Raw genomic sequence first — 56,664 nt, forward strand, 5'->3', positions numbered from 1 at the left:
GAACGCCTCCGTGATGTGCAGCGGCGGCGGCCTGGCCAATCACGACACCGGGTACCTCTGCTCCGCCGACCGCGGGCGGACCTGGCGCAACGAGGCGGGTGTGGTGGTGGGCCGCACCGGTGGCCCGGACCCGGTCGCCGTCACCGGCCCCGGGCTGGTGGTGGACCCGCTCGGCCCCGACCACTCCCTGATGAACCAGGAGAGCCAGGCCGTCGACTCGGCCGGCCGGCCGCACGCGATCATCAGCTACGTACCCGGCCGCTTCGGGCCGTGCACCACGGACTACGTCGCCGACCGCATCGCCCACGGACGTGCCTTCCACCTCCGCAAGAATGCCTCCGGCAGCTGGCGGAAGACCGAGATCCCCGTCCCGCCGCACTCCAGCCAGCGCACCAAGCTGGTTCTGGACCGGTACGACAACGCCTACGCCGTCCTTCCGTTCGGCCGTGTCGCCGCCGCGTCCAAGGCCTCCGGACACACTGACTGGACCTTGCTGTACGACGGCGCCGGGTTGAACGCCTTCGGCGAGGTGGTGATCGACGAGACGCGGGTCCGCGCGGACGGCGTCCTGTCGTTCATGTACCAGGAGAAATCCACAGGTGCGACGCCCTCACCCCTGTACGTGGCCGACTTCGCCCTGCCGGCGTGACGGTAATGTGAAGGTCGTCCCCGCCGTCCCTCGTCCCCTGGAGGTCTCCGCCCGATGGCCCAGTCGGTGGGTATCAAGGACGTCGCCCGCGCCGCCGGAGTGTCGGTGGGCACGGTGTCGAACGTCATCAACCGCCCGGACACCGTCGCCAGTGAGACCCGGGCGCGGGTACTGTCCGCGATCGACCGGCTCGGCTATGTCCGCAGCGAGTCCGCGCGGCAGTTGCGCGCGGGCCGCAGCCGGATCATGGGCCTGCTCGTGCTCGACATGGGCAACCCGTTCTTCGTGGACGTGGCGCGGGGCGCGGAGCGGGCGGCCCGCGAGGCGGGGCTCGGCGTGATGGTGTGCAACAGCGGGCAGAACGCCGCCGAGGAGGCCGAGTATCTGGCGCTCTTCGCCGAGCAGCGGGTGCGGGGTGTGCTGTTCACCCCGGCCGACGCCACCGGCCGCAACATCGAGGCCTTCCGCCGGCACAACATCCCGTTCGTGCTGGTCGACCGGGTCGCCGAGGGCACCACGGAGTGCTCGGTGTCCGTGGACGACGTGGCCGGCGGCGCGCTCGCGGTCCGTCATCTGGTGGACGCCGGCCATCGCTCCATCGCCTACGTCAGCGGACCGCCCGGGCTCAACCAGGTCCGCGACCGCCGTATCGGAGCACTGAACGCCCTGGCCGAGGCGGGACTCGGCCCCGACGCGTTGCGCGAGCTGCCCACCGAACGCCTCGACGTGGCCGCGGGCCGGGACGCCGGCGCCCGCCTGCTGGGCCTGGCCGACCGCCCCACCGCCGTGTTCTGCGCCAACGACCTGCTCGCCCTCGGCGTGCTGCAGGCCCTGTACGCGGCCGGCGTCACCGTGCCGGACGACCTGGCGATCGTCGGCTACGACGACATCGAGTTCGCGGCGGCGGCCGCCGTACCGCTGACCTCCGTACGACAGCCCGCGGTCACCATGGGTGCCCTCGCCGCCGAACTGCTGCTGGAGGAGACCGAGCAGGCCGAGGGGGAGCGGACCCACGAGCACCGCAGGGTGGTGCTCCAGCCGGAGCTGGTGGTACGCCGTTCCAGCCTCGCCGCACGCTGAGCCGCGCCCTGACCGGACGTCACGCCGATCCGGGCGCTGACCCGAAGTTCAGTAACAAACCATGATCCCGGCACTCGGCGCGCGCCCGGTGATGTGCTGAACTGGGATCCACCCGTCCCATACGTCCCAGGAGACCCGTTGAGCCTCAGCTACCGCCAGCCCGGCGTCATCCTCACCGACCGCCGCTTCACCGTGCCTCTCGACCACGCCGCCCCGGACGGCGAGACGATCGAGCTGTACGCCCGTGAGGCGGTCGCGAGCGACCAGGCCGGGCAGGAGCTGCCGTGGCTGCTGTATCTCCAGGGCGGTCCGGGCTTCGGGGCGAATCGTTTCGTCGGACGTCAGGCCTGGCTCGACCGGGCGCTGAAGGACTATCGCGTCCTGCTGCTCGACCAGCGCGGCACCGGCAGCTCCACGCCCGCCACCCGGCAGACGCTCCCCTTGCACGGCGGTCCCGCCGAGCAGGCCGACTACCTCACCCACTTCCGTGCCGACTCCATCGTCCGGGACTGCGAGGCCATCCGCGCCGAGGTCACCGGCGGCGCGCCATGGACCGTGCTCGGCCAGAGCTTCGGCGGCTTCTGCGTGGTGTCGTACCTCTCCCTCGCCCCCGAGGGCCTCGACACCGCCGTCGTCACCGGCGGCCTGCCCTCCCTGCACGCCCACGCCGACGACGTCTACCGCGCGGCCTACCCGCGCATCGAACGCAAGGCCACCGCGCACTACGCCCGCTATCCGCAGGACGTCGAGCGGGCCCGCCGTATCGCCGACCACCTCCTCACCCATGACGTGGTGCTGCCGAACGGCTACCAGTTCACCGTCGAGGCGTTCCAGTCCCTGGGCCTGATGCTCGGCGCGAGCGACGGCAGCCACCGACTGCACCACCTCCTGGAGGACGCCTTCGTGCGCACACCGGGCGGCCTTGACCTGTCCGACGCCTTCCAGGAGCAGGCCCAGTCCCTGCTGTCGTACGCCGGTCACCCCCTCTACGCGCTCGTCCACGAGTCGATCTACGGCCAGGACGCCCGCCCCACCGCCTGGGCCGCCGAACGGGTCCGCGCCGAGTTCCCGCAGTTCGACGCGGCGAAGTCCCTCACGGGCGACGGCCCGGTGCTCTTCACCGGCGAGACGATCCACCCCTGGATGTTCGACACCGACCCCGCCCTGCGCCCCCTGCGCCGCACGGCCGAACTGCTCGCCGCCCGCACCGACTGGGACCCCCTGTACGACCCCGCCCGCCTCGCCGCCAACGACGTCCCGGTCGCCGCCGCGATCTACCACGACGACATGTACGTCGACACCGCGCACTCCCTGGAGACCGCCCACGCCATCCGCGGCCTGCGCACCTGGGTCACGGACGAGTTCGAACACGACGGCCTGCGCGCGGGCGCGCCCCGGGTCCTGGACCGGTTGCTGTCGCTGGCCCGCGACGAGGCGTGAGGCCGGGGTGCGCGGCGCTCGGGCGACCCCGCCGCCAACGGCCCGCTGCGGCGGTTTGTCGGCGTCGCCACCGTGGAGTTCCCCGGGCACCGGGACGGGGTGATCGAGTACGGCACCGCGCCGCGCCGGGACAGCGCCGAACGCTTCGGCGGCACACCGGCGGTGGCCTTCGAGGCCTTCTGCCGACAGCCAGGGCGCCACGGACCGCGGTACCGGCTACGAGCCGACCCGGGCGAAGCCATCCACGCGGAGCGTCGTCGCGGGGCCCGCATCGAGAACCAGGCGATGTGAGGGGCGTGTTCCAGGAGCCGCCAGTGCTGTGCGCGGATTCGCACAGGCTCGGCGGAGACACCCCCCTGCGGGGTCCCGGCGATCGTACGGGAGGCTACGTGCGGCGAGGCCGAGGACCTCCTGCAGCCGCCGACATGCGGCGTCGTGCGTCGCTCTGTCCAGGTCCGCCGCCGGCGGCGGCCGTTCAGCGCGGGAGGTCAAGGTCTCCCTGAACGGGCGGAATGCTGATTCCGCAGGTCGGTAGGCTGTCCCCCATGCCAGATCAGATAGCGGGCCTTCCGCAGCTGCGCGGGGACTGCGCGAGCTGCTTCGGGCTGTGCTGTGTCGCCCTGCCCTTCGCCGCGTCCGCCGACTTCGCGCTGAACAAGCCCGCCGGCAAGCCGTGCCCGAACCTCCAGGGCGACCACCGCTGCGGCATCCACGCCGACCTGCGGAAGAAGGGTTTCACCGGCTGCACGGTCTACGACTGCTTCGGCGCCGGACAGAAGGTCTCGCAGCTCACCTTCGGCGGGCAGGACTGGCGTACGGGATCCAAGGAGCACGCGCGCCGGATGTTCGACGTGTTCCCGGTCGTACGGCAGCTGCACGAGTTGCTGTGGTACCTGACCGAGGCGCTCGGCTTGGCCGCCGCCGGCCCCGTCCGTCCCGACCTGCGGCGGGCACGGGAGGAGACCGAGCGGCTGACCCGGCAGAGCCCCGAGGAACTGGCCGCGCTGGATGTGGCCGCGTACCGGCAGCAGGTCAATGTGCTGCTGCTGCGCACCAGCGAGCTGGCCCGGGCCGGTGCCGGCGGCGGAAAAGGCGGCAAGAAGGGCAAGGGCAAGGACCGCCGGGGCGCGGATCTCATCGGGGCCCGGCTCCGGGGCGCCGATCTGCGCGGGGCGAGTCTGCGCGGCGCGTATCTCATCGCCGCCGACCTCACCGGCGCGGATCTGCGCGACGCGGACATGATCGGCGCGGATCTGCGGGACGCCGACCTGACCGACGCGGACCTCACCGGTGCCTTTTTCCTCACCCAGCCGCAGCTGAACGCTGCGCGGGGCAGCGCCGGGACCCGGTTGCCGGGGTCAGTCAGCCGGCCGGTGCACTGGACAGCGGGCCGCTGACGATTCGACGTCCCGCGATGTGGCGTCGTTCGTCTGCGGGTCCGTCGTGGTGGTAGCCGCACGATCCACACAGCCCCGCGCCCCGTTGGGGCGTTGTTCCAGCCCCAGTCGCAACCCCTCCGGCATCACCGTCAGCCGCTCCGTGACGGTCAGCCGGTACCCCGGGTCGGACGTCAGGTCGTAGCGGCGCAGCAGCAGGCCGAGGACCAGTGTCGCCTCGTGCAGGGCGAACTGGCGGCCGATGCAGGCCCGTGCGCCGGTGCCGAACGGCTTGAAGGTGTGCGGGGGCCGGGAGCGTACGGCCTGCGCGTCGAAGCGGTCCGGGTCGAACCGCTCGGCGTCCTCGCCCCACACCTCGGGGTCGCGGTGCAGCATCGGTGTCAGCACCAGCGCCCAGCCGCCCCGGAGCATCGGATGGTCGTCGGCCAGGACCGTGTCGTGCCGGGCCTCGCGGGCGAAGGCCGGTGCGGTCGGCCACAGGCGCAGCGACTCGTCCAGCACCCGGCGGACGTAGCGCAGCTTGGCGACCTGGTCGTAGCCGGGCTGTGCGGTGTCGCCCCAGACGCGGTCCACCTCGGCGCGGGCCCGGGCGGCGATCTCGGGGTGCCGGGCGAGGTAGTACAGGGCGAAGGAGAGCGCGCCCGAGGTGGTCTCGTGGCCCGCGACCAGGAACGTGATCACCTGCTTGCGGACGTTCTGTGCCGACAGCTTCTCGCCCGTCTGCGGATGTGCCGTCTCCAGCATCCGGTCCAGCAGGTCGCCGTCCCCGCGGCCCGAGCGGCGCCGGTCCGCGACCAGGTCGTCGACCGTGCGGTTGAGATAGGCCATGTCGGCCGCGTTGCGCCGGGCGGCGGCACGCAGTACCAGCGGGGCCAGCGGCCCGGGCACGCTGTTCAGCCGCTGGGCATAGGTGAGCGTGCCGACCATCGCGGTGACGAAGGGGTGCGGCCGCTCCCGTTCGAAGGAGCCGAAGTCGTGCCCGAACCCGGTCCGCGCGATCGTCTCCAGCGTCAGCTTGGTCATGTCCCCGGGCACGTCCACCGTGCGCCCGGCCGCCGCCTCGCGGTCCCAGTGATCGGTCAACCGCCCGGCGACCGCCAGCATCATCCCGTGGTAGCCCGCCATGGCCTCCCGGCTGAAGCCGGGCGCCAGGACGTCGTGCGCCAGCTGCCAGTTGGGCTCGTGGTTGTAGGCGGTGAACAGGCCGTCCCCGGCGACCGGCCGCAGATTGGCCACGCCCAGCCCGACGTGCTTGGCGAACCGGGACTCGTCGGCCAGGTCCGCGGCCAGCCGTGCGCCCCACACGAACACGAACTCCTTGCCGAAGGCCCGGCGCCGGAAGATCGGTCCCAGGTCGCGCGCGAGGCGCATCGAGTCCTGCACAGGGGTGCGCCGGTCGGCGCCGAGCACATCGCCGAGCAGCGGCAGCCGGCGCGGCGGATGCGGGATGCGGTGCAGCTCGGGCCAGCCCTGCTCGGCGCTCCGGAAACCCTTCGGCAGGCCTGTGTCCGTGGGCTGTGTGGTCCCCGCCATCGTCTGCGTGGTCTCCGCCATGTCGCCGATCTCCCTTGATCCAGCGGACCGTTGAATCTGTGATGCGCGGCTGTGACAAGCGCGTGTTGTACGTGGATTCAATAACCGGTTTCAGTCTGGTCCGCTTGTTGAACCCACGTCAAGTAAAGTGAGGCCATGTCCGCGAACCAGGGGGAGCGCGCCCGGCGCCGACTCAGCACCGAGGAACGCCGTGAGCAGCTGCTGTCGGTCGGGGCGAAGCTGTTCTCGGAGAGCCCGTACGACGACGTGTGGATCGAGCAGGTCGCCGAGATCGCCGGAGTGTCCCGGGGGCTGCTGTACCACTACTTCCCGACCAAGCGGGACTTCTTCGCCGCGGTCGTCGAGCGCCAGAGCGAGCGGATGCTGCGCATGACGGCGGCGGTGCCCGGAGTTCCGGTGCGCGAGCAGCTCACCGCCGGCCTCGACGCCTACCTCGGCTACGTCCAGGCCCACGCCCACGGCTTCCGCGCCTTCCATCGCGCCGACGCGGCCGGCGACCAGGCCGTACGCCGGGTCTATCAGCGGGCCCTTGCCGCCCAGGAGCGGCAGATCCTGGCCGCGCTCGCCGCCGACCCCGAGTTCGGTCCCGTCTTCGAGAGCGCCCCGCAGGTCCGGCTGGCCGTGCGCGGCTGGCTCGCCTTCACCACGGCCGTGTGCCTGGAGTGGCTGCGCGACGGCGAGTTGACCCGTGAGCAGGTGCGTGACCTGTGTGCGCGGGCGCTGTTGGGTGTCATCGCCTGATCCCTGCCGCCGGTGGGGAGTGGTTGGCGTGCGCTCTGATCTCCGATAGGTTAGGCAAGGCTTACCTAAGGAGGTCTCGGATGGGTGACACGCAGGACTGGACGGCCGCACCCGGCGCGGCGGAACGGGCACGGTCGGTGCTGGCCGCCGCCTGGTCGTGTGCGGTGACCGCGGACGGTGCCCGCGAGGAGTACGTCGGCGCGCACACAGTGACCGACGAGGGAGCCGTACGGCTGGCGGTGCCCGACGACAGCGCCCTGTTCACGGCGGCCGTCTGCGCCCCGCGTCAAGATCCCTCCGCCGTAGTGGAGTTCGCCGACGTGGCCCCCGTACCCGTACGCGGCCGGATCCGGGCCCGGCTCTATCTCGCCGGCTGGTTCGCCCCGGACCGCGGCACCCTGCTGTTCCGGCCCACGCGGGTGGTGCTGCGGCAGTCCTCCGGAGCCGTGGTCATCGACCTCGACGACTTCGCCGCCGCCCGGCCCGACCCGCTCGCGTGCGCCGAGGCCCGGCTCCTCACCCACCTCGCCGACGCCCACCCGGACGCCGTCGAGCGGCTGACCCGCCTCGTGCGACCGGAGAGCCTGCACGCCGCGACCCGCGTGCTGCCCCTCGCCGTCGACCGGCACGGACTGACGCTGCGCATCGAGCGCACCCGCGCCCACGGCGACGTACGGCTGCCCTTCCACACGCCCGCCGACGACGTCGCCCAGCTCACCGAGCGTATGCACGCCCTGCTGGCACAGGCCAGCGCCGCCGCCTGCCCTCGCGCCCTACAGCGGCAGCGCGCAGACGGCGACCGGTGAGGCGAACGGCGCGCCGGCCGAGCGGAGTTCACCACTCGCCCGGTCCACCTGGAAGACCGTGACCGTACCCGAGTGCTGGTTCGCCGCGAACAGCAGCCCGCCGTCCGGCGAGAGCGCGATCTGCCGCGGGAAGTCCCCGCCCACCGGCACGGTGCCGAGCAGTCGCAGCCGGGCGACGTCGTCCTCGATCGCGTACCGCGCGAGGGTGTTGTCGCCCCGGTTGGCCAGGAACGCGTACCCGCCGTCCGCCGTCACCGCGAACTGCGCCGGGTAGTTGGTGCCGCCGCCCGAGCCCGTGGACTGCGGCTCGCCGATAGTCAGCCGGCCGGAGGCCGGATCGTAGGCGCAGACGGTGGCCGTGTCGTCCACCTCGTCGGCCAGATAGGCGTGGCGGCCGCCCGGATGGAACGTCAGATGGCGCGGGCCGGCCCCGGGCCGGGTGTGCGCCTGCGCCACCTCCGTCAGCGTGCCCTTCGCCTGGTCGAGGCGGTAGCTGTAGACGGTGTCGGTACCGAGGTCGACCGCGAGGACATGGCCGCCGTCCGGGGCGGTGATGAACTGGTGCGCGTGCGGCCCGTCCTGACCCGGACCCGGTGCCGGGGTGGTGTGCGTGACCAGGTCGGTGCGCTCGCCGAGGGCGCCGGAGGCGTCGATCGGATGCACGGCGACACTGCCGGAGCCGTAGTTCGCGCTCAGCAGCCAGCGTCCGCAGGGGTGCACCGACAGATGGCAGGGGCCCGCGCCGCCCGTGCCGCGGGTGCCGAGGAGGTGCCGGTCGGCGAGGCGTACGGCCGTCACCCCGCCGTCCTGGCGCTCGTCCACCGCGTACAGCGTGCGGCCGTCCGGGTGGACGGCGAGATACGACGGGTCGGGGACTCCGGTGAGTGTGCCGGAGCCGGTGATCCGGCCGGTCCCCGGGTCGTAGGAAGCCAGCCCGATGCCGGTGCCGCCGCCGTCGGCCGAGGTGTAGGTGCCGATGTAGAGCGGCCGGGGGCCGGACTCGCCGCGGGGCGGTGCGGCGGCCCGCGGCGCGTCGGCCTCACGTGCGGGGCCGGCCGGCGGGGCCGCCGGAGACGGGACCGCCAGCACGGCCGCCGCGCTCGTCACGGCCCCGACGAACCGGCGTCTGCTCCAGTGCCGGTCCGTCCCCGCTTCCTCCGTGTCCATGCCGCACCTCAGGCCGTCGCTCGCCCCGGTCGTGACAGCCACCTTGGCCCTTGCACCCGGCAACGGCAAGCAGGGCAACGGAGGTTGCATACCGCGCAACGCGATCTACCAGTCGCCGTCCTCGACCGGCTTGCCCGGCGCGTCCTTCAGCGGGGTCACCTGGTCCTCGGACGGCGGCTGCCACGGATCCAGGTCGTCCCCGAGCCATTCGCCGGCAGGCTTGACGGCCTCCAGGGTGTCCGTGGGAGCCAGATCCTCGGCATCGGCGTCGTAGTAGTCGTACCAGGGCAGGCCCGCGCTCGTGTACGCCGCCCGGTCCACCGGTGACGGCGGGGGCGCCTCGCCCGTGATGCGCCGCCACTGCGGCGGTGTGACCAGGTGCACGAACACACGCCCGGCGGGCTGCTCGGACCAGTCCGTCAACGGCCGGTCGTCCCGGTAGACCTCCTGGCGCATGGTGCCGCCCACGCCGAGACCCATCGCGGCGCCGCCGAACCGCGGCGCGCCCGGGGCGGACGGTGCGCCCGGGGCGGACGCCATCATCGCCATCGGCGCGCCGTACCCGCCAGCCGCCCCGGCCGCCAGGGCCCTGCGCCGCTCCTCCGCACGCTCCCGCTCGCGACGCCGCCACTCGGTGAGCAGCGGCTCCTTCAGCGGGAACGACTGCAGCTGCACTCCGCCCCACACCTCCTCGCCGGTGACCTGCCCCTCCACCGTCGCGCCGAGACCCAGCGGCACCGCGACGAACTGGCGGACCGTGCCCTTTCCGGAGTTGATGCCGTCCAGCCAGGGCTGGCGGGGCAGCACCACGTAGTTCTGCGGATCCCGGGTGAGACGGTCGCTCCAGGGCCGCCCGGACACCGCGCACACCTTGCCGACCCCGACCTGGAGCGCGGCCGGCTCCGTCGTACCGGAGAAGCTCAGCCACATCGCCTCGCGCAGGTACACCGGCAGCATCACGCCACCACGCGCCCGCCACTCCTCGGGAACCGTGTCGGCGTGGTCCGCCACCCGCCGGACCGGGAACTCGCCCAGCCCCGGCGGCAGCGGATGCGTGCCCGTCTCCGGCAGCCGCAGCGTGCGGACGAACCGCACCGCCACCCCGCCCGGCAGCCGCAGTGTGTTTCCGTCGATCCGCACCCCGGAACCAGTCATCCGGTCGCCCCCTTCGCCCTGCTCTCGCATCGGAACGCTCACCTCCCGTGAGTGCGTTCGTCCTCACCGAGAACGTTCGCCGAACCCCGTACGGTTCCGCCACAGCTCCTCCTGCACCCCGAGCCGTTCGCGCAGCCGGGTCATCCGGGGCAGCTTCGCCCGGTGCTCGCGCGAGACCCGGTCGAGTTCCTCCAGCAGGCGGCGGGTGCGGTGCTCGGTGTTCAGCTCGTCGACGATCCGGGTCGTCTCGGTCAGCACGGCGCCGAGCAGCTGCCAGTTGGCCCAGTCCTTGGCGACCTCCTCGCGCAGCAGCTCGGCCAGCCGGTCCCGGGTGCCGGCCGCGGCGTGCAGCTCGGCGGTCAGCCGGGCCTCCGCCGCGTCGGCGTTCTCGCTCAGCTGGGTGGTGACCAGCACCGCGAAGCTGACCACCGCGTCGCCGATCTCCGACAGCAGCTGCTCCACGGTCGCCCCGACCCGGGGCGGGAACAGGTCCTCGGCGCCGCGCGCCTTCGCCAGGTCCGTGAAGGACCGGGCCAGCACCCGCAGGACCACGGTGCAGATCTCCAGCGTGTCCAGACCGGTGCGCAGCACCACCCGGTGCAGCAGCCCCTCCTTGACGCGCGGATTGAGCCGCAGGCTGTCCTCGGCCTGCCGCAGGGACGCGTCCACATGGGCGATGTGCTGGTCCAGCAGGCGTGCCTCGTGCAGCCGCGCGGCCGCCCGTTCCCAGGGGGTCCGGCCGGCGGCCTCCTCGCCCATCCGCAGCATCAACTGCCGTACCCGGCGCGCCAGGTCCCCGATCGAGCGGCCCGCCTCGTCCACCCACACCGGCGGTGGCAGCAGCAGGTTGCAGGCCGTGCCGACGACCGCGCCGATCAGCGTCTCCACGATCCGCGCCCAGGCGGTGAACCCGACGGTGGTGACCCCGAGCACCAGCATGGCGCTGATCGCCACCTCGGCCACGTACTCGTCGACCCGCACCAGGTGCCCGACGGTCAGCGCGGCCACGATCAGCAGGGCGAGGCTCCACCAGGTCAGCCCCACCAGCACGCTGAAGGCGATGGCGACCAGCACTCCGGCCACCACCGAGTTCACCCGTCGGATGCCGTTGGTGAGGGTGGCGTAGAAGGTCACCTGGACGACCAGCAGCGCGGTCAGGGGGGCCGTGAGCGGGGCCGGCTCGGGGCTCAGCCGCAGGGCGACGACGTAGGCGATCGTCGCCGCCGTCGCCGACCGCAGCGTCTGGACCACCACCGGCTCCCGGCGGCGCTTCAGCAGGCGCAGGAGCCCCGCGTTCCACTTGCGTACGTCGTGCATCCCTTGGCCTGTTCCCGTTCCTCGGGCGGGACGAACGTGCCGGGACCGAGGAACGGGGCTGTCCGCAAGCCTCAGGTGCACAGCTTGTCGATGAACGCGGACAGATTGCCCGTCATGCGGGCTATCTGCTGCTCGGTCGTCAGACTCTCCTCGAAGCGGGCGCCGGACTCCGGCACCTTCCTGCCCCGTACGTACAGCGAACACGCCAGGTCGGTGCACATGTACAGGCCGACCGAGTTGCCCTCGCGGCCCGCCGCCCCCGCCTTCCGTGCCGCCATCAGCGTGACCCCGCCACCGGGATGCGTGGTCAGACAGACCGAGCACATGCTGCGGTGCAGAAACCCGCGCTGCGCGGTCTGGAAGCGCAGGGCCACGCCGACGGGCCGGTCGCCCCGTTCGGTGACCAGATAGCTCCGGTCGGGTGCGCCCGGATCTCGCCAGCCCAGGAAATCCAGGTCGTCCCAGGGGCGTTCGCCGAGGTCCCTCGGGACCGCCAGCCGCTTGGCCTCCCCCTTGGAACAGTTGATAAAGGAGTTGCGGATGTCCTGCTCGGTGAGCGATCTCATGGGGGAGTCCTTCTGGATTCGTGACCGTGAAGTAATAGGTCTGAACCTAAAGTTATTAGGCTCATAACTATCCTAGGTAGCCATGAGAGGGTGAGCCAATGGATTTCCGGCAGTGGCTGCCACCGCGCGCCCGGCGGGCGCTGGACCACGTGGCCACCGGGCTGTCCGGCCCGCCGCTCGACCCGGGTCTGCGCATCACCCTGAACTTCCATCCCGACCGGGTCTCCGGCGGGCTGCCGATCCTCGACGCGCTGGCCAGGGACGGGGCGTACCACTCGCAGTTCGTCACCGGCACCAGCAACGGCGGGCTCACCGCGCACCCCGGAGGCGACCGGGCCCGCTGGGAGAGCCGGATCTTCGGCGGCGTGTACGACGACGCGGCCCCGGTCGAGCGTCCGCTGTACGGCGCGCTGGACTTCCGCCGGCAGGCCGTCGGGGCGGCCCCGCGCTTCGGCTCCTCGCACCTCAGGCTCGCCGGAGCCGTCCTGGACCGGGCCACCTTCTGCTATCCGGACAGCGCGGCCGAGCCAACCGACTTCGGGGTGGCCTCGGCCATGCCGTTGATCGCGCTCGCGGAGGCGGACGAGCGGGATGCGCTCAACGACTACATCGAGAGCCACGTCCATGCCGGTGTGCTGCTCGCCCGGGACGTCGAGGCGCTCGTGCTCGACGCGAGCTACCGGGACACCCCGGTGGAGGCGGCGGCCCGGCGGCTGCCCTGCCCGCTGGAGTGGCACCCCGGCTACCGGCTCACCGTCACCGAACTGCGCCGCCACGCCGACTACCGGGGGCCGGAGTACGCCGACCTCGGCGCGCTGATCGCCGAGCGCGGCCTGCTGACCCCGCGCGTCATCGGCGACGCGACCCGCACCGGCCGCCACCACCTCCAGGACCTGAAGATGGTCTGGCACACCCTGGCCCGCTTCGGCGCCCCGGAGGGCGCGGGCACGGCCTGCTCGGCCTCGGGCTCTTCGGGCGCGTCCGACTCGGTCTCGGCGTCTACCGGTGCTGCGGGCTCGGCCCCGCTGCTTCCCTGCCCTGCTTGCTCGGGTGCGGCGTGTGCCGGGGTGTCCTGCTCGGCTTCGGGGTCTTCGGGCGCGTCCGACTCGGTCTCGGCGTCTGCTGGTGCTGTGGGCTCGGCCCCGCTGCTTCCCTGCCCTGCCTGCTCGGGTGCGGCGCGTGCCGTCATGTCCGGATCGGCCCCGGCCACTTCCCGCACGTCCGGCTCGGCCTCGGCCGCCGTCGGCATGTCCGGATCGGCTCTGGCTGCTTCCCGCACGTCCGGCTCGGCCTCGGCCGCCGTCGGCATGTCCGGATCGGCTCTGGCTGCTTCCTGTGTGTCCGGCTCGGCCCCGGCCGCTCCCGGCACGTAGGGACAGGGCCTGTTCGCCGATTCACGCCCTCGTCCCACGCGGACGGCGCGGCTCACCCCGTTTCGGTGGTCCTCGGCTCGGGTGGCCACACCCCGGGGGCGAGGACGCCCAACGCGTAGGCGCGGGCGACCAGTTCGGTGCGGGTGGCCGTGCGCCAGCGGGCCGACAGGCGTCGTAGGTGGTAGGTGACGCCGTCCTTGCTGAGGCCCAGTTCGCGGGCGGCGGCGGCCGTGGTGGCGCCGCCCGCCAGCAGGGCCAGTACCCGGCCCTCCACCGGTGTGACCCGCACCGGCTCCGGCTCGGGCGCCGTTGCCTCGCCCTGTACCCGTAGCATCACCAGCAGGGCCGGGGTCTCGTCCACGGTGTCGCTCACCGGGTCCGCCGTCAGCTCGCCGTACCGCTCGCCCCCGCCGGGGGCCCGCCAGCGCACCGACACCTGGTAGCGGGAGCGGTGCCGCAGCCGCAACGCCACGGCGATCCGCTCGACCTGGCCGGCCTCCTGCGGGCGGAACAGCTCCAGTACGTCCCGGCCGCGCAGCCGCCCCGGCGTCGTACCGCACTCGGCGGCCATCGCGGGATTGGCCATCACCACCTGGCCGTACACATCGCACACCGCGACCGGTACCGATACCCGGTCGAAGAGCGTCAGGGCCCGGTTGCGCCACACGACCCCGTCGGCCTGCCCCGCATCCACGGCCACCTCCCGAAGTGTCGAACCACCCCTTCATCCAAGACGTAAATCCAGGTCAGCGGCAAACCGCGCGCCCCGGGGGGGCACTGCTCCGGGGCCGCAGCAAGGCCCGCAACCGAGATTTGACTGCACGATCGTGTAGTGCCGTGGCGCCGGCACTCCCGGTGGGTCGATCACCCTGGAACGCAGTACTCGGTTACCGCGAGTACTCCGTTACCGCGAAAGGCAGTTGTCGCGCCATGGCCCCCACCGCACTGCACCCCGATCCGGCCGGAACCCTGCCCGGCATCCCCGTCGTCGACATCACCGCCACCGGTCCCGGGTGTACCCCCATACAGCAGCTCATGGAGCTGATGCGCGCCCATGGCCCGGTGCTGGTGCGCCGGCTGTACGGCCGGGACGTGCTGTTCGTCGCCGACGCCGATCTGGTCGCGGACCTCGCCGACGAGGACCGGTTCGCCAAGCACGTCGGGCCCGCCCTGGAGAACGTGCGGGAATTCACCGCCGACGGCCTGTTCACCGCCTACAACGACGAGCCCAACTGGGCCAAGGCGCACGACATCCTGATGCCCGCCTTCGCGCTCGGCTCGATGCGCACCTACCACCCGGTGATGCTCAAGGTGGCCCGCCGGCTCATCGACTCCTGGGACCGCGCGGCCCGGGACGGGCAGACCGTGAACGTGCCCGACGACATGACCCGGATGACCCTCGACACCATCGGGCTGGCCGGATTCGACTACGACTTCGGCTCGTTCGAACGCGGCGAGCCGCACCCGTTCGTGGAGTCGATGGTCCGCTGCCTGGAGTGGAGCATGAACCGGCTGGCCCGCAACCCGGGCCAGGACTACTCCGCCGCCGACACCGCCTTCCGCGCGGACGCCGACTATCTCGCACAGGTCGTCGACGACGTCATCGCCTCCCGCGCCGGAACCGACCAGAGCGGCGCCGAGGACCTGCTCGGGCTGATGCTCAGCGCCCCGCACCCCGCCGACGGCACCACCCTGGACGCCGCCAACATCCGCAACCAGGTCATCACCTTCCTGATCGCCGGCCACGAGACGACCTCGGGCGCCATGTCCTTCGCCCTGTACTACCTCGCCAAGCACCCCGCCGTGCTCCGGCTGGTGCAGCGCGAGGCCGACGCGCTGTGGGGCGACGCGGCCGACCCGGATCCGTCGTACGACGACATCGGCCGGCTCACCTACACCCGCCAGGTCCTGAACGAGGCGCTCCGGCTGTGGCCGACCGCCGCCGCGTTCAGCAGGCGTGCCCGCGAGGACACAATGCTCGGTGGCCGGATCCCCCTCCGGGCCGGCCAGTCCCTCTCCGTGGTCACCCCGATGCTGCACCGGCAGCCCGTGTGGGGCGACAACCCGGAGCACTTCGATCCGGAGCGGTTCACCGCCGCGGCGGAGGCGGCCCGCCCGGTGCACGCCTTCAAGCCCTTCGGCACCGGTGAACGCGCCTGCATCGGGCGGCAGTTCGCGCTCCACGAGGCGACCATGCTGCTTGCCATGCTGGTCCACCGCTACCGGTTGCAGGACCACGCCGACTACCGGCTCAGCGTGAAGGAGACGCTCACCCTCAAGCCCGAGGGCTTCACCCTCACCCTCGTTCCGCGCACCTTTGCCGACCGCGTCCACGCCCCGCTGCCCGGCGCCGCGCGCCCGCAGGAGGACGGCGCCCCGGCCCCGGACGCGCTCCCCGCCCGGGTCCGCCCCGGCACGCGCGCCCTCTTCCTGCACGGCAGCAACTACGGCACCTGCCGCGCCTTCGCCGCCCAGCTCGCAGACGAGGCCGCCGCCGTGGGCTGCGCCACCGAGGTCGCCGCCCTGGACGCGTTCGCGGACGGACTGCCCACCGACCGGCCCGTCGTCATCACCGCCGCCTCCTACAACGGCCGCCCCACCGACGACGCCGGCGCCTTCGTCGCATGGCTGGAGGGCGGCCCCGACCTGACCGGCGTGAGCTACGCCGTCCTCGGCGTCGGCGACCGCAACTGGGCCGCGACCTACCAGCACGTCCCCACCCGCATCGACGCCCGCCTCGCCGAGCTGGGCGGCACCCGTCTGACCGACCGGGCCGCCGCCGACGCCTCCGGCGATCTCACCGGCACCGTACGGGAGTTCACGGCCCGGCTGCGCACCGCGCTCCTGACGGAGTACGGCGACCCCGACGCCCGGCAGGACACCTCTTGCGCCGAACCCACGCACGCCTACGAGGTCCGCACCCTGACCGGCGGCCCGCTGGACGCCCTCGCCGCCCGGCACGAGCTGGTCCCGATGACCGTGACCGAGGCGTACGACCTGACCGCGCCGGGGCACCCGCGCACCAAGCGCTTCCTGCGCGTCGCGCTGCCCGAGGGCGTCACCTACCGCACCGCCGACCATCTGACCGTCCTGCCGGCCAACGCCCCGGACCTGGTGGAGCGCGCCGTCGCCGCGTTCGGCCTCGACCCCGACGCCGTCCTGGACATCCGGGCCGCCCGCCCGCGCCGCGACGGCCTCGCCGTGGACCGGCCCCTGTCGGCACGGCAACTCCTCACCCAGCACGTCGAGTTGCAGGAGCGGCCGACGGCCCGGCAGCTCGCCCTGCTCGCCGAGGCCAACCCCTGCCCGCCCGAGCGTGCCGCTCTCGCCGCCCTGGGCGACGACGATCCCCGCACCCTGCTGGAGCTGGCCGAGGACCACCCCGCGCTGCGCGGGGCGCTCGACTGGCCGCTGCTGCTCGACCTGCTGACCCCGCTGCGGCCCCGCCACTACTCGGTGTCCTCCTCGCCGTCCGTCGACCCGGACCACGTGGACCTCATGGTCTCCGTCCTCGACGCCCCCGCCCGGTCCGGCCGGGGCCGCTACCGCGGCACCGGTTCCGGCCATCTCGCCTCCCTCGGCGCCGGCGACACGATCCACGCGCGGATCCAGCCCTGCCGTGAGGTCTTCCGGATCGACGGCTCGGCGCCGGTCGTGATGGTCGCCGCCGGCACCGGACTCGCCCCCTTCCGCGGCGCCGTCGCCGACCGCGCCGCGGCCCGCGCCACGGGCGCCGAACTCCCGCCCGCGCTGCTGTACTTCGGCTGCGACGCCCCCGACGCCGACTTCCTGCACGCCGGGGAACTGCGGGCCGCCGAGGCAGCCGGCGCCCTTTCGCTGCGCCCGGCCTTCAGTGCCGCACCCGAGAACGGCGCCGCCTTCGTGCAGCACCGCATCGCCGCCGAGGCCGACGAGATCTGGGCGCTGCTGGACTCCGGCGCCCGGGTGTACGTGTGCGGCGACGGTGCCCGGATGGCACCCGGTGTCCGGGAGGCGTTCCGTACGCTGTACCGGGAGCGCACCCCGGGCAGCGACGAGGCCGCGGCCGGGACCTGGCTCGACACGCTGGTGGCGGACGGCCGTTACGTCGAGGACGTGTACGCGGCGGGCTGAGCCGCGCCACGTACCCCGCTCCCGCACCTCACACACCGTCAGGCACCTCACACCGCCCCGTGCCCCTCGTGGCGCGGGGCGGTCCCGGCCACCTCTTAGCTCAGATCGTGAACTAAGGCGTGGGGAATATCGCACTCCGGCCGTCCGAAGGGGTATGTTGCAGGTCGGGCAGGGTTCGTGAAGGGAGCCGCATGGCGGGGCGGAACGGGCGCACGGTACGTGACCTCAGGCGGGGCAACCGCACGGCGGTGCTGCAGAAGCTGTACTTCGACGGCCCCCTGAGCCGGTTCGAGCTGGGCCCGGCCACCGGCCTGAGCTCCGGCTCGGTCAGCAACGTGGTCGCCGATCTGATCGCGGACGGCCTGGTCGAGGAGGCCGGCAGCGTCGACTCCGACGGCGGCCGGCCCCGCACGCTGCTGCGCGTCGCCCCGGGCAGCGGACAGCTGATCGGCGTCGACGTCGGCGAAACCCGGGTCCGCGTCGAGCTGTTCGACCTGGCCCTGACCGAACTCGCCCGCACCGAACGACGGCTGACCCCGCAGGGTTACGACGTCGAGGTGATCGCGGGGCACATCCGCGACGGCATCGCCGAGGTCCTCGGCGCCGCAGAGGCCGCACCCGAGCGGCTGCTCGGTGTCGGTGTCGGCGTCCCCGGCATCGTCGAGCACACCCCGGACCAGGGCGCCGTAGTGCACGGGCAGACCATCGGCTGGGACGCGGTCCCGCTGGAGCGGCTGCTCCGCTCCGCCTCCCGACTCCCGGACGAGATCCCGTACTTCATCGACAACGGCGCCAAGACCCTGGGCCAGGCCGAGATGTGGTTCGGCGCGGGACGCGGCGCCCGCAACGCCGTCGTCGTGCTCTTCGGCTCCGGCGTCGGCGCCTGTGTCGTCACCCCGGAGGCGGAGTACGGACGGGCCGTCGAGTGGGGACATCTGACGGTACGGGTGCGCGGGCGCCGCTGCCGCTGCGGCGCGCCCGGCTGCCTGGAGGCCTATGCGGGCGCCGAGTCGCTCCTGGCCCGCTGGCACGAGGCGGGCGGACAGCCGCCCGAGGACACCGACGAGGAGACCGCGCTCACCGCGATGCTCGCCGCCGCCTATCCGCCCGAGGGCGCCGAACCCGACCCGGTCGCGCTGGCCGTCCTGGAGGAGACCGCCGAGTACCTCGGCGCCGGCCTGTCCGACCTGATCAACCTCTTCCAGCCCGAGCGGATCCTCATCGGAGGCTGGGCCGGACTCCAGCTCGGCACCCGCTTCCTGCCCGCCGTACGCCGCCACGCGACGACGTACGCGCTGCGCCATCCGGCCGACAAGGTGGCCATCGACCTCGGCCGCCTCGGCCCGGACGCGGTCACCGTCGGCGCCGCGATCCTGCCGCTGGCCGACTTCTTCGCCAGCGGCGGCCGCCGGCCCGAACCGGTCACCGAGGACCGTCTGCCCGCCTGGCGGGCGGCCCTCCGGCAGCGGGCCCCGCGCTGAGCGGACCCGCACCGGTACGGCGCCTCCCGCGCACCAGGCCATTACATGGCAGGTAATCGACCCGCGCGCGGGACCCGGGGAGCATCGAGGACGTCAGCGCGGCCGAGCAGCGTCGCCCCTGGTCCGGACAGCCGAGGAGGCACCCCATGCCGTACTACGAGAGCCCTGTCGACGGCACCCGTCTGCACTACATCGACCACGGCCCCGCGGACGGTCCCGTCGCCGTCTTCGCCGCCAGCGCCTATACCGGCCACGAGATGTGGGAGTACCAGACGCTGCCGCTCGCGGAGGCCGGCTACCGCTGTGTCGCCCTGGACCGGCGGGGCCACGGCCGTTCCGACGCGCCGTGGTCGGGCTACGACCTCGACACCCTCGCCGACGATCTGCACGGTCTGCTCGACCACCTCGACCTGCGTGACGTCACCCTGATCGGACACTCCATCGGCACGGCGGAGGCGCTGCGCAGTGTGACCCGGCACGGCACCGGCCGGGTGGCCCGTGTCGCCGTCGTCGCCGGTGTCAGCCCGGGCGTGGTCCGCTCGCCCGGCACCCCGGACGGTGTGGACCCGGCGGTGGTGCGGGCCGACGACGAGGTGTTCAGGCGCGACCGTGCGGCCTGGTTCGTCGCCGGGGTCGACGCCTTCTTCGCCGCCCATCTGCCCGGCAACGAGGTGTCCCCGGAGTACGTCCGCCATCTGATCGACCGCTGCCTGATCGCCGGCCCGCGCGCGGCTATGGGCATCCGGGGCGTCGTCGCCGCCCTCGACATCGCCGACGAGCTGCCCGGGGTGAACGTGCCGGTGCTCGTCGTGCACGGCACCGACGACACCTCCGCACCCCTGGACCGCACCGCGGAACGCGTGGCCCGGCTCGTCCCGGACGGCACTCTCAAGGTGTACGAGCGCGGTGGCCACGGCCTGTTCGTCACGCACGCGGAACGGCTCACGGCGGATCTGCGCGCGTTCATCGACGCCGGAGCCGCCCGGAGCGCCGCACTCACCGGGGCGAAGGCGGGCGCCTGGACCCTCGCCAGGGGCAGGCAAAGCCCCGGCCGTGACGGGGGAATCACGACCGGGGCAATTGGTTCAACGGGCAACCATGCTTCGGTGTTCCATAGCTGTACGTGACCTGTCTCACCCTCTGTGACCACCACCCCGGCCGGCCCACCCGCCTCAGCCGCTCGCCACGCGCGCCGGTACCTGCCCCTCATGGGTCCAGGCCAGCAGCTCGTCGGAGGACCAGGTGGTCACCACCCGCTCGGCGGGCACCCCGCACTCCTCGGCCCGGGCACAGCCGAGGATCTGCCAGTCCAGCTGGCCGGGCGCGTGAGCGTCGGTGTCCACGGCGAACAGCACCCCCGCCGCCACGGCCCTGCGCAGCAGCCGGCGTGGCGGGTCCAGCCGCTCGGGGCGGCTGTTGATCTCCACGGCCGTACCGGACTCGGCGCAGGCGGCGAACACCGCGTCCGCGTCGAACTCCGACTCCGGCCGCCCCCGGCCCGTCACCAGGCGCCCGGTGCAGTGCCCCAGCACGTCGGCATGCGGATCGCGGACGGCGGCCACCATCCGGCGGGTCATCGAGCGGGCGTCCATCCGCAGCTTGGAGTGCACGGACACCACGACCACGTCCAGCCGCCGCAGCAGCTCCGGCTCCTGGTCCAGCGAGCCGTCCTCAAGGATGTCGCACTCGATGCCGGTGAGCAGCCGGAACGGCGCCCACCGCGCGTTCAGCTCCGCCACCACCGCCAGCTGCTCGCGCAGCCGCTCCGCCGACAGGCCACGGGCCACGGTCAGCCGCGGGGAGTGGTCGGTGAGGGCGGTCCATTCATGGCCGAGCGCGGCCGCCGCCCGCCCCATCTCCTCGATCGGACTGCCCCCGTCGGACCAGTCCGAGTGGGTGTGACAGTCACCGCGGACCAGCGCCCGCAACCCGGCTCCAAGGCCCTCGGCGGGCGCCGTCCCGCTCTCCTCCTCCAGCGCGCGCAGATAGCCGGGCAGCTGCCCGGCCAGCGCCTCCCGCACCACCTGTACGGTCTTCGGTCCGACCCCCTTGAGCGCCTCCAGCGTCCCGGCCGCCGCCCGCTCGGCGACCTCGCCCTCGGGCAGGGCGGCCAGCGTCCGGGCCGCGGTACGGAAGGCTTTCACCCGGTAGGAGGGCGCGAGCGACCGCTCCAGCAGGAAGGCGATCCGCTCCAGGGCGTCGACGGGCTCCATGTACCAAGGGTGGACCAGGCCCCCCGGAGGGGCGTTCTCGATCTCCCGGCCGGTTTCGGTGGAGGACTCGTCGGGGCCGGATGCGTTCTACGCTCTCTTATATGACCGAACAAGGAGTTCCGCACATCTCCCGTCCGCGGGTCCTGGTGCTCGGTGTGTGCCAGGGCAGACCGGGTGAGCCGCCCTTCCGGATCATGGAGATCGACGGTCAGGTGATCGGTGAGGCCAGGCACGTCACCGACGTACTGGAGACCGCCGCCTCGTACGGCATCACCATCCACGACATGGACGACCCGGACGTGGTCCGGTGGGTCGGCGGGGACAAGTACACCTGGACGCTGCACTGAGCCGCTCGGCCGGCCGTCCGCGGGCGGCCTACCCGGCCGCACGGTTGCTCGTCGTCACCGACACCGAGTCCACCACCAGTTGCTGCGGGAACTGGGTGCTGTTGTCCGGGTCGCCGGGCCAGTAGCCGCCGACGGCCAGGTTCAGGATCAGGAAGAAGGGTTTGTTGTCGAACACCCAGGTCTTCCCGCCGAGATCGGCGGGCGAGCGCCGCTCGTAGACGTTCCCGTCCACGGACCAGGTGATCGAGCCGGGCGCCCAGTCGACGGCGAAGGTGTGGAAGCCGTCCGCGAAGGCCTGGCCGTTCGGCAGTGAGTAGGCCGCGCCTATGCCGCCGGAACCCGAGTAGCCGGGGCCGTGGATGGTGCCGTGCACGGTCGAGGGTTCGAAGCCGACGTTCTCCATCACGTCGATCTCGCCCGAGTCCGGCCAGTTCACGGGCGTGCCGAGCATCCAGAACGCCGGCCACATGCCCTGCCCGCGAGGGATCTTCATCCGCGCCTCGACATGCCCGTACTGGGCGTTGAACTTGCCGGCCGTGTTCAGCCGGGCCGAGGTGTACTGGCAGCTGCCGTACCAGCACTGGTAGCCGGCCGGGTTCTCCTTGCGGGCCGTGATCACCAGGTGGCCCTGGCCGTCCAGGGCCGCGTTGTCCGTCCCGGGGGTGTAGTACTCCCGCTCGTGGTTGTTGACGTTGTCCCCGGTCTCCAGCGTCCACTTCGAGGAGTCGACCGCCGAGCCCGCGGGCCCGTCGAAGTCGTCCGAGAAGGTGCTGACGGTCGCCGCCCCCGACGCGGAGGTCTGGGCCCGCGCCGGACCGACGGCGGCGGAGCCGACCAGCGCGGCGGACAGGGCGGCGAGGATGCATCGGCGGAGCAGGCGTGGGGAAGCCATGGCTCTCCGTTCGGCGTGGGGGGTGTGGGGGTGTGATGCCTCTTGATTTAAGGAGTGAGAAAAGCGAGCGTCAATACCCTGGTACGGACCTGTTTCTGATGGGCGGTCAGGGAAGTGGGGTCGCCGGTGCCCCGGTGCACGGCGGGCCGCCGATAGCATGACGGCCCAGCCCGTGACGAACAGGCGAGGAGCGGATCGTGCGAGACATCGCCGTCTTCAGCGGCAGCGCCCATCCCGACCTGGCCCGCGAGGTCTGCGCCCACCTCGGGGTGCCTCTCAGTCCCACCCGGATCAGCCGGTTCGCCAACGACTGCCTGGGGGTGCAGCTGCAGGCCAACTGCCGGGAACGGGACGTCTTCCTGATCCAGCCGCTGGTCCGGCCGGTGCAGGAGCACCTGGTGGAGCTGCTGCTGATGTGCGACGCCGCCCGGGGCGCCTCCGCCGCCAGGATCACCGTCGTCATGCCGCACTACTCCTACGCCCGCTCCGACAAGAAGGACGCCCCGCGTATCTCCATCGGCGGCCGGCTGGTCGCCGATCTGCTCGTGGCGGCGGGCGCGAGCCGGGTGCTCGCCATGACCCTGCACTCCCCGCAGGTGCACGGCTTCTTCTCGGTGCCGGTCGACCATCTGAACGCGCTGCGTGAACTCGCCGCGCACTTTCGCCGGTACGACCTGGCGCGTACCACGGTCGTCTCGCCGGACCTCGGCAACGCCAAGGAGGCCGCCGCCTTCGCCCGGCTCATCGGCGCCCGGGTGGCGGCCGGTGCCAAGCAGCGGTTCGCGGAGGACCGGGTGAGCATCAGCTCCGTCATCGGCGACGTCACCGGCCGGGACGTCATCGTGCTGGACGACGAGATCGCCAAGGGCAGCACCGTGCTCGAACTCCTCGACCGGCTGCGCGAGTCCGGCGTCCGGTCGATCCGGGTGGCGTGCACGCACGGGCTGTTCGCCGCCGGTGCGCTGAAGCGGCTGAGCGAGCAGCCGGACGTGCTGGAGATCGTCTGCACCAACACCGTGCCGGTGCCGGTGGACGGCGAGCCCACCGACAAGCTGCGGGTGCTCTCCATCGCCCCGGCGCTCGCGGAGGCGGTACGGCGCATTCACAACGGTGAATCCGTGAGCGCCCTGTTCGAGCAGTCGTAGAGCGCCTAGACAGGAAGGAGTGGCGCGGCACCCGGCGGCACCCACCCCTACCTGGAGGGCCGGCAGTGGCGAAGGCGAAGTTCGAGCGGACCAAACCGCATGTGAACATCGGCACCATCGGTCATATCGACCATGGCAAGACCACCCTGACGGCGGCCATCACCAAGGTGCTGCACGACAAGCACCCCGCGCTGAACCCGTTCACGCCGTTCGACCAGATCGACAGGGCGCCCGAGGAGCGCCAGCGGGGCATCACCATCTCCATCGCCCATGTCGAGTACCAGACCGAGCACCGGCACTACGCGCATGTCGACTGCCCGGGCCACGCCGACTACATCAAGAACATGATCACCGGTGCCGCCCAGATGGACGGCGCCATCCTCGTCGTCGCCGCCACCGACGGACCCATGCCGCAGACCAAGGAACACGTCCTGCTGGCCCGCCAGGTCGGGGTGCCCTCCATCGTCGTCGCCCTGAACAAGACCGACATGGTGGACGACGAGGAGATCCTGGAACTGGTCGAGCTGGAGGTGCGCGAACTGCTCACCGAGTACGACTTCCCCGGCGACGCCGTCCCCGTCGTACAGGTCTCCGCGCTCAAGGCCCTGGAGGGTGACCCGCGCTGGACCGCCTCGGTGCTCGAACTGCTCGACGCCGTCGACCGGTTCGTGCCCGAACCGCAGCGGGAGGTGGACAAGCCGTTCCTGATGCCGGTCGAGGACGTCTTCACCATCACCGGCCGGGGCACCGTGGTCACCGGCCGGATCGAGCGCGGCATCCTCCGGGTGCACGGCGAGGTCGAGATCATCGGCGTCCACGAGGGGAAGACCCGGACCACGGTCACCGGCATCGAGATGTTCCGCAAGCTGCTCGACGAGGGCCGGGCCGGCGAGAACGTCGGGCTGCTGCTGCGCGGGGTGAAACGGGACGAGGTCGAGCGCGGCCAGGTCGTCATCGCACCCGGAACGGTCACCCCGCACACGGAGTTCGAGGCGCGCGCGTACATCCTGTCCAAGGACGAGGGCGGCCGGCACACCCCGTTCTTCGAGAACTACCGCCCCCAGTTCTACTTCCGCACCACCGATGTGACCGGCGTGGTGACCCTGCCCCGGGGCACCGACATGGTCATGCCGGGGGACAACACGACCATGCACGTCACCCTCATCCAGCCGATCGCGATGGAGGAGGGCCTGAAGTTCGCCATCCGCGAGGGCGGCCGCACGGTCGGCGCCGGGCAGGTCACCCGGATCGTCCGGTAGCCGGCCGGAGCCGGGCTCACAGCGAGCCGGACGCGGCCCCGGACCGGGCCAGGGCCGCGTCCAGTGTGGGATGCGGGGGCAGCAGCCGGGACAGACCGGTGACGCGGAAGACGCGCAGCGTCAGCGGGTGCGTGCACACCAGGTGCAGCTGTCCGCCGCCGCCCAGCACCCGGGCGCGGGCCCGGTACAGCAGCCGCAGCCCCGAGCAGTCGAAGAACTCCACCGGCCGCAGATCGATGACGACCCGGGCACCGGGCCGGCCGGTGATCTGGTCCAGCGACGGGCCGATCTCCGTCGCCGACAGCAGATCGATCTCGCCCCGCAACTCCAGGACCGTGTGCGCCCGGTGCTCGTACACACGGAGGTGACGGGGGAGCGGTGCAGGCTCGTCTCGCACGACGGCATCACCTCCCACCCGCGCCCGGACGTCGGTCTCCCGATCGTCAAGTTACCCTCGATGGAAGGAATTTGAGCATGTTCGGTTGACATATGTCTGCGAGTTTGGCGCTTGCCGCCCGGCAATCGTGCCGAGTTGACCAGTCAGTCGACCAGAAGGACCAGCTTCCCGGTCGTCCGTCCGGTGTCGCCCGCTTCGTGCGCCTTCGCCGCATCCGCCAGCGGGAACGTCCCGGCGATCGTGGCCTTCAGTTTCCCGGACCCGGCCAGCTCCGCGATCGCCTCCATTCCGGCCCGGTCGGCGTCCACCAGCATGCGCACGGCCCGTACGCCGAGCCGCTCGGCCTCGTCGTAGAACTCCTGCGAGCCCCCGGGCAGGATCGACACCACGACACCGCCCGGCCGCAGCACCTTCAGCGACGCCACCGAGGTGTCCCCGCCGAGCGTGTCCAGGACCACGTCGACGTCCCGCACCGCCTCCGTGACCTCGGTCGTCCGGTAGTCGACCGCCTCGTCCACGCCGATCTCGCGCAGGAAGTCGTGCTTGCCCGCGCTCGCCGTACCGATCACATACGCGCCGCGCGCCTTGGCGATCTGCACGGCCACGTGCCCGACGCCGCCGGCCGCCGCGTGGATCAGCACCCGCTGCCCGGGCCGCAGGTCCGCGTGCTCGGTCAGCGCCTGCCAGGCGGTCAGGGACACCAGCGGCAGCGCGCCGGCCTGGGTGTGGTCGACCGAGGCCGGCTTGTGCGTGAGGGCACGGACCGGCGCGATCGCGTAATCGGCGTGCGAGCCATGGCCGTAGGGGTAGGGCAGCATGCCGAAGACCTCGTCGCCGGGCGTGAAGGCGGCCACGCCGATCCCGGTCTCCACGACCTCCCCGGAGACGTCCCAGCCGAGGACGAACGGCGGCCGGCCGAGGAAGCCGCCGGTGGCCCGGTGCTTCCAGTCGGTGGGGTTGACCCCGGCGGCCCGCACCCGCACCAGCACCTGGTTCGGGCCCGGCTTCGGCCGCTCCACCTGCACTTCCCTCAGGGCCTCGGGACCGCCGAGGACGTCCTGGCTGATGGCTCGCATCGTGTTCGCATCGCTCATGGTCACCCAGCCTGCCGGGCGCCGGCCGTCCGGGAAATGGCATGAATGCCAAGCTTCGATAGGATCGTGCCATGACCGATGTCCCGCTGCACACCCGGCGCCCCGAGCGGGTGGTCGTCCTGGCCCTGGACGGCGTCTACCCCTTCGAGCTGGGCATCCCCAGCCGGATCCTCGGCGCCGCCGACGGCCACTACGAGGTCCTGACCTGCACGGTCGACGGCCGCCCGGTGCGCACCAGCGCCGACTTCACGATCGGTGTCGCACACGGCCCCGAGATCCTAGACACGGCCGACACGGTCGTGGTCACCTCGATGCCGCCCGCGTACATCCCCACGGAGCTGCCGGACGAGGTCACCGCGGCCCTCGCCCGGATCCGCCCGGACGCACGGATCGTCTCGATCTGCACGGCCGCCTTCGTGCTCGCCGAGGCCGGCCTGCTCGACGGCCGCCGGGCGACCACGCACTGGCAGGTGGCCGATGCGTTCCGCCGCCGCTTCCCGCGGGTCGACCTCGATCCGGACGTCCTCTTCGTCGCCGACGGCCGCATGCTCACCTCGGCCGGGGCCGCCTCCGGCGTCGATATCTGCCTGCACATCGTCCGTGCCGACCACGGCAGCGAGCTGGCCAACGCCGTCGCCCGCCGCTGTGTCGTCCCGCCGTTCCGGGACGGCGGCCAGGCCCAGTACATCGAGCAGCCGGTCCCCGAAAGCGGCGCGGCGAGCACGGCGGCGACCCGTGCCTGGGCCCTGGAGCGCCTCGAAGAGCCGCTCACCCTCACCGATCTCGCCGGCCACGCCCGGATGAGCCTGCGCACCTTCGCCCGCCGCTTCGGCGACGAGGTCGGCCTCAGCCCCGGCCGCTGGCTGATCCAGCAGCGCGTCACCCGCGCCCGGCATCTGCTGGAGTCCAGCGACCTGCCGGTGGACCGGATCGCCGCCGAGGTCGGCTTCGCCACCGGCGCCTCGCTGCGCCAGCACCTGCACGCGGCGATCGGGGTGTCCCCGCAGGCGTACCGGCGGACCTTCCAGCAGACCCGCTGAAGGTCATTCGGCGCCGTACACCCGCTCCCCGCCCACATAGGTGAGGGCCGCGCCCGTCTCCGCGATCTCCTGTGGCGGCCCGGCGAACGGATCGCGGTCCAGGACCACCAGATCGGCGAGCGCCCCGACGGCCACCCGGCCGGTGTCGTCCAGATGGTTCACGTACGCCGAGCCGGCCGTGTAGGCCGTCAGCGCGTCCGTGAGGCCGAGCCGCTCCTCGGGCAGGAACACCGGTCCGGTGCCGCCCGGCTCGATCCGGTTGACCGCGACATGGACGCCCTGGAGCGGATCGGGGCTGCTCACCGGCCAGTCACTGCCCGCCGCGAGCCGCGCCCCCGAGCGCAGCAGCGCGCCGAACGGGTACTGCCAGGCGGCCCGTTCGGGCCCGAGGAAGGGGATCGTCAGCTCGTCCATCTGCGGCTCGTGGGCGGCCCACAGCGGCTGGATGTTCGCGGTCGCGCCGAGCCCCGCGAACCGGGGCACGTCGTCCGGGTGCACGACCTGCAGATGCGCGAGATGCGGCCGGGTGTCGCTCGGCCCGTTCGCGGCACGGGCCGCTTCGACCGCGTCCAGCGCATCGCGTACGGCACGGTCGCCCAGCGCGTGGAAGTGGCACTGGAAGCCGAGCGCATCCAACTCGGTGACGTACTTGGGTAGTCGGGAAGGCTCGATGAAGCTCTTGCCGCGGTTGGCGGTCGCGCACCCGCACCGGTCCAGGTAGGGGTCGAGCAGCGCCGCCGTGCCGTTCTCGGCGACCCCGTCCAGCATCAGCTTCACCGTGCCCGCCCGGAACCGGCCCTGGCGCAACGCCGCCCGCTTCTCCACGAGTTCGGGGATCTGCTCGGCGCCGCGCTCCCGGTCCCACCACAGCGCGCCCACCACCCGCGCGGTCAGCGAACCCTCCCGCGCCGCCGCGAGATACGCCTCGGCGGGGTCGTCCATGCCGAGGAAGTCACCGACCAGCGCGTCCTGCCAGGCGGTGATGCCGAGCGAGTGCAGATGCCGCTGGGCGTGCAGCAGCGCGGCCAGCCGGTCGGCCGGTGTGGCGGGCGGGGTGAGCCGGCCGACCAGCTGCATCGCACCCTCCTGGAGCGTGCCGCTGGGCTCCCCGGAGGCGTCGCGCTCGATCCGCCCGTCGGCCGGGTCGGGGGTGTCCCGGTCGATGCCCGCCAGCCGCAGCGCCCGGCTGTTGACCCAGGCGCCGTGATGGTCCCGGTTCGGCAGATACACCGGCCGGTCCGGTACGACCGCGTCCAGCAGCTCCTTGGCCGGCGTCCCGCCCGCGAACGCCTCCATCGACCAGCCGCCGCCCAGGATCCACTCCCGCTCCGGATGGGCGTCGGCGTACGCCCGTACGGTGGCCACGCTCTCCTCGGCCGTCGTCGTACCGGACAGATCGCACTGGGCCAGCTCCAGCCCCGCCGGCACCGGATGGACGTGCGCGTCCTGGAAGCCGGGCAGCAGCAGCCGGCCCGCGAGATCGACCACCTCCGTGCCCGGCCCGGCCAGGTCGTGCAGCTCGTCGCCGCCGACGGCGGTGATACGGCCGCCGGTGACGGCGACGGCGGTCGCGGTACGGCCCTCGGGTCCCCCGGGGGTGAGGACGGGGCCGCCGGTGAACAGCAGATCAGCGTGCATGATGCCTTTCCTGGTGGTTCGGCCGATGGTGATCGGCCCGGTGGTCAGCTGGAGGTGGTGAGCAGCTCGGGGGAGTCGGCGTCGGTCCCCGCGCCGGTGCGGAAGTACGGCGATCGGCGCACCCACTTGGCCCAGGCGGCGACCGCGAACCCGGAGACGATCATGGCGACCGGCATGAGCAGCAGGAACCAGCCGTTGTCCGCGCGGAGTTCGAGGTGGTCGGCGGAGTCGTAGAAGGACCAGCCGAGGTAGCCGCCGAGGCCCAGCAGGGCCAGCGCGCTGAGCGTGGGCAGCAGCACCGCCCGCACGCCCTGCCGCCAGTCCTCCCGCAGCAGGGCGCGGAAGCGTACGGCGGCCGCCAGCGCGGTGAGCGCGTAGGACAGGGCGACGACGACACCGATCGCGTTCACGGTCGCGTTGATCATGTCGGCCAGGCGCGGGATCACCAGCGCACCCGCCGCCACCACGACGGCCAGCGCCCCGATCAGCAGCGTCCCGGCCGCCGGAGTCCCGTACCGGGCGCTGACCTTGGACCACACCGGTCCGAGGGTGCGGTCCCGGCTCATCGCGAACATCCCGCGGGCCGTCGGGATGACGCCGGCCTGCAGCGAGGCCACCGCCGAGAACATCAGGGCGACCAACGGCAGCGCGGCGAGCGGCTGGGACGCCAGCCGGTCCCCGTAGTACGCGAGCCCCTGGGCCCCATGACCGGCCAACTCCTGCGGGGAAAGCACCCGTTGGAAGGCGACCGAGCCGAGCAGGAACAGCCCGAGCATCGTCACCAGCGTGATGATCCCGGCCCGGGAGGCGTCCCGCGGGTCGCGCACCTCCTCGTTCACGGTGAACGCGGCCTCGAAACCCCAGTAACAGAACACCGACAGCAGCAGCCCCTGCGCCACCGCGGTCGCCGAGGGGATCGCGAACGGGTCGAACCAGGACAGGCTGAAGGAGTGCGGGCCGGTGACGATGCCGTAGCCGCAGAACCCGAGCAGCACGACGTACTCGAAGACCAGCAGCCCGGTCTGCAGCCGGGCCGCCGTGCGGACACCGGTCACGGCGGTCAGCGTGACGGCGACCAGGACGACGATCCCCACCGCCGTGGTCTGCGCGGTCGAGCCCGGATCGAGGCCCAGCGAGCCGATCCGGTGCAGGCCCGCCTCCCCGGCCAGTTGCAGCAGCGCCGATCCGGTGACCGCCGTGGTGTACGCGAGGAACGCCACGCTCGCCACGAAGTTCACCCAGCCGACCATGAAACCGAGCCACGGGCTGAGCGAACGGCCCACCCACACATAGCCGTTGCCCGCGTTCGGCTCCACCCGGTTCAGCCGTGCGAAGGCCCCGGCGATCCCGAGGACGGGCAGGAAGGCCAGCAGCATGATGGCCGGCAGATGCGGGCCGACCACCCCCGCGGTCACTCCGAGACCGATGCCGATGCTGGTCGTGGCGGCCGTACTGGAGGCGGCGACGGCGACGCCGTCCACGAGGCCGAGGGATTGGCGCAGCTCGGGCCGCGCGGGGGGATCCACTCCGAAGGGTCTGTCACTCATGCCGGTTCTCCGCTCGCACCGCGGGGGCCCCGGTCGGCCCCGGTGACCGGACATGAAACTGCCGGGGCACTTAACAGGTCAACAATGTTGTCATAAGGTGCCGGGCACGAACGAGGGAGGTCCCATGCCCGACCGTGTCGTCCCGCCGGCCGCCCGGCAGCGCCGTCGCCCCACCAAACAGGGCGTCGTGCTGTCCGAGGAGCTGATCGTCGCCACCGCGCTGCGGCTGATCGAGGAGCACGGCGCCGACGCGCTCTCCGTGCGCCGCCTCGGCCGGGCCCTCGGCGCCGATCCCAGCTCCCTGTACCGGTACTTCCGGCACACCGACGACCTGATGCTGGCCATCGCCGACGAGCTGATCGGCCGTACCCTCAAGGCCTGGCGGCCGACCGGCGACTGGTTGGCCGACCTGCGTGAACTCGGCCTGCGCATGCACGCCGGCGCCCTCGCGCACCCCCGGGCGGCGATGCTCAGCGCCCACCGCGTCACCGGGCGCACCCATGAGATCCAGGCCGTGGAGAGCATCCTCGGCGTGCTGCGCCGGGCCGGGTTCCCGGACCCGGAGGCGGTGCGGATCTATCACGCGTTCGTCGACCAGTCCCTCGCCTTCGGCGCCCTGGACTCCGCGGGCACCGCCCTGCCGAAGCCGGCGCGCGAGGCGGAGGCGGAGGTGTGGCGGAGCACCTACGGTCGGCTGCCCGCCGACACCCACCCGCACATCGCGGCCACCGCCCCCCACCTCGTCGCCACCATGCGCTCCAGCTCCTACCCGGCCGCGCTCGAACTGCTCCTGGCGGCCGCCCGGACACGCCTCGATCACCTGCGCGCGCGGATCCGGGCCTGACGGCCACACTGGACGGGATCCGTATCCCGAGGAGGCCGTACGCCATGACCCCACCGCCCGCCCGCACCACCGCGGAGCGCACGAAGGACACCCTGCACCGGCTGGAGCACGACGTCGACCTCTGGGTCGCCACCGCGGGCCCCGACGGCGGTGCCCCCTATCTCGTGCCGCTGTCCTTCGTGTGGGACGGAGCCACCCTGCTGATCGCCACCCCGGCCGAGAGCACCACCGGCCGCAACCTCGTGGCCACCGGCCGGGCCCGTCTCGGCCTCGGCCCGACCCGGGACGTCGTCCTGATCGACGGCACCGTCCAGGCGGTGACCCCGGAGGACCTCCCCGAGGAGGACGCCGAGGTCTTCGCCGGCCAGACCGGCTTCGACCCCCGCCAACTCGCCACCCGCTACCTGTACTTCAGGATCCTCCCGCAACGCGTCCAGGCCTGGCGCGAGGAGAACGAACTGAAGGGCCGGGAGCTGATGCGCGACGGAGAATGGGTGAGCGTTCCGTAAGGGGCACGGCCACAGCGGACGTGGTCGAAGTCGAGGGTGCTCGCCGACCGGATTCGGCTGTGCGGCCGCCCGTTCCGCGGTCGTTTCCAGCCGCGGAGCCGACCCTGTTCGAGACAGCGAAGGGCCCCGCCGCGACGGGGGAACGCGGCGGGGCCTGTGGCACGCGTGCCCGCCCCGGGACGGGTTCACACCTGCCCGGCGTGGATTTTTCTGAATCCCGCCGGTGTCCGGCCCGAATCAGCTCCCGGCGAAGGGCTCCAGCACGAAGACCGGGATCTCCCGCGAGGTCTTCTTCTGATAGTCGGCGTACGGCGGATACGCGGCGACGGCCCGCTCCCACCAGCGGGCCTTCTCCTCGCCGGTGACCTCACGGGCCCTCAGGGCCCGCTTGACCGGCCCGTCCTGCAACTCGACATGCGGATCGGAGGTGACGTTGAAGTACCACACCGGGTGCTTGGGCGCGCCGCCCTGGGAGGCGACCACCGCGTACGTCCCGTCGTGCTCCACCCGCATCAACGGCGTCTTGCGGATCTTGCCGCTCTTCGCGCCCCGCGTGGTCAGCACGACGACCGGCATCCCGGTGTCCAGGAGTGTCGTGCCCTTCGTCCCGCCGGAGCTCTCGTACAACTCGACCTGCTCGCGCACCCACTGCGTCGGGCTGGGCTCGTACTCGCCCTCAAGAGGCATGGGATCCGTCCCCTTCGTCGGTCCAACGGCTTTCCGCCACCGAAATTCAACACCGGCCGCTCGGCAAATCATCCATACCGCGGATCAGCCGGGCCGATGGGGTGATGGCTTTCGGGACAATCGCGCCCCCGCGGTGCCCTCGGCACGGTGGCCCGTCCCTTGGCCCCGTCCGACGTGAGCCGGGTACCGTGAACCGTGGACGCGTGCCGCAGGTCGGCCGGAATCCGTCCCTCCGACCCCTCGTCTTCGGTCAGATCACCCGGTTCACCGAAGTGGCCGAACTTGGCGTCGACCTATAGGTGCCTGAGGCATCAAATGAAGATCGGCACGACGCACTTCTTTCGTCTGCGAGGTCTTTCCATGACGGAACTGACGGACATCACCGGCCCGGCCGCCGAGGCCGACCCCGTCGCCTTCCCGCAGGACCGCACCTGTCCCTACCACCCGCCCACCGGATACGAGCCGCTGCGCGACGGGCGCCCCCTGTCCCGCGTCACCCTGTTCGACGGCCGTGAGGTCTGGGCCGTCACCGCACACGCCACCGCCCGCGCCCTGCTCTCCGACCCCCGCCTGTCCAGCAACCGCACCCATCCCGGCTTCCCCATCCCCAGCGAGCGCTTCGCCGGCGTCCGCGACCGCCGGGTGGCCCTGATCGGGGTGGACGATCCCGAACACAACCGGCAACGGCGGATCATGATCCCGTCGTTCACCGTCAAACGCGCCACCGAGCTGCGGCCGTGGATCCAGCGGACCGTGGACGGGCTGCTGGAAGCGATGATCGCCCAGGGGCCGCCCGCCGAGCTGGTCTCCGCCTTCGCCCTGCCCGTGCCGTCGATGGTGATCTGCGGCCTGCTCGGAGTGCCGTACGCCGACCACGAGTTCTTCGAGGAACAGTCCCGCCGGCTGCTGCGCGGCCCCACGGCGGCCGACTCCATGGGAGCCCGCGACCGGCTGGAGCACTACCTCGGAGGGCTGATCGACGACAAGGCGCAGCAGGCCGAACCGGGCGGCGGCATTCTCGACGAACTCGTCCACGGCCGGCTGCGCGACGGCGACCTGGGCCGCGCCGAACTCGTGTCGCTGGCCGTCATCCTGCTGGTCGCGGGCCATGAGACGACCGCCAACATGATCTCCCTCGGCACCTACACCCTGCTCCAGCACCCCGGCCGGCTGGCCGAGTTGCGCGCCGACCCGGGGCTGCTGCCCGAGGCGGTCGAGGAGCTGATGCGGATGCTGTCCATCGCGGAGGGGCTGCAGCGGGTGGCGCTGGAGGACATCGATGTCGACGGCACCACGATCCGGGCCGGCGACGGCGTGCTCTTCTCGACGTCGGTGATCAACCGCGATCCGGCCCGGTACGAGGACCCCGACGTCCTGGACTTCCATCGCTCCGCCCGCCACCACGTGGCGTTCGGCTTCGGGATCCACCAGTGCCTCGGGCAGAACCTGGCCCGCGCGGAGCTGGAGATCGCCCTCGGCACCCTGCTGGCCCGGCTGCCGGGCCTGCGGCTGGCTGTCCCCGCCGACGAGGTCCGCTTCAAGCGTGGCGACACGATCCAGGGGATGCTGGAACTCCCCGTGACCTGGTAAGAGGCTCTGCTCATGCACATCGACATCGACAAGGACGTCTGTATCGGCGCGGGCCAGTGCGCGCTGGCCGCGCCGGGCGTCTTCACCCAGGACGACGACGGCTTCAGCACCCTGCTGCCAGGACGCGAGGACGGCGCCGGCGACCCGATGGTCCGGGAGGCGGTCCGCGCCTGCCCGGTGAGCGCGATCAGTCTGTCGGAGCCGGCCGACTGAGCCGGGGCCTCGCACTCGGGTCAGAGGGCTCCGCGCGGCGGCGCCCCCCGGCCCGCGCCCCGGCAGGATCCGAGAAGCGGGGTCCAGGGCCTGCCCGGCGGATCAGGCCGGAGGAAAGCGGCGGCGCCTTGTCAACGCACGTGAGCGGGGCTTGGTGCGTGCGGCTGCAAGGCGGAGGAGGGAGTCGACGATGGGGGTCCCCCGCGCGAGTTCGTTCGAGCGTGGGGGAACGTCGGCGAGTGACGACAACGCCTCGGACGGGCGTGCCAAGCCCCGCGTCTGCGGCAGGATTCGCCGGACAGGCCCTAACCCCGGCCGGCGGCTGCCACCAGGGTCCGCGCCGCCTCGCGGGCCTCGGCCGCCGGCCGGGTGGTCCCGGTGATGCCCGCCGTCACCATGGCCCCCTCGGCGAGCAGGAACAGGGGGCCGGTGAGCGCGGCGGGCAGCCCGGCGTCGGCGACCAGCGAGGCGAGATAGTCCCGGAACGCCTCCTTGTGGGCGCGCACCTGCTCGGCCACCAGGTCCGACGTGGCGCCCAGCTCGCCATGGACGTTGATCCAGCCGCAGCCGCGGAAGCCGATCTCGCCGAACCACTCCTCCAGCCAGTCGAACACGGCCGGGATCCGCTCGCGCGCATCCCGCTGCCGTGCCACGTGGTCGGCGAGGCGCCCGCGCCAGCGCTCGTCCCGCCGTGCCAGATAGGCCGCGACGAGCTGCTCCTTGGCTGGGAAGAGCTGATAGAGGCGCTTGAGCGAGACGCCTGACGCGCCGCGCAGTTCGTCCATGCCCACGCACTGCACACCGCGGGCGTAGAACAGTTCCTCGGCGGCGTCGAGCGCCCTGTCCCGGGCGGCCGTGCTGTCCATCGGCGACACCATCACTCCTCGATCGGTCCGTGACGCCCCTTGACGAGAGAACGAGCGTTCTCCTATGGTAGCAGCCATCTGGAGAACGCTCGTTCTCCACTGTCGTACGAACCCAGGAGGAGACCATGTCCGGCCGCCCGCCCCTGCCGCCGTTCACCCGCGAGACCGCTCTTCAGAAGGTCCAGGCCGCCGAGGACGCCTGGAACACCCGCGACCCGCACAAGGTGGCGCTCGCCTACTCCGAGGACTCGGTCTGGCGCAACCGCGACACCTTCGTCACCGGCCGCGCCGAGATCGTCGCGTTCCTCACCGCCAAGTGGCAGCGCGAGCTGGAGTACGCGCTGCGCAAGGACCTGTGGGGCTTCGACGGGAACCGCATCGCCGTCCGCTTCCAGTACGAGTGCCGGGACTCGGCCGGCCAGTGGTCGCGCTCCTACGGCAACGAACTGTGGGAGTTCGACGACCACGGCCTCATGACCCGGCGCGAGGCCAGCATCAACGACGTCCCCATCGAGGAGGAGCAGCGCCGTATCCACGGACCCCGGCCCGAGGCCGAGCGAGGGGTGTACTCCCCGCTTCAGTAGGGTGCCCGGATGACCGAACAGGCCGAGCGGCCCTTCCTCTACGTCGTCGTGTGCGCGGCCGGGATCGCCGCGGGCGTCAGCAAGCTGATCAGCGCCGCCCAGGAACGGAACTGGCAGGTCGGCGTCATCGCGACACCGGTCGCCATGGGCGGCTTCTTCGACGCCGCGGCCGTGGAGGCACAGACGGGCCGTCCCGTCCGGTCGGCCTGGCGCACACCGGCCGACCCGCGCCCCTTCCCGCCGCCGGACGCCGTCGTGGTGGCACCCGCCACCTTCAACACCGTCAACAAGTGGGCGGCCGGCATCGCCGACACCCTCGCCCTCGGCACCCTGTGCGAGGCCGTGGGCATGGGCGTACCGATCGCCGTCCTGCCCTGTGTCGCCGACACGCTGGCCGCCCACCCCGCCTACCGGGACAGCCTGGCTCGGCTGCGCGGGATGGGCGTCCGCTTCGGCGCCGCGTACACCGGTGAAGCCCGGCCGGACGGCGGACGGCCGGACTTCACCTGGGAGCGGGCGCTGGACCTGCTCTAGTGGCAGGTCAGCGTCGGCCCCGCCAGCATGTTCCCGGTGAACATGTCCTGTCCCTTCGGCACCCAGTAGCCGAGCTTCGACACCACCGTGGAGCACTTCGCCCCCACGGTGTACTGGATCTTGAGCTTCTCCGGGTGGCCGGGCTGCAGTTCGGTCACCGTGCAGTCGATGGAGTGCGCCAGCCGGGTCTTCGACGGGTAGCGGCCCACCAGCGGGTTGACACAGCGCTTGTCGGCCGTGGTGATCCGCAGGCCGGTGCCCGCCTCGCCGATCATGCCCAGGCGCGCGTCGCCGTCGCCGTCGTCACTGTCCCGGCGGATCGTGTAGGTCACGGTGGTCGTGGCATTGCGGCTCAGCACGGACCGGTCGACGGTGACGGCGTGCGTGACCTTCGCCTTGGGCGCGGTCAGCGACACGGTGGTCTGCACCGTGCCCTTCAGGTCGACACCCGCGGGCGTCGACCGGACGCGCACGGTCGCGCTGAGGTCGTAGGTGCCCGGACCCGGGTACAGGCCCGAGCCGGGCAGATTTCCGGTGCCCAGCGACTTGCCGGACCGGCTGGCCTTCCAGGTGCCCTCGGTGCGGCAGGCGTAGCGCACCCGGGTGCGGCCGATCCGGCAGGTGGCCGGGGCCGTGATGTTGAATCTGGGGGATCCGGTGTCCGCGCACAGGCTCACATCGGCCTGCTCACCGTGCGTACCGTGCAGCGTGCCGGCGAGCGAGCACACCGTGGCCGGGGTCTCCGGCGCGGGTGCGGCGGCGGATTGTCCACAGGCGGGGGTGGCGAGGGCCAGCGGCAGCAGCGCCGCTCCGGCCAGGGTTCTCAGGGTGTTGGGACGAGTCGGCACCGCGTTTCCTCCGGGGCGGCCGAGACCGGCCGGATGCCGGTCGTCTCCGCCGAGGATGAGCAGACAGTATGACGATCGGTCGGCTCCCACGCCGGAGATGTCACCTGGGGGCAGCAATACAACGCCCGAAGGCAGTACCCGCATCCGGCCTTCCGACAGGGCGTCACCTCACCTCGCGGACATACTCCTTGCTCCCCGGTGTGGACACGTCGCGGTCCCGGCGGACGATGCTCAGCCGGTCGCCCCAGTGGGCGAGCGCCGAGCGCAGACCGGTGTCGGTGTACTCGATGTCCACGACCCGGTCGTCGAAGGCCTTCGCGTACACCCCGCACTCGTCGTACTGCCCGCACTCCTCCGTCACCGCGAAGTCCAGCCCGGCCCGCTCGCGCGCACCGGCCAGCGCGGCGGTGTTCTTCTGCGCGATGGCCAGGTGCCGGGCGTGCGCGTGCCGGGACAGCAGGGTCATGAACGCGGTCGCGTCGGCCGCGCGGAGCAGGTGGTGGGAGCGGGTGTAGCTGTCGTAGTTGTCCGGCTCGACGGCGTCGAAGCCCTTGTGCGCGCAGCCGTCGATCCACTGGTTCACGCGCTGCGCGACCCGCTCCCGCTTGGCCGGGGTGCCGATGTCGAGCAGCGCCTCGTTCCAGTCCTCGTCGATGACGGCCTCGCCGTGCGCGTCGCGCAGCAGCAGGTCGGCCGGCCAGGAGGAGCGCTCCTCGGGCTGGGCCTGGAAGGCGTTGACGTAACAGATGTTGTACAGGCCGGGCGCGGGGGAGTCGGAGCGGTCGCGGCTGACGATCCGGACGCCCTTCGGCGGGGGATAGGCGCCGCCGATCTGGTAGTCGAACCCGGCGCCCCGCGGGGGCAGCCGCACCGCGGCGGGCTTCGACGAGCCGCGCCCCTCCTTGCCACCGGAATCGCCGGGCGAGCCGGAGCCGCCCGAGCCGCAGCCGGCCAGCGCCGAAAGCGTGACGATCAGGGCCGCTGCCAAGGCGCCTGTGGTCCTTCGGGAGCCCACGGCGCGGGAAACACCCATGGGGGGCACGTCCGCTCCATCCTGCACACGCCCGGTGGCGCGGCACGTGTCAGGATCAAATCGCCCGGACTGTCCGGTCGTCAAGTCGCCGCAGGGCCACGCCGTAGGCTCGTCGGTGACCATCGTCCCGAAGGCAGGAGCAGCAACGATGCAGTACGTGAAGCTCGGTTCGACGGGCCTGGACGTGTCGCGGATCTGTCTGGGCTGCATGACCTACGGCCTGCCGGACCGCGGCGTCCACGAGTGGACACTCGACGAGGAGGCGTCCCGTCCGCTCATCCAGCAGGCGCTGGAGGCGGGCATCAACTTCTTCGACACCGCCAACATCTACTCCGACGGCACCAGCGAGGAGATCGTCGGCAAGGTCCTGCGCGACTTCGCGGACCGCGACGAGATCGTGCTGGCCACCAAGGTGAACGGCCGGATGCGGTCAGGTCCCAACGGGGCCGGGCTGTCCCGCAAGGCGATCATGACGGAGATCGACCACAGCCTGCGCCGCCTCGGCACCGATTACGTCGACCTCTACCAGATCCACCGCTACGACCACTCGACCCCCGTCGAGGAGACGATGGAGGCGCTGCACGACCTGGTCAAGGCGGGCAAGGTCCGCTACATCGGGGCCAGTTCGATGTACGCGTGGGAGTTCTCCAAGCTGCAGTACACGGCGGAGCGGCACGGCTGGACGAAGTTCGTGTCCATGCAGAACCACTACAACCTGCTCTACCGCGAGGAGGAGCGGGAGATGCTGCCCCTCTGCGCGGACCAGGGCGTCGGCGTACTGCCGTGGAGCCCGCTCGCCCGCGGCCGGCTCACCCGCGACTGGGGCACGGTCACCGAGCGCAGCGCGGGCGACAACTTCGGCAGCCGCCTGTACCTGGAGAGCGACCGCCCGATCGTCGAGGCCGTCACCCGCGTCGCGAACGACCGGGGCGTACCCCGCGCCCAGGTGGCCCTCGCCTGGCTGCTGCACCAGGACACGGTCGCGGCCCCGATCGTCGGCGCGGTCAAACAGCACCACATCGAGGACGCGGCGGCCGCGGCGGAACTGGAACTGAGCGACCAGGAGATCGAGGAGCTGGAGCAGCCGTACACCCCGCACGCGATCAGCGGCCACGGTGGCGCCAGGTAGGCGGCACCAGGCGGGGCCGGCTCAATGAGGTCCGTGCGGTGTGAACTCCGTGCCGCACGGACCGGCGCCCTCGCTCTCCGGCAGCGGAACCCGCTCGCCGGACATGGTCAACGTCCGGTAGTACGCCCCGATCCGCTCGGCCGAACGGCCCACGTAGTGCCCGATGAACGAGCGCCGGAACCGGTCGGCCGAGCGGTTGGGCCCGGAGCCGTGCACCAGGCTGCCGTTGAAGAACAGCACGTCACCCGGGGCCAGATCCACCGGAGTCGGGATCAGCCCGGCCGGAGGCGGAACGTACTCGCGCGCGAACGACAGCTCCTCGTCGGCGAGTTCGGGGCAGAAGAGGTCCATCCGATGGGTACCCGGGACGACCTCGAGACCGCCGTTGTCCCGGTCGATCGGCTCGCAGGCCAGCCACGCCGCCACACAGGTGCCCGGCTCGACCCGCAGATAGAAGTTGTCCTGGTGCAGCGCCTGCCCGCGCGCCCCCGGCGGCTTGAAGTAGAACATGCTCTGCGCGGCCAGCACCTCCTCGCCGAACAGCACCTCCAGCACCGTCCGCAGCCGGGCGTCCAGCAGGAACTCCCGTGCCACGGAGCTGAACTCATGCGGCTGCATCACCCGGGGGTACCGGCGCAGCGGATCGGGATCGGCCGGGCGGGGCGCGAAGTGCCCCGGCACCGGACCGGCCGCGTGCAGCACGTCGAACACGGCGCACAGCCGCTCGGTCTCGGCCGGGCCGAACAGCCCCCGTACGACGATGAAGCCGTCCTCCTCGAACCGCTGCCTAAGCGCCTCGGGCAGGACGGCGTCGTTGTCCATGACTGTCATGTGTCCGCTCCTGTGCTCCTGGGATCCGGTGCTCGCCTACTGGGGATCCGTTGGTCACTCACCTGCCACGCTAGGCCTGCGCGCCCGACGGGAGGATGCCTGTGCGTGCTGATGACCTGCCCGTGACGGCTGCCGCCGCCGACCCGTCCCCGCCGCCCGGTCTGGTGGTGACCGGCCGCTACGACCAACTGCCGGGCTACGGTGTGAACCGGCCACGGGGCTCGGACAGCTGGCTGTTCACCTTCACCCTGGGCGGCTGCGGACTGCTCCGGCAGGGCGCTGCCCGGGCCCGGGCCGGCGCCGGGGATCTGGTGGTGCTCGCCCCGGGCACCTCCCACCGCTACACCGTCGCGCCAGGTGCCGAACGCTGGCGGTTCTGGTGGACGCACTGCCGGGCCCGCCCGTCCTGGACGCCCTGGCTCACCCCCTACGCCGTGTCGGACGGCTTGTACGCCGTACCGGCCGTGCCCGGCGCCCTGCACGGCCGGATCGACGCGGCGTTCGGCCGGATGCTCGCCGACGCCCGCGGACCGGCCGAGGGCACCCCGCGCGAGCCGGACCCGCTGCGTGCACCGGACCCGGTGGCCGTGGCACACGGCGGCCTGGCACGGGAACTGGCCCTGTGCGCGCTGGAGGAGATCGTCCTCCTCGCCGCCGGTGCCGCCCGGACCACCCCGCACTCCGCGCCGGACCCGACGCAGCCGCCCGCGCCGGGTGCCGACGCCCGGGTGCGCCGTGCCGAGGAGCTGATCGCCGCCGACCCCGGCGCCCCGCACTCGGTCCGCTCGCTCGCCGAGAGCGTCGCGCTGTCCCCGTCCCGGTTCGCGCACCTGTTCACCCTGTGCACCGGCCGGTCCCCGATGCGGGCCCTTCGCGAGGCCCGGCTGCGGCACGCGGCCCGGCTGCTGGAGGCCACCGACCTGACGGTGGAACGGGTGGCCGCGGCCTCCGGATTCACCAGCCCCTTCCACTTCAGCCGGATCTTCCGGGAATGCTACGGAGTGCCGCCCGGCGCCTACCGGGCGGGCGAACGGTGACAAGGCGATAAGGGGAAGAAAAGGATTCGCCTGAATCCGCGTCAATAAGGAACTTGACCGTACGCACTTGTCGATAATCGAAAGATCTCTTGTTCGGGCGTGTGCGTCTGTGCAAAAGTGTGCGCTGTCGGCGCGCAGGCACATCGCATTTCCCGACGTATGTGTCAGGCCGCTCCCCGTACACCCCCCACGCTTCAAAAGAGCCGCCTCAGGTGGACGTTCGAGCAGCCCATCACCCTCCCATACCGTTTGGTATGGACTAATTTCGTTATCACGTCTGGAGGAATGCAGTCGTGAATGAGGCAGGCCCGTCGGACGAACGACTGAGTGCCGAGCTGAAGAAGTGGACGGGAGGGTCACCGGCGCTCCATCCCGTCGGTGAACTCCTCGACCGGCACTGGGAAGCGGCCTTCGCCTACGCCCGGTTGTGCACGGACGGGACCCGAGCCGCCGGCATGCTCAGCACCGCCGCGTTCACCCGGCTCTTCGGTGAATCTCTACGGCAGAACGGCCCGACCGCCGCCTGGCGGCCCGAAGTGCTGGTCGCCGTCCGCCGGATCGCCGCCGAGTGGGACACCGACGGCCGCCGGGAACTCCTCCACCCGGAGCTGCGGTCCGGCGCCGCCGGTGAGCGGGCCGCCGCCCGGCTGCTGCCGCCGCCCGGCCGGCGCCAGCTGTCCCGGGCGTTCCAGCGGGTGCCCCAGGCCAGTCGTGCCGTGCTGTGGCACACGGAAGTCGAGAGCGAACCGCTCGCCGTACCCGCCGCCCTGCTCGGCCTGGACGAGGAGGACACCCGCGTCGAACTGCGCCGGGCCCGGGAGCGGCTGCGGGAGGAGTGCCTGCAGGTCCACCGTGAACTCGCCCCCGACACCGAGTGCCAGCGCTATCTGCGCATGCTCGACGTGACGTTCCGGCGCGGCGGCGTCGACATCGACCCGGACCTGCGCCGGCATCTGGACGGTTGCGGCCACTGCGGCCGGACCGCGGACCAACTCACTGCGTTCAACAAGGGACTTGGGCTCGCCCTCGCCGAGGCGGTCCTGGGCTGGGCCGCACACGCCTATGTGGAGTCCCGGGCCACCCGCGCCGGGCAGCCGACCGAACCGACCCCGCCACCCCCGGTCGCCGCACCCCTGCCCGACGAGGCCTTGCCGGCCACGGAGACGCCACGCAGGCGTGGCTCCTCCCACGCGGCCGGGCGCGCCGTGGCCGCAGCGCCGGCCGACCGTGGGGAAACCGTCGTGTCCGGCCGCTCGGCCCGTCGTGCCGCCCGTGCCCGGCGTGCCCGGCGGCGCCATCTCGCCCTGGCCGTCGTCACCGTGAGCGGTCTGGTCGTCGTACCCCTGGTGCTGTGGTCGGTGCTCGGTTCCGGCCACGGCGTGCGACCGGCCGGGGGCGGCGCGTCCTCGCCGGCGCCGGGCAAGAACACCAGGAATCCCGGCGCCTCCTGGACCGGTGCGAACGCTGGCGGTCAGGGCGCCGTGCACGGCCGGCTGCACAATCTCGCCTCCGGGCTGTGCATCGACGTCGTCGGGAAGAAGGCCGTCGAGGGCGCCGAAACCGAACTCGCCCCCTGCTCCGCGACACCCAGCCAGCAGTGGACGTACGAGACCGACGGACTGCTGCGCAACTCCGCCGCGCCCGACCTGTGCCTGGACTCCCACCTCGGCTACTCGGTCCGCCTCGCCCCCTGCTCGGCCACCGGGGAGGCCGCGCGGAACATCCGCTACGACTTCACCCTCCAGGGCACTCTGATACCCCGCTGGAACCAGGAGCTGGCCCTCACCCCGGCCGCCACCGACGGCTCCGGCGCCCTGGTCCTCAAGGACCGCGCTCCCGGCACCGCCCAGCGCTGGGGCGTCGACACGGCCAAGCCCGAGCTGCAGATGCAGAACGTCAACTGGGGCAGCGACAGCCCCCCGTCGCCGACGGCCACCCCACACCGGACGACCCGTTCGGCGACGCCCACCCCCAAGGCATCCAGGCCCTCGGCCTCGCCGACCCCGACGGTGACCACCTCCCCGGCGCCCACACCGTCCGCCACGTTCGACCCCTGCTCCGCTTACCCGTACTACTGCGGTGACGGCGGCGGTGGGTACGGCGGCAGTGGGTACGGGGACGGGCGTCACCGCCGCTGACTCAGGGGTGGTGCGGCGGTGGCGTCCGGATCGTGCCGAGCCCCGGGGCCGGTTCCGGCCACACCGGCAGCACCGGGCACGGCGCGTGGTCGACCGCGAACCGGACGGCCGGGCCGAGGCTCTTCGGCCTGGGATCTGTCCGGCGGATCCTGTCGCGGACGGGGGCCTGGCACGCCCATCTGCGGCGTTGTGGTCGGTCCCCGACTCCCCCACGCTCGGCTTCGCTCGCACGGGGGACTCCATCGCGTCGACGTCCTCCTCCGCCTTGCAACCGGACGCACCAGCCCCCGCTCGCCCGCGCTGGTGAGGCACCGTCACTGTCCCCGCGACGACCTGATCCGCCGGAGGGACCCGAGCCGCGACAGGTGGCCGTCCTGGGCCACCACCGCCCGGCCGCTCCTCGCGCACGCAGGGCCGCCGAAGCGCTCCGCCACCGCGTCCGGCAGCTCGGCCGCCGAACTCCCGCCGAGCGTCTGGAGCAGGTCACCCGGGTCGCGTTCCGTACGCCCGCGAAGGCGAGCACGGCGACGAGCAGCAAAGCGGACAGACCGTCGTGGACCGGTCAGGACGACCGGCTGCCCGCCGCGCCCAGGAACTCCGCCCAGCCGCCCACCGGGGACTGCCCGGGAATCAGGGTGCGCAGCTTGCGCAGCACCGCCGGGTCCTGCGCCTCCAGCCAGTGCACGAGCTGCTTGAACGACACGAAGCGCACGTCGTCGCCGTACGCGGCCATCTTCCCGATCGCCTCCTCGACGGCGTCCATGTAGATGCCGCCGTTCCAGCGCTCGAAGTGGTTGCCGATGAAGAAGGGCGCGCGGTTGGTCGTGTACGCCCGCTGGAAACCGGCGACATAGGCATCGCGGGCCTGGGAGCGCCAGGCGTCGAACTGGGCGCGGTCGCCGTTCGGGTTGCCACCGGACTGGTTGAACATCATGTTGTAGTCCATCGACAGCACCTGGAAGTTGTGCCCGGGGAACGGTATGGACTGCAGCGGGAAGTCCCAGATCTTCCCGCCCTGCACCTTGCCCGGCCAGATCTGCAGTCCGCCGGGAGAGCTGGCGTCGTACTTCCAGCCGAGGGCCGCGGCCGTGGGCAGCAGGTTGGACTGGCCCTCCAGGCAGGGGGTGCGGCCGCCGATCAGCTCCTTGTCGTAGTCGAAGGGGAGCGGGTCGAGGTCCGTGAAGCCGGTGTTGGTCTTCCACTGCGTCACAAAGCTCTTGGCCTGCTCGATCTCACTGCGCCACTCGGCCGGGGACCAGTTGCGCACCCCGGTCGCCCCGCAGAAGTGCCCGTTGAAGTGGGTGCCTATCTCATGCCCCTCCAGCCAGGCCGACCGGACCTGCTGAAGGGTTGCGTGGATGTGCCGGTCGGCGAGGTAGCCGATGTCGGAGGCGCCGACCGGGTGCTGCGGCGGGCGGTACAGGTGCTTCTTGGACTCGGGCAGGGCGTAGATGCCGCTGAGGAAGAACGTCATCTTGGCGCCGTGGTCGGCGGCCACCTTGCGGAACCGGGAGAACAGCTGGTTGCTGATCTCGCCCGCGCCGTCCCAGGAGAACACCACGAACTGCGGGGGCTTCTGCCCGGACTTCAGCCGCTCCGGCGTCGGCTGGTGCGGCTGGGCGCCGGTGTCGGCGGTGGAGCCGTCCCCGATCGGCTTCGCCTTGGCCTGGGCGGTGCCGTCGCCGTCCGCGTTGCCGTCCGCCGGGCCGTCGACCGAGAGGCCGGTGCCGGAGGAGCACGCGGCCAGCGTGCCCAGGGCGCCCGCGGCCGCGCCCGCCGTCAGCACTCGCCTGCGTGAGATCCCGCTCATCTTGCTCCCCGATTTCCTGTCACGGCCCCTGCTGGGCCTGCTCGCCGGTGTGGGTCGACGGGTTCGATGACGGGAGCCGAAGGAAAGATCGGGGCCGGGGGGCGCTGTTGCCGTCCTGTGACAGTTGTGGCGCGGTCATGACGAACCCCGCTGCCCGGGGCGTGCGGCAGCGGGGTTCTCGGGGGCCTTGGGGCAGGTCAGTCGGGGGTGTTACGGCAGGTCAGGGAGCGGTGCCGGGGCTGAGCGCCGACAGGAAGACGGACGAGGAGTTCCCGGACACGGGCACCGATCCGCCCGACCACGCCACCTTGAGCGCGTCCCGCTCGTCCGGCGGAGTGACCAGCAGCGCGGCCGGCGTGGCCGTCTTGGCGCCGCTGATACCGGGGTTGGAGTAGGTCAGCCCGGCCCAGGCGCTCTGCCCGGGCTTGAGGGTGATCGTCGTCGGGGAGCCCGACTCACGCTTGGGGTCCGGGCCGAGCTGAGTGCCGGAGCCGTTCACGAACGCCGCGCCCGGAAAGCCGCGCAGGGTGCAGGTCCGGCCGGACTTGTTGGTGAGCACGACCGGGAAGTTCTCCTGGCCGGCGCCCGGGTCGTTACGGCCCACCGAGGCGCTCAGCTCGGAGGTGTGGCAGCGGGCGCTCGCCGCGACCGTGCCGCCACCGCCGCCGGCGGAGGGGGACGTCTGTGGGGTGGAGGACGAGTGGGCACCGGCGGGCGCCGAAACCGGGGCGGAGCCGGCGGACGCCGGGCTCGACGTGCCGCCCGTCGCCGGCGCGGCCGTACCCGAGTCCGTGACCGGCGTATTGCTGTGGACGTCGTGGCTGTTGCCACAGGCGGACAGGAGGCCCAGCACGGCGACCGTGCCCACGAGCAGGGCCCCGTGCCGCGCGGACCGGGGGGAGTACACCATGTCGCTCAACACTCCAGGTTGGTCATGGCACGCGACGGACCGCGCGCCTACGGCACCGAGTGCGCCGCCAACACACTCCGATGCGCGCAGCCCCGGAAAAGTTCGGCACACGCAGGGATTTCTTCCCCGTCGTGACCGAAGGCAGGCGCCCGTCAGGTCACGCTCAGCGAACGGAGTATGTCCTCGGTCGCGTCCTTGTCGCCCCGCTCGCGCACCTGTACGTACACCTGAGGCTGTGCGGCGCCGCCCGCCGGGCTCAGCGCGGACTCGGTGACCGAGCCGCCGTCCGGGCAGCCGCTCCAGGCCCGCACCAGACCGTGCCAGTCGGCGTCGGTGAAACTACGGCTGCCGGAGAAGCGGCAGCCCGAGTGCGCGAGGGCCTTCACCTTGTCACTGACATCGCCGTGCTCGCTGACCCCGACGAACACGCCGTTCACGCCCGCGTCCAGATCGGGCCACCGGGACAGGTCGTCGGCGACCACCAGTCCCGGTTCGTGTCCCTTGTCGAGCCCCAGCGCGCTCGGGTCCCAGCCGGAGTCCCGCAACTCGTGGCTCCAGCCCGCCGGCACCTTGACGGCCACCCGCCCCGTCGAGTCCGTCAACCGCACCTGGTCCGGGGAGCCGCCGCGGTGCAGCAGCACGGTCACCCCGGCCGCGGCCGCCGCCGCGGCGAGCAGCGCGGCCAGGGTCAGCGTCACCGTGTTCAGCCGGCCGCGCACCCCGTCCAGCCGACGGGTGGGCCGCAGCGCGGGCGCGCCCGCCGCCAGCCGGTCCAACTCGTCCGCGAACGCCTGCGCGCCGGGCCAGCGCCGCGCCCGGTCCGGCTCCAGGGCGCGCAGCAGCGCCCGCGCCACGTCCTCGCCGAGGTCCGGCCGCAGCCGCCCGGGCGGAACGACCCGGCCCGGCGGGCCCGGCACACTCCCGGTGACCAGTTCGTAGCCGACCGCACCCAGGCTGTAGACGTCGGCCCGCTCGTCGATGCCCTCGCCGGGTTCGGCCTGCTCCGGCGGCTGATAGCCCGCCGAGCCCGCGGCCAGCGTGAGCACCGAGGCCTGCGCGAGGCTCTTGGCGAGCCCCAGGTCGGCCAGCAGCACCCGCCGGGTGCCGTCCCGGGCGGTGTGCAGCAGCACATTGGTCGGCTTGATGTCACGGTGCACGATGCCCGCCTCGTGCAGCGCGGCGGCGGCCCGGGCGGCCTCGGCGGTCAGCGCGAGCGCCTGGCCGACCGGCAGCGGCCCGCCCGCCAGCAGGTCGGCGAGGGTGCCGCCGTCGGCGTACTCCATCACGAAGTACGGCCTGCCGTCGGCCAGTTCACCGATGTCGTAGACCTGCACCACGCGGTTGGAACCGGCTCGGCGCAGCAGCCGGGCCTCGGACAGGAAGCGGTCCCTGATGTCGAGCCGGTGCGCCCAGTTCTCGGCGAGGACCTTCACCGCGACCGGAGCCTGCAGCTCGTCGTCGTGGGCGAGCCACACCGTGGCGAAGGCGCCGGTGCCCAGCGGACGTTCGAGGCGGTAGCGGCCGATCCGATCCAGGGAGTGCATACGACTATCATGCCTGGCCTGAGATCGACTTGAAGGGGGACCCTTCGTGCAGGACCAGCCGCCGATGGAAGACCTCGCCCGGTGGGCAGCCGCCGGCGACAGCGCGGCGCTGGACCGGCTGCTGCTTGAGATCCGGCCGGAGGTGGTGCGCCGCTGCGGCCGCTTCCTGCCGTGCCGCGAGGACGCCGAGGAGGCCGCACAGGACGTGCTGCTCCAGGTGGCCCGGCACATCTCCCGCTTCGAGGGCCGCAGCCGCTTCAGCACCTGGCTGTTCACGGTGGTCGCCAACTGCTGCCGGCAGAAGTACCGCGAGCTCAAGCGGCGGGCCGCCGAGCAGCCGGCCGCCATCGAGCCCACGTACGTCGTCGACCCGCGGACCACCAGCGTCATCGCCGGCTCCCGCGTGGATCTGCTGGAGGCGCTGGACCGGCTGGAGCGGACGCATCCGCACCTGGTCGCGCCGCTGGTCTACCGGGACATCTGCCAGCTGGACTACGCCGAGGTCGCCGAGCGCGTCGGCATCCCGCTCGGCACCCTGAAATCCCGCCTTCACGAGGCCCGCAAACAGGTACGGCCGTGGCTGGCGGGGTCCTAGTACCCCAACAGGCAGCGTTCGCCCCGTCGCGACGCCCGGCACGCCGCCCCTTGACGGGCAAACGTCGCCTGCCGGGGCACCAGGGCCTGTCCGGCGGATCCGGTCGCAGGACATCGACAACCTCATCAGCTCCCGCGTCTGTGGCCGGATCCGTCGGGCAGGCCCCAGGCCCTACCGGTCCACCTCGTACAGCGGGAGCTCCGCCCAGATCGTCTTGCCCTCCGGGGTGTGCCGGCTGCCCCAGCGCTGGGTGAGCTGGGCGACCAGCAGCAGGCCCCGGCCGCCCTCGTCGAAGGTCTTGGCCCGGCGCAGATGCGGCGCGGTGGGGCTCGTGTCGGACACCTCGCAGGTCAGCGTGGTCGCGTCGTGGATCAGCCGCAGCCGGATGGGGTGGGCGCCGTACCGGATGGCGTTGGTGACCAGCTCGCTGACCACCAGCTCCGTCGTGAACGCTGCCTCGCTCAGCCCCCAGCCGTCCAGCTGCTCCACGGCCTGCTTGCGGATCGGCGCGACCAGCGCCGGGTCGGCCGGGATGTCCCAGGTCGCCACCTGGTCGGCGGGCAGGCCCCGGGTGCGGGCGAGCAGCAGCGCCACGTCGTCGATGGCGCCGCCCGCCGGCAGCAGGGCGCGCAGTACACGGTCGCAGGTCCCGTCGAGGGAGTCCGTGTGCCCGGCGAGCACCTCGTACAGCAGCGCGCGGCTGGTGTCACCATCCCGCTCCCGGGACATCACGAGACCGTCGGTGTACAGCGCGAGGACGGTGCCCTCGGGCAGCGCCAGCTCGGTGGACTCGAAGGGCAGCCCGCCGAGGCCCAGCGGGGGACCGGCGGGCAGCTCCAGCAGCTGCGGCCGCCCGCCCGGCCGCAGCAGTACGGGCGTGGGGTGCCCGGCGCGGGCCAGGGTGCAGCGCCGGGACACCGGGTCGTACACCGCGTACAGGCAGGTGGCGCCGACCTCGCCGGGGCTGCCGTCGACGCCGGACTCCTCCGACAGCCGGACCACCAGGTCGTCCAGGTGGGTGAGCAACTCGTCCGGGGCCAGGTCGATGTCGGCGAGGGTGCGGACGGCGGTGCGCAGCCGGCCCATGGTGGCCGAGGCCTCCACACCGTGCCCGACGACGTCCCCGACGACCATCGCGACCCGCGTCCCGGACAGTGGGATCACATCGAACCAGTCGCCGCCCACCCCGGCCCGCGCGGCCGGCAGATAGCGGGAGCAGGCCTCCAGGGCGGCCGTGCGCGGCAGGGTGCGGGGCAGCAGGCTGCGCTGGAGCGCGAGCGCGGTCTCCCGCTCACGCGAGTAGCGGCGGGCGTTGTCGATGCAGACCGCGGCCCGGGTGGTGATCTCCTCGGCGAGCAGCCGGTCGTCCGCGGTGAACGGGTCCGGGCGCCGGTGGCGGGTGAAGACCGCCACGCCGAGGGTGAGCCCGCGGGCCTGGACGGGCACCGCCATCGAGGTGTGCATGCCGAATCGGCGCACCCGCTCGCCCCGCACGGTGTTCCAGGTCAGCCACGACAGCATGTCGCCCGCCGCGCCCGAGGCGATCATGGTGTGCCCCGCGGTCAGCGAGTCGGCCTGGGGCGAGCCGGACGGGTACTCCTCGGCCTGCCCGGGCTCCCGCACCGCCTCCGGTACGCCCTCCAGGACCGAGCGATGGGCGGCCCGGCGCAGGGTGACCGGCGCCGTCAGCCGGGCCGGGGGCTCGCCGCCGTGCTCCGGCGGGTCCAGCAGGTCGATGGTGACGAAGTCGGCGAGCGCGGGCACGCACACGTCCGCCAGCTCCTGGGCCGTACGGGTGACGTCGAGGGTGCTGCCGATGCGCACGCTCGCCTCGTTGACCAGCTGCAGCCGCTGCCGGGCCCGGTAGTTCTCGGTGATGTCGTGCGCGGCCAGACACACGCCGCGCACCCGGCCCCCCGCGTCCCTGACCGGGGCCATCCGGGCGAGCCAGGCTCGGGCGCGGTCCTCGCCGCCGGTGCGCTGGAAGGTCTCCACGTCCAGCGAACGCCCCGTGGTCAGCACCCGGAGCATGCCCTCTTCCAGGTCCTCGCTCTGCGGCTTGCCGCCGATCTCCGGCAGCCGCAGCCCACGCAGACGCTCCTTGGGCAGACCGAGGACCTCGGCCATCGCGTCGTTCATCCGGCGCAGCCGCAGCTCCGCGTCGTACACGGCGACCGCGCACGGCGACTGGATCAGGCCCGCCGCGGTGAGCGGGTCGTCCTCGTCGTGCGCTTCCGTGCCGGTCAGCGGGGTGACCAGCAGCCAGCTGCCGCCGTGTCCGTCGTGCGGGGGTCTGTGGTGGGCGAGCAGCCAGACGGGGACGGTACGGCCGTCCCGGTGGCGCAATCCGACCGTTCCCGCCCAGCGGGTGCCCGTGGGTATGGCCGGGGCGTCGTCCCCGGCCAGGAGACGGGCGGCGGGGCGGCCCAGGACCGCGTCCGCGGGGTGGCCGAGCAGGCGGCGCGCGCCCTCGTTCCACTCGACCAGCGTCCCGTCGTCGTCGATGACCGCCCGGGCCGTCGCTGCGTCGTCGAACGGATAGACCCGGCTCATCGTCGCCGCTCCCAAGCGCACACTCACAGTGAACAGGTGGCACCTCTCGTGTTCCAGCGTAGTGCTTCGGGGACTCCCGTGAGCCGCAACCTCCACCCGCCCGGCCGGTCGGTCGAACACGGTCAAGGTGGAGATCCGGTCGATCTTGCGCGGAGGGCAGACGCGCGGTTCCCGGCCCTTGACGATCGCGTGTGGCAGACCGTCAGAATCTGTTTGTTCACGATTAGTTGTGAGTACTTCTGGGCCCTGATGAGGGAGAGCCGCCATGACGGTCACTCGCCGATCGGTTCTGGTCGCCGCCACCGCAACACCCGCGGCCGGCGCGCTGCTGAGCATTCCCGCGGCCCCGGCCGCCGCCGAGGCGTCCCCCGGCGGACGCCGGACCGTGCCCCTGCGGGACGGCTGGCGTTTCGCCCTGGCCAACCCGGACGGCATCACCGACCCGACCGGCGCCTACGCGCGAGCGGCCGACCCCGGCTACGACGATTCCGCCTGGCGCGAGGTCGCCGTCCCGCACGACTGGAGCATCGAGCAGACCCCCACCACCGACCACGGCACCACCAGCGGCACCGGTTTCCTGCCGGGCGGTCTCGGCTGGTACCGGCTCGCGTTCATCCTTCCGCCGGCCTACGCGGGCAAGCGGATCTCGGTCGAGTTCGACGGCGTCTACATGGACTCCCACGTCTACTGCAACGGCACGGAAGCCGGCCACCACCCCTACGGCTACACCGGTTTCGCCCTCGACCTCACCGGTCTCGTGCACACCGACGGAACCACCCCCAACGTGCTCGCGGTCAAGGTGCAGAACCAACTGCCCAGCAGCCGCTGGTACTCCGGCAGCGGCATCTACCGCGAGGCCAGGCTCGTCATCACCGAACCGGTGCACGTGGCGCGCTGGGGCACCTACGTCACGACCCCCGAGGTCTCGGCCGCCAGCGCCCTGGTCCGGGTGGCGACGACGGTGCGCAACGAGTCCGGCACCGGCACGGACGTACGGCTCCTGTCCCGGATCACCGGCCCCGACGGCCGCACGGTCGCCGGTACGTCCACCACGGTCGCCGTCTCCGGCCAGGCCACCGAGACCCATGAACTCACGGTCGACAAGCCCCTGTTGTGGGACGTCACGACCCCGGAGCACCGCTACACCCTGCACACCGAGCTGCGCGTCGCGGGCCGTACCACGGACACATATGAGACGCCCTTCGGTATCCGCACCTACCGCTTCGACCCCGACGAGGGCTTCTCCCTCAACGGCACCCACACCAAGATCAAGGGCGTCGACCTGCATCACGACCAGGGGGCGCTCGGTGCCGCGATCAGCGTCGACGCGGTGCGCAGACAGATGCGGATCATGAAGTCGATGGGCGTCAACGCCTTCCGCACCTCCCACAACCCGCCCTCGCCGCAGATGATCCAGGTCTGCGAGGAACTGGGCATCGTGATGATGGTGGAGGCCTTCGACTGCTGGCGCACCGGCAAGACGACGTACGACTACGGCCGGTTCTTCGACGAGTGGTGCGAGAAGGACGCCACCGAGATGGTGCTGGCCGCCCGGAACTCACCGGCCGTCGTCCTGTGGTCCATCGGCAACGAGATCCCGGACTCCACCTCCACGGCCGGGCTCGCCATGGCCGACCGGATCATCGGCGCGATCAAGACCGCCGACAGCACCCGGCCGGTGGTCATCGGCTCGAACAAGTACCACGGTGTGCCCGCCACCGGCTCCCCGGCCGACCGCATGCTCGCCAAGCTCGACGGCCTCGGCCTGAACTACAACACCGCCAAGTCCGTCGACGCCCTGCACGCCACGTACCCCCACCTGTTCCTCTTCGAGTCCGAATCCTCCTCGGAGACCTCGACCCGGGGCGCGTACCAGGAGCCGGAGCACCTCAACACGGGCGAGAACCACACCCCCGGCAGGCGGGAGACCTCCTCCTACGACAACAACCTCGCCTCCTGGACGATGAGCGGCGAGTACGGGCACAAGAAGGACCGGGACCGGCCGTGGTTCGCGGGGCAGTTCCTGTGGTCCGGCATCGACTACATCGGCGAGCCCACCCCGTACGACGTCTTCCCGGTCAAGGCGTCGTTCTTCGGCGCGGTCGACACGGCGGGCTTCCCCAAGGACATGTACCACCTCTTCAGGAGCCAGTGGACGACCGAGCCGATGGTCCATCTGCTGCCGATGACCTGGAACCACGAGCAGGGCGACACCATCGAGGTCTGGGCGTACGCGAACGCGCCGTCGGTCGAGCTGTTCCTCAACGGAAAGTCCCTCGGGACACGGGAGTTCGACGTCAAGAAGACCACCGACGGACGGAGCTACCTGGAGACCACCGAGGCCACCGGCGACGACAAGACCTACACCGACGGCCCCTACCCGGGCAGCTACACCAGCCCCAACGGCAGCGCGGGCAAGCTGCATCTGACCTGGAAAGTGCCGTACCAGCCGGGTGAGTTGAAGGCGGTGGCCCGGCGGGACGGGAAGGTGGTCGCCACCGACGTACTGCGCACCGCCGGAGCCCCGCACGCCGTACGTCTCACCACTGACCGCACATCGCTCCCCGCGGACGGCCGTTCCCTGGCCTTCGTCACCGCCGAGATCGTCGACGCGCGGGGCGTGGTGGTGCCCGACGCCGGGCATCTGATCACCTTCGCCGTCACCGGCGGCTCGCTGGCCGGGGTCGACAACGGCCGCGAGGAGAGCGCCGAGCGCTACCAGGCGAGCACCCGCACCGCGTTCCACGGCAAGGCCCTCGCCATCGTCCGCTCCGGCACCCGGCCGGGCCCACTGAAGGTCACCGCGCGGGCGGACGGTCTGCGCGCGGGCGCGGTCGAGGTGCGCACCACCCCGGCGAGCGAGCCGACCCGCACCCCGGCGGCGGACTTCAAGCCCGGTCACCCGGAGCCCCTGAACTACCCCTCTGCGGACGCCAGTTACTCCGGGCGCCCGGACACCCTGCCCGCCGCGATGCTGGACGGCGACCCGGCCACCGGCTGGTCCAACGCCTTCGCCAAGTCGGCCACCGCGCTGCTGCCGGCGTTCAGCGGGGCGCGCGCGACGGACTGGGTGTCGGTCGACTTCGGACGCAGCCGCACCTTCGACCAGGTGGCCGTCTCTTTCACGGTGGACACCACCCATACGCTGCCCGCGCAGATCGAGGCGGCGGTCTGGGACGGCCGCGCCCATGTGCCGGTGACGGGCGCGAAGGTGGACTGGGCCACGGCCTCCGACACCCCGACCGTGATCACCTTCGACGCCCAGCGCGGCTCCAGGCTCCGCCTCACGCTGACCAGCGCCCACCCGGGGGAGGCCAAGGGGGCGGTGCGGATCAGCCGGCTGGAGGCGTGACACCGGCTCCGAGGCGACCGTTCACGCGGCGTCGTGGAAGACCAGCTCCAGGGTGCGGCGCCTCCCGGAACGTCCGGTGCTCACTCCGTGCCGCATCGCCCCGGCGGACCAGCCGCGACGGGCGTGTACGGGGCGGCCACGGGTGGGACCGGGCGCGCGGGCGCTGCTCGACCATGAGGAACTCGCCGTCGGTGTAGTCGGTTCCGTACGTGTCCAGGGCGATCACCGCCTGCAGCGGGAAGACCACCACCCGTCTCGGCACGTCCGGGGAGCACAGCGCTGCCGTGCTCGCCCGGCTCGGCGGCAGGCCTCGGCCGGAGTGAGTGTGATGCGGCCTGCTTCACACCAGGGACGGCTGCAGCGCGCCCTCGTGGGTGAGCAGCCACACCTTGCGCTCGACTCCGCCCGCGTACCCGCGCATCGAGCCGTCCGCGCCGATCACCCGGTGACAGGGGCGCACGAGCAGCAGCGGGTTGTCGCCGAGGGCCCGGCCGACCGCGCGCAGTTCGGCGCGCGGCACGCCCAGCCCGGCGGCCAGTTCGCCGTACGTGGACGTCGTGCCGTAGGGGATGTCCTCCAGGGCCTGCCACACCGCCCGCTGGAACGGGCTGCCGGTGGCCGCGAGCGGCAGTTCGAACCGGGTCCGGCGGCCCGCGAAGTAGGCGTCCAGCTGCCGGTGCGCCTCCGTGAACGGCGCGTCGTCGCGATCCGCCGCACGGACGACGGGCGCACCGCGCTGCCCGGGCATGCTGAGCGAGATGAGCGTGAACCCGGACGGCGCGACCGACCCGGTCAGCAGCAGGTCGCCCAGCGGGCCGGGGTGGACGGTGTGGACGGTGCGGATGTTCATCGGGGTGCTCCTTCTGCTCTCCCGTGTTCCTTCCGTGCTGCCGAGTCTGCTGCGTCGAGCGGTCCGTGACCGGCGGGAATCGGACATGGCTCTCGGACTCAGTAGGTACCGAAGGAAAGGGCACCTGACCAGGCGATATTTACGGGTAAGTACCCGCGCGGTACCGTAAGGGGTATGCCAGCTCTCAATGTGGAGTTCAGCGAACGGGAACTCGAGGACCTGCGGCAGATCGCCAAGGAGCGCGGTACGTCGATGAAGGCCCTCGTGCGCGAGGCCGCCGCCGCAGACATAGCTCGGCACCGGGCGCTGCAGGAGGGCGCACAGGCCTTCCGGCAGTTCTTCGCCGCGCACGCCGAGGAGTTCGCGGCGGCCTTCCCTGACGACGAGTCCCCTGCGAAGGACGAGGCCGCCTGACGCATGCCTTCCGTCATCCATATCGACGTCCCCTGGCTGCTTCAGCGCCATGAGGAGGTCCTGCCCGACCAGCCCGCGGTCGACGACTTCTCCGCGCTGGTCGCCGCCGTCGCCCGGCACCGCGTGGATCCGCCGCGGCTCGGCGTGGACTCCGACCCCGCTTGGCGGGCCGCCGCGCTGCTGCACACCCTCGCGGTGCTCAAGCCCCTGCCCACCGCCAACGCCCGTTTCGCCTGCGCGACGGCTGTGGCCTACATGTTCGTCAGCGGTGTCGGCATCGACCCGCCCTACGGCGCCCTCGTCGACCTGGCCCGCGATCTGATCTCCGGCAAAGCCGATGTGTACGGCGCGGCCGACCGGCTGCGCTCCTGGCAGATCTGAGCCCCGCAGGCCCTCGGTCGCCGGGCCCGCCCCGGCCGGCGGGGGAAGCCGCCGGGGCCGCCGGCCGGGACAGGGTGCGCGGGGCCGCCGGCCGAGGGCGGGAGGAACGGGGCCGGCGGCCGGTGTCGCGCGGGAGAGCCTCTCCAGCTCTCGGTTTCGTTCGAGCCGGGAGACCTCCACCCCGCGCGGGGCCTTTCCGTGGAGACCGCTCCCCAGTCCACTGCCGGGCCGCATCCCTCGGAAGCGTGCGTGTGCCCACCGGTGTGTGCGCACACTTCACACGGGGCGCATGGAATTCCGAAAGCCGGTGCACGTGAGCAGGGCGGCGGTCGTATTCTGACTTTCTTTCAAAACAGCCGATGTGTGCGGGTGCCTTGTTGCTCATGTGGAAGTTGTGCAAGGGTTGCAACGCCCGTGCGGGGGGTGAAATCCGGGGTTCTTCCGGAAGTTGCGGAACTTCACCGGCCGAACGCCGGCCAATTCCCTCCCCGCGCGCCGCAGAGGTACGTATCGACGCAGCACGCACCAAAGGAATCCGCTCAGTGCCCACCCCCCACCCCCCTCGTCCTCCCTATCCGCCGCCCGGCGGTGACCCCGGGGAGTCCGACGAATCGCTCGCCGGCCCACTGCGGGCCGGATCCGACGCGGAGGGCTCCCGGTCCGCCGCCCTGCTGATGGCCCGGCACTGGCAGCCGGCGCACGACTACGCGGTCGTCTGCCTGGCTCTTTCCGGTCCGCTCGCGCACATGGTCACCGCCACCGCCTTCCACCAGGTACTCGGCCGGCTCGCCCTCGGCGAACCCGCCGAGGCGCTCAGGCCCCGGCTGCTCGTGGCAGTCCGGGACACGGTCGTCAACTGGTCCGGCACCGACCGCATCACCGCCGTACTGCCCGGACTCGGGAAACCCGCCGGAGGCCGCGGTATGCGCGCGGCCAAGACCCTGATACCGGAAAACCGCGTCCTCTCCGACCGCTCCTTTCACGCCCTTCCCCGGCTGGAA

General features: G+C 72.3%; 49 protein-coding genes and 3 pseudogenes (2 of these 52 only partly in view). 29 read left to right on the forward strand and 23 right to left on the reverse strand.

Annotation, left to right across the window (positions count from 1 at the left end; all coding sequences use genetic code 11):
- The 5 genes from AV521_RS01935 to AV521_RS01955 all read left to right on the forward strand — a co-directional run.
- Positions 1-649, forward strand: the 3' portion of a protein-coding gene (locus AV521_RS01935) for a BNR repeat-containing protein (protein WP_076082495.1). Its footprint begins 707 nt before the window's first position; the window shows 649 of its 1,356 coding nt (coding positions 708-1,356); its start codon lies beyond the left edge, outside the window; it ends in the stop codon at positions 647-649.
- A 54-nt stretch (positions 650-703) separates the two neighbouring features.
- Entirely contained in the window at positions 704-1,729 is a 1,026-nt protein-coding gene (locus AV521_RS01940; protein WP_076082497.1) for a LacI family DNA-binding transcriptional regulator, read from the forward strand.
- 138 nt (positions 1,730-1,867) lie between these two features.
- Positions 1,868-3,169 carry an alpha/beta fold hydrolase gene (locus tag AV521_RS01945; protein WP_076082498.1) on the forward strand — a complete coding sequence of 434 codons (1,302 nt, stop codon included), beginning with the start codon at positions 1,868-1,870 and terminating at the stop codon, positions 3,167-3,169.
- Positions 3,170-3,241: 72 nt separating this feature from the next.
- Positions 3,242-3,460, forward strand: a complete 219-nt coding sequence (locus AV521_RS52510) for a hypothetical protein (RefSeq protein WP_371916989.1) — start codon at positions 3,242-3,244, stop codon at positions 3,458-3,460.
- A 254-nt stretch (positions 3,461-3,714) separates the two neighbouring features.
- A complete protein-coding gene (locus tag AV521_RS01955; protein ID WP_076083441.1) occupies positions 3,715-4,566 on the forward strand; it encodes a pentapeptide repeat-containing protein in 852 nt (283 codons plus the stop codon).
- Here AV521_RS01955 and AV521_RS01960 read toward each other — a convergent pair.
- The gene (locus AV521_RS01960; RefSeq protein WP_076082501.1) at positions 4,528-6,120 is read right to left on the reverse strand and encodes a cytochrome P450; all 1,593 of its coding nucleotides are present in this window, start codon (positions 6,118-6,120) and stop codon (positions 4,528-4,530) included. The two genes, AV521_RS01955 and AV521_RS01960, sit on opposite strands and share 39 nt — an antisense overlap.
- A 135-nt stretch (positions 6,121-6,255) precedes the next feature.
- Between AV521_RS01960 and AV521_RS01965 the strand changes: the two genes are divergently transcribed.
- Positions 6,256-6,861, forward strand: a complete 606-nt coding sequence (locus AV521_RS01965) for a TetR/AcrR family transcriptional regulator (RefSeq protein WP_076082503.1) — start codon at positions 6,256-6,258, stop codon at positions 6,859-6,861.
- 80 nt (positions 6,862-6,941) lie between these two features.
- Positions 6,942-7,667 (forward strand): DUF2470 domain-containing protein, encoded by a 726-nt coding sequence (locus AV521_RS01970; protein WP_076082504.1) that lies wholly within the window; start codon positions 6,942-6,944, stop codon positions 7,665-7,667.
- Here AV521_RS01970 and AV521_RS01975 read toward each other — a convergent pair.
- From AV521_RS01975 to AV521_RS01990, 4 genes are all read right to left on the reverse strand, one after another.
- Positions 7,635-8,834, reverse strand: a complete 1,200-nt coding sequence (locus tag AV521_RS01975; RefSeq protein ID WP_079249072.1) for a lactonase family protein — start codon at positions 8,832-8,834, stop codon at positions 7,635-7,637. The two genes, AV521_RS01970 and AV521_RS01975, sit on opposite strands and share 33 nt — an antisense overlap.
- Before the next feature lie 105 nt (positions 8,835-8,939).
- A complete protein-coding gene (locus AV521_RS01980) occupies positions 8,940-9,989 on the reverse strand; it encodes a hypothetical protein (RefSeq protein ID WP_076083446.1) in 1,050 nt (349 codons plus the stop codon).
- A gap of 63 nt (positions 9,990-10,052) precedes the next feature.
- Positions 10,053-11,306: an aromatic acid exporter family protein gene (locus tag AV521_RS01985; protein ID WP_179022774.1), complete on the reverse strand. Its 1,254-nt coding sequence runs from the start codon at positions 11,304-11,306 to the stop codon at positions 10,053-10,055.
- A 71-nt stretch (positions 11,307-11,377) separates the two neighbouring features.
- On the reverse strand, positions 11,378-11,872 hold the full coding sequence (locus tag AV521_RS01990) for an FBP domain-containing protein (protein WP_076082506.1): 495 nt from the start codon (positions 11,870-11,872) through the stop codon (positions 11,378-11,380).
- 98 nt (positions 11,873-11,970) lie between these two features.
- Here AV521_RS01990 and AV521_RS01995 point away from each other — a divergent pair.
- Positions 11,971-12,840: pseudogene (locus tag AV521_RS01995) on the forward strand (DUF3626 domain-containing protein); the annotation flags it as partial.
- Positions 12,841-13,297: 457 nt separating this feature from the next.
- Here AV521_RS01995 and AV521_RS02000 read toward each other — a convergent pair.
- On the reverse strand, positions 13,298-13,939 hold the full coding sequence (locus AV521_RS02000) for a PAS domain S-box protein (RefSeq protein ID WP_076083452.1): 642 nt from the start codon (positions 13,937-13,939) through the stop codon (positions 13,298-13,300).
- A gap of 236 nt (positions 13,940-14,175) precedes the next feature.
- On the opposite strand from AV521_RS02000, the gene AV521_RS02005 reads away from it, so the two are divergent.
- The 3 genes from AV521_RS02005 to AV521_RS02015 all read left to right on the forward strand — a co-directional run bounded on the left by AV521_RS02005 (position 14,176) and on the right by AV521_RS02015 (position 19,966).
- Positions 14,176-17,358, forward strand: a complete 3,183-nt coding sequence (locus tag AV521_RS02005; protein WP_076082507.1) for a cytochrome P450 — start codon at positions 14,176-14,178, stop codon at positions 17,356-17,358.
- A gap of 191 nt (positions 17,359-17,549) precedes the next feature.
- A complete protein-coding gene (locus tag AV521_RS02010) occupies positions 17,550-18,839 on the forward strand; it encodes an ROK family protein (protein ID WP_076082509.1) in 1,290 nt (429 codons plus the stop codon).
- Between the two features lie 146 nt (positions 18,840-18,985).
- Positions 18,986-19,966: an alpha/beta fold hydrolase gene (locus AV521_RS02015; protein WP_076082510.1), complete on the forward strand. Its 981-nt coding sequence runs from the start codon at positions 18,986-18,988 to the stop codon at positions 19,964-19,966.
- A 45-nt stretch (positions 19,967-20,011) separates the two neighbouring features.
- Here AV521_RS02015 and AV521_RS02020 read toward each other — a convergent pair whose 3' ends face one another.
- Positions 20,012-21,052 carry a PHP domain-containing protein gene (locus tag AV521_RS02020; protein WP_076082512.1) on the reverse strand — a complete coding sequence of 347 codons (1,041 nt, stop codon included), beginning with the start codon at positions 21,050-21,052 and terminating at the stop codon, positions 20,012-20,014.
- 101 nt (positions 21,053-21,153) lie between these two features.
- Between AV521_RS02020 and AV521_RS02025 the strand changes: the two genes are divergently transcribed.
- Complete coding sequence (locus tag AV521_RS02025) at positions 21,154-21,399, forward strand: hypothetical protein (protein ID WP_076082514.1); 246 nt, start codon at positions 21,154-21,156, stop codon at positions 21,397-21,399.
- 31 nt (positions 21,400-21,430) lie between these two features.
- Here AV521_RS02025 and AV521_RS02030 read toward each other — a convergent pair.
- Positions 21,431-22,291 (reverse strand): annotated as a pseudogene (locus tag AV521_RS02030) (family 16 glycosylhydrolase); the annotation flags it as partial.
- A gap of 197 nt (positions 22,292-22,488) precedes the next feature.
- Here AV521_RS02030 and AV521_RS02035 point away from each other — a divergent pair.
- Positions 22,489-23,436 (forward strand): ribose-phosphate pyrophosphokinase, encoded by a 948-nt coding sequence (locus tag AV521_RS02035; RefSeq protein ID WP_076082517.1) that lies wholly within the window; start codon positions 22,489-22,491, stop codon positions 23,434-23,436.
- 65 nt (positions 23,437-23,501) lie between these two features.
- The gene (tuf, locus tag AV521_RS02040; RefSeq protein ID WP_076082518.1) at positions 23,502-24,695 is read left to right on the forward strand and encodes an elongation factor Tu; all 1,194 of its coding nucleotides are present in this window, start codon (positions 23,502-23,504) and stop codon (positions 24,693-24,695) included.
- A gap of 16 nt (positions 24,696-24,711) precedes the next feature.
- Here the strand turns inward: tuf and AV521_RS02045 are convergent, their stop codons facing one another.
- Positions 24,712-25,092 carry an anti-sigma factor antagonist gene (locus AV521_RS02045; protein ID WP_079249073.1) on the reverse strand — a complete coding sequence of 127 codons (381 nt, stop codon included), beginning with the start codon at positions 25,090-25,092 and terminating at the stop codon, positions 24,712-24,714.
- 143 nt (positions 25,093-25,235) lie between these two features.
- Entirely contained in the window at positions 25,236-26,186 is a 951-nt protein-coding gene (locus AV521_RS02050) for an NADP-dependent oxidoreductase (protein WP_179022776.1), read from the reverse strand.
- A gap of 71 nt (positions 26,187-26,257) precedes the next feature.
- Here AV521_RS02050 and AV521_RS02055 point away from each other — a divergent pair, with 71 nt between their 5' ends.
- Complete coding sequence (locus tag AV521_RS02055; protein WP_076082521.1) at positions 26,258-27,226, forward strand: GlxA family transcriptional regulator; 969 nt, start codon at positions 26,258-26,260, stop codon at positions 27,224-27,226.
- A gap of 3 nt (positions 27,227-27,229) precedes the next feature.
- Here the strand turns inward: AV521_RS02055 and AV521_RS02060 are convergent, their stop codons facing one another.
- Both AV521_RS02060 and AV521_RS02065 read right to left on the reverse strand, forming a co-directional pair.
- Positions 27,230-28,864: an amidohydrolase gene (locus AV521_RS02060; protein WP_076082522.1), complete on the reverse strand. Its 1,635-nt coding sequence runs from the start codon at positions 28,862-28,864 to the stop codon at positions 27,230-27,232.
- 44 nt (positions 28,865-28,908) lie between these two features.
- Positions 28,909-30,411, reverse strand: a complete 1,503-nt coding sequence (locus AV521_RS02065) for an APC family permease (RefSeq protein WP_076082523.1) — start codon at positions 30,409-30,411, stop codon at positions 28,909-28,911.
- 124 nt (positions 30,412-30,535) lie between these two features.
- On the opposite strand from AV521_RS02065, the gene AV521_RS02070 reads away from it, so the two are divergent.
- Both AV521_RS02070 and AV521_RS02075 read left to right on the forward strand, forming a co-directional pair.
- Positions 30,536-31,255 (forward strand): TetR/AcrR family transcriptional regulator, encoded by a 720-nt coding sequence (locus AV521_RS02070; protein ID WP_076082529.1) that lies wholly within the window; start codon positions 30,536-30,538, stop codon positions 31,253-31,255.
- 44 nt (positions 31,256-31,299) lie between these two features.
- The gene (locus AV521_RS02075; RefSeq protein WP_076082530.1) at positions 31,300-31,764 is read left to right on the forward strand and encodes a pyridoxamine 5'-phosphate oxidase family protein; all 465 of its coding nucleotides are present in this window, start codon (positions 31,300-31,302) and stop codon (positions 31,762-31,764) included.
- A gap of 237 nt (positions 31,765-32,001) precedes the next feature.
- On the opposite strand, the gene AV521_RS02080 is transcribed toward AV521_RS02075, so the two are convergent.
- A complete protein-coding gene (locus AV521_RS02080; RefSeq protein ID WP_076082532.1) occupies positions 32,002-32,451 on the reverse strand; it encodes a nitroreductase family deazaflavin-dependent oxidoreductase in 450 nt (149 codons plus the stop codon).
- A gap of 360 nt (positions 32,452-32,811) precedes the next feature.
- On the opposite strand from AV521_RS02080, the gene AV521_RS02085 reads away from it, so the two are divergent.
- Together AV521_RS02085 and AV521_RS02090 are read left to right on the forward strand one after the other, a co-directional pair.
- Positions 32,812-34,041, forward strand: a complete 1,230-nt coding sequence (locus AV521_RS02085) for a cytochrome P450 (RefSeq protein ID WP_076083454.1) — start codon at positions 32,812-32,814, stop codon at positions 34,039-34,041.
- Between the two features lie 12 nt (positions 34,042-34,053).
- Positions 34,054-34,254 (forward strand): ferredoxin, encoded by a 201-nt coding sequence (locus AV521_RS02090; RefSeq protein WP_076082534.1) that lies wholly within the window; start codon positions 34,054-34,056, stop codon positions 34,252-34,254.
- 305 nt (positions 34,255-34,559) lie between these two features.
- On the opposite strand, the gene AV521_RS02095 is transcribed toward AV521_RS02090, so the two are convergent.
- The gene (locus tag AV521_RS02095) at positions 34,560-35,120 is read right to left on the reverse strand and encodes a TetR/AcrR family transcriptional regulator (RefSeq protein WP_076083457.1); all 561 of its coding nucleotides are present in this window, start codon (positions 35,118-35,120) and stop codon (positions 34,560-34,562) included.
- A gap of 125 nt (positions 35,121-35,245) precedes the next feature.
- On the opposite strand from AV521_RS02095, the gene AV521_RS02100 reads away from it, so the two are divergent.
- Together AV521_RS02100 and AV521_RS02105 are read left to right on the forward strand one after the other, a co-directional pair.
- Positions 35,246-35,704 (forward strand): nuclear transport factor 2 family protein, encoded by a 459-nt coding sequence (locus AV521_RS02100; RefSeq protein WP_076082535.1) that lies wholly within the window; start codon positions 35,246-35,248, stop codon positions 35,702-35,704.
- 9 nt (positions 35,705-35,713) lie between these two features.
- On the forward strand, positions 35,714-36,238 hold the full coding sequence (locus AV521_RS02105; RefSeq protein WP_076082537.1) for a flavoprotein: 525 nt from the start codon (positions 35,714-35,716) through the stop codon (positions 36,236-36,238).
- On the opposite strand, the gene AV521_RS02110 is transcribed toward AV521_RS02105, so the two are convergent.
- Both AV521_RS02110 and AV521_RS02115 read right to left on the reverse strand, forming a co-directional pair.
- Positions 36,235-37,086, reverse strand: coding sequence for a hypothetical protein (locus AV521_RS02110; RefSeq protein ID WP_076082539.1), 852 nt, complete (start codon positions 37,084-37,086; stop codon positions 36,235-36,237). The two genes, AV521_RS02105 and AV521_RS02110, sit on opposite strands and share 4 nt — an antisense overlap.
- Before the next feature lie 163 nt (positions 37,087-37,249).
- Positions 37,250-38,119 (reverse strand): endo alpha-1,4 polygalactosaminidase, encoded by an 870-nt coding sequence (locus tag AV521_RS02115; protein WP_179022778.1) that lies wholly within the window; start codon positions 38,117-38,119, stop codon positions 37,250-37,252.
- Positions 38,120-38,267: 148 nt separating this feature from the next.
- Between AV521_RS02115 and AV521_RS02120 the strand changes: the two genes are divergently transcribed.
- A complete protein-coding gene (locus tag AV521_RS02120) occupies positions 38,268-39,248 on the forward strand; it encodes an aldo/keto reductase (RefSeq protein ID WP_076082543.1) in 981 nt (326 codons plus the stop codon).
- A 21-nt stretch (positions 39,249-39,269) separates the two neighbouring features.
- Here AV521_RS02120 and AV521_RS02125 read toward each other — a convergent pair whose 3' ends face one another.
- A complete protein-coding gene (locus AV521_RS02125) occupies positions 39,270-40,079 on the reverse strand; it encodes a phytanoyl-CoA dioxygenase family protein (protein WP_076082545.1) in 810 nt (269 codons plus the stop codon).
- Positions 40,080-40,174: 95 nt separating this feature from the next.
- Here AV521_RS02125 and AV521_RS02130 point away from each other — a divergent pair, with 95 nt between their 5' ends.
- The gene (locus tag AV521_RS02130) at positions 40,175-41,116 is read left to right on the forward strand and encodes a helix-turn-helix domain-containing protein (protein WP_076082547.1); all 942 of its coding nucleotides are present in this window, start codon (positions 40,175-40,177) and stop codon (positions 41,114-41,116) included.
- A 293-nt stretch (positions 41,117-41,409) separates the two neighbouring features.
- Positions 41,410-43,254, forward strand: a complete 1,845-nt coding sequence (locus AV521_RS02135) for an RICIN domain-containing protein (RefSeq protein ID WP_076082549.1) — start codon at positions 41,410-41,412, stop codon at positions 43,252-43,254.
- 562 nt (positions 43,255-43,816) lie between these two features.
- Here AV521_RS02135 and AV521_RS02145 read toward each other — a convergent pair.
- From AV521_RS02145 to AV521_RS02155, 3 genes are all read right to left on the reverse strand, one after another.
- On the reverse strand, positions 43,817-45,064 hold the full coding sequence (locus tag AV521_RS02145) for a hypothetical protein (protein ID WP_076082551.1): 1,248 nt from the start codon (positions 45,062-45,064) through the stop codon (positions 43,817-43,819).
- Between the two features lie 220 nt (positions 45,065-45,284).
- Positions 45,285-45,974, reverse strand: a complete 690-nt coding sequence (locus AV521_RS02150) for a DUF4232 domain-containing protein (RefSeq protein ID WP_076082553.1) — start codon at positions 45,972-45,974, stop codon at positions 45,285-45,287.
- Positions 45,975-46,126: 152 nt separating this feature from the next.
- On the reverse strand, positions 46,127-47,518 hold the full coding sequence (locus tag AV521_RS02155; protein WP_076082555.1) for a serine/threonine-protein kinase: 1,392 nt from the start codon (positions 47,516-47,518) through the stop codon (positions 46,127-46,129).
- A 64-nt stretch (positions 47,519-47,582) separates the two neighbouring features.
- On the opposite strand from AV521_RS02155, the gene AV521_RS02160 reads away from it, so the two are divergent.
- Complete coding sequence (locus AV521_RS02160; protein ID WP_179022816.1) at positions 47,583-48,113, forward strand: RNA polymerase sigma factor; 531 nt, start codon at positions 47,583-47,585, stop codon at positions 48,111-48,113.
- Positions 48,114-48,284: 171 nt separating this feature from the next.
- On the opposite strand, the gene AV521_RS02165 is transcribed toward AV521_RS02160, so the two are convergent.
- Positions 48,285-50,666 carry a SpoIIE family protein phosphatase gene (locus tag AV521_RS02165; RefSeq protein WP_076082559.1) on the reverse strand — a complete coding sequence of 794 codons (2,382 nt, stop codon included), beginning with the start codon at positions 50,664-50,666 and terminating at the stop codon, positions 48,285-48,287.
- Positions 50,667-50,931: 265 nt separating this feature from the next.
- Between AV521_RS02165 and AV521_RS02170 the strand changes: the two genes are divergently transcribed.
- On the forward strand, positions 50,932-54,018 hold the full coding sequence (locus AV521_RS02170; RefSeq protein WP_076082560.1) for a glycoside hydrolase family 2 TIM barrel-domain containing protein: 3,087 nt from the start codon (positions 50,932-50,934) through the stop codon (positions 54,016-54,018).
- Positions 54,019-54,039: 21 nt separating this feature from the next.
- On the opposite strand, the pseudogene AV521_RS47440 reads toward AV521_RS02170, so the two are convergent.
- Both AV521_RS47440 and AV521_RS02180 read right to left on the reverse strand, forming a co-directional pair.
- Positions 54,040-54,265, reverse strand: a pseudogene (locus AV521_RS47440) (2OG-Fe(II) oxygenase); the annotation flags it as partial.
- Positions 54,266-54,358: 93 nt separating this feature from the next.
- Positions 54,359-54,868, reverse strand: a complete 510-nt coding sequence (locus tag AV521_RS02180) for a methylated-DNA--[protein]-cysteine S-methyltransferase (RefSeq protein WP_076082564.1) — start codon at positions 54,866-54,868, stop codon at positions 54,359-54,361.
- Between the two features lie 174 nt (positions 54,869-55,042).
- On the opposite strand from AV521_RS02180, the gene AV521_RS02185 reads away from it, so the two are divergent.
- The 3 genes from AV521_RS02185 to AV521_RS02195 all read left to right on the forward strand — a co-directional run.
- Positions 55,043-55,282: a hypothetical protein gene (locus AV521_RS02185; protein WP_076082565.1), complete on the forward strand. Its 240-nt coding sequence runs from the start codon at positions 55,043-55,045 to the stop codon at positions 55,280-55,282.
- 3 nt (positions 55,283-55,285) lie between these two features.
- Positions 55,286-55,663 carry a toxin Doc gene (locus AV521_RS02190; RefSeq protein WP_076082567.1) on the forward strand — a complete coding sequence of 126 codons (378 nt, stop codon included), beginning with the start codon at positions 55,286-55,288 and terminating at the stop codon, positions 55,661-55,663.
- Positions 55,664-56,205: 542 nt separating this feature from the next.
- Positions 56,206-56,664, forward strand: the 5' portion of a protein-coding gene (locus AV521_RS02195) for an RICIN domain-containing protein (RefSeq protein WP_076082568.1). Its footprint extends 1,254 nt past the window's final position; the window shows 459 of its 1,713 coding nt (coding positions 1-459); the start codon lies at positions 56,206-56,208; its stop codon lies beyond the right edge, outside the window.

Source organism: Streptomyces sp. IMTB 2501 (assembly GCF_001953885.1).
Classification (GTDB): Bacteria; Actinomycetota; Actinomycetes; order Streptomycetales; family Streptomycetaceae; genus Streptomyces.

Bases quoted from the DNA above. Each gene is read 5' to 3' on its own strand.
- AV521_RS01940 (WP_076082497.1), top strand. From the start codon at position 704: ATGGCCCAGTCGGTGGGTATCAAGGACGTCGCCCGCGCCGCCGGAGTG.
- AV521_RS01955 (WP_076083441.1), top strand. From the start codon at position 3,715: ATGCCAGATCAGATAGCGGGCCTTCCGCAGCTGCGCGGGGACTGCGCG.
- AV521_RS01960 (WP_076082501.1), bottom strand. From the start codon at position 6,120: ATGGCGGAGACCACGCAGACGATGGCGGGGACCACACAGCCCACGGAC.
- AV521_RS01965 (WP_076082503.1), top strand. From the start codon at position 6,256: ATGTCCGCGAACCAGGGGGAGCGCGCCCGGCGCCGACTCAGCACCGAG.
- AV521_RS01970 (WP_076082504.1), top strand. From the start codon at position 6,942: ATGGGTGACACGCAGGACTGGACGGCCGCACCCGGCGCGGCGGAACGG.
- AV521_RS01975 (WP_079249072.1), bottom strand. From the start codon at position 8,834: ATGGACACGGAGGAAGCGGGGACGGACCGGCACTGGAGCAGACGCCGG.
- AV521_RS01980 (WP_076083446.1), bottom strand. From the start codon at position 9,989: ATGACTGGTTCCGGGGTGCGGATCGACGGAAACACACTGCGGCTGCCG.
- AV521_RS01985 (WP_179022774.1), bottom strand. From the start codon at position 11,306: ATGCACGACGTACGCAAGTGGAACGCGGGGCTCCTGCGCCTGCTGAAG.
- AV521_RS01990 (WP_076082506.1), bottom strand. From the start codon at position 11,872: ATGAGATCGCTCACCGAGCAGGACATCCGCAACTCCTTTATCAACTGT.
- AV521_RS02005 (WP_076082507.1), top strand. From the start codon at position 14,176: ATGGCCCCCACCGCACTGCACCCCGATCCGGCCGGAACCCTGCCCGGC.
- AV521_RS02010 (WP_076082509.1), top strand. From the start codon at position 17,550: ATGGCGGGGCGGAACGGGCGCACGGTACGTGACCTCAGGCGGGGCAAC.
- AV521_RS02015 (WP_076082510.1), top strand. From the start codon at position 18,986: ATGCCGTACTACGAGAGCCCTGTCGACGGCACCCGTCTGCACTACATC.
- AV521_RS02020 (WP_076082512.1), bottom strand. From the start codon at position 21,052: ATGGAGCCCGTCGACGCCCTGGAGCGGATCGCCTTCCTGCTGGAGCGG.
- AV521_RS02025 (WP_076082514.1), top strand. From the start codon at position 21,154: ATGACCGAACAAGGAGTTCCGCACATCTCCCGTCCGCGGGTCCTGGTG.
- AV521_RS02050 (WP_179022776.1), bottom strand. From the start codon at position 26,186: ATGAGCGATGCGAACACGATGCGAGCCATCAGCCAGGACGTCCTCGGC.
- AV521_RS02055 (WP_076082521.1), top strand. From the start codon at position 26,258: ATGACCGATGTCCCGCTGCACACCCGGCGCCCCGAGCGGGTGGTCGTC.
- AV521_RS02060 (WP_076082522.1), bottom strand. From the start codon at position 28,864: ATGCACGCTGATCTGCTGTTCACCGGCGGCCCCGTCCTCACCCCCGGG.
- AV521_RS02065 (WP_076082523.1), bottom strand. From the start codon at position 30,411: ATGAGTGACAGACCCTTCGGAGTGGATCCCCCCGCGCGGCCCGAGCTG.
- AV521_RS02070 (WP_076082529.1), top strand. From the start codon at position 30,536: ATGCCCGACCGTGTCGTCCCGCCGGCCGCCCGGCAGCGCCGTCGCCCC.
- AV521_RS02075 (WP_076082530.1), top strand. From the start codon at position 31,300: ATGACCCCACCGCCCGCCCGCACCACCGCGGAGCGCACGAAGGACACC.
- AV521_RS02080 (WP_076082532.1), bottom strand. From the start codon at position 32,451: ATGCCTCTTGAGGGCGAGTACGAGCCCAGCCCGACGCAGTGGGTGCGC.
- AV521_RS02085 (WP_076083454.1), top strand. From the start codon at position 32,812: ATGACGGAACTGACGGACATCACCGGCCCGGCCGCCGAGGCCGACCCC.
- AV521_RS02090 (WP_076082534.1), top strand. From the start codon at position 34,054: ATGCACATCGACATCGACAAGGACGTCTGTATCGGCGCGGGCCAGTGC.
- AV521_RS02095 (WP_076083457.1), bottom strand. From the start codon at position 35,120: ATGGACAGCACGGCCGCCCGGGACAGGGCGCTCGACGCCGCCGAGGAA.
- AV521_RS02100 (WP_076082535.1), top strand. From the start codon at position 35,246: ATGTCCGGCCGCCCGCCCCTGCCGCCGTTCACCCGCGAGACCGCTCTT.
- AV521_RS02105 (WP_076082537.1), top strand. From the start codon at position 35,714: ATGACCGAACAGGCCGAGCGGCCCTTCCTCTACGTCGTCGTGTGCGCG.
- AV521_RS02115 (WP_179022778.1), bottom strand. From the start codon at position 38,119: ATGGGTGTTTCCCGCGCCGTGGGCTCCCGAAGGACCACAGGCGCCTTG.
- AV521_RS02120 (WP_076082543.1), top strand. From the start codon at position 38,268: ATGCAGTACGTGAAGCTCGGTTCGACGGGCCTGGACGTGTCGCGGATC.
- AV521_RS02125 (WP_076082545.1), bottom strand. From the start codon at position 40,079: ATGACAGTCATGGACAACGACGCCGTCCTGCCCGAGGCGCTTAGGCAG.
- AV521_RS02130 (WP_076082547.1), top strand. From the start codon at position 40,175: ATGCCTGTGCGTGCTGATGACCTGCCCGTGACGGCTGCCGCCGCCGAC.
- AV521_RS02145 (WP_076082551.1), bottom strand. From the start codon at position 45,064: ATGAGCGGGATCTCACGCAGGCGAGTGCTGACGGCGGGCGCGGCCGCG.
- AV521_RS02150 (WP_076082553.1), bottom strand. From the start codon at position 45,974: ATGGTGTACTCCCCCCGGTCCGCGCGGCACGGGGCCCTGCTCGTGGGC.
- AV521_RS02155 (WP_076082555.1), bottom strand. From the start codon at position 47,518: ATGCACTCCCTGGATCGGATCGGCCGCTACCGCCTCGAACGTCCGCTG.
- AV521_RS02160 (WP_179022816.1), top strand. From the start codon at position 47,583: ATGGAAGACCTCGCCCGGTGGGCAGCCGCCGGCGACAGCGCGGCGCTG.
- AV521_RS02165 (WP_076082559.1), bottom strand. From the start codon at position 50,666: ATGAGCCGGGTCTATCCGTTCGACGACGCAGCGACGGCCCGGGCGGTC.
- AV521_RS02170 (WP_076082560.1), top strand. From the start codon at position 50,932: ATGACGGTCACTCGCCGATCGGTTCTGGTCGCCGCCACCGCAACACCC.
- AV521_RS02180 (WP_076082564.1), bottom strand. From the start codon at position 54,868: ATGAACATCCGCACCGTCCACACCGTCCACCCCGGCCCGCTGGGCGAC.
- AV521_RS02185 (WP_076082565.1), top strand. From the start codon at position 55,043: ATGCCAGCTCTCAATGTGGAGTTCAGCGAACGGGAACTCGAGGACCTG.
- AV521_RS02190 (WP_076082567.1), top strand. From the start codon at position 55,286: ATGCCTTCCGTCATCCATATCGACGTCCCCTGGCTGCTTCAGCGCCAT.